Annotated in this window: 40 protein-coding genes, 1 tRNA gene and 1 pseudogene; 36 read left to right on the top strand and 6 right to left on the bottom strand. The window is 63.0% G+C overall.

Annotated elements, in window-relative coordinates:
• Positions 1-82, top strand: a pseudogene (locus FXV83_RS27000) (short-chain dehydrogenase); the annotation flags it as partial.
• A 202-nt stretch (positions 83-284) separates the two neighbouring features.
• Here FXV83_RS27000 and FXV83_RS26995 read toward each other — a convergent pair.
• The gene (locus FXV83_RS26995) at positions 285-1,265 is read right to left on the bottom strand and encodes an ABC transporter substrate-binding protein (RefSeq protein ID WP_148742617.1); all 981 of its coding nucleotides are present in this window, start codon (positions 1,263-1,265) and stop codon (positions 285-287) included.
• Between the two features lie 491 nt (positions 1,266-1,756).
• Between FXV83_RS26995 and FXV83_RS26990 the strand changes: the two genes are divergently transcribed.
• The 8 genes from FXV83_RS26990 (at position 1,757) to FXV83_RS26955 (ending at position 9,799) form a co-directional block, all read left to right on the top strand.
• Entirely contained in the window at positions 1,757-2,857 is a 1,101-nt protein-coding gene (locus FXV83_RS26990) for an ABC transporter substrate-binding protein (RefSeq protein ID WP_148742616.1), read from the top strand.
• Complete coding sequence (locus tag FXV83_RS26985) at positions 2,835-3,857, top strand: ABC transporter permease (RefSeq protein WP_148742615.1); 1,023 nt, start codon at positions 2,835-2,837, stop codon at positions 3,855-3,857. The genes FXV83_RS26990 and FXV83_RS26985 overlap by 23 nt, the downstream gene beginning before the upstream one ends.
• Complete coding sequence (locus FXV83_RS26980; protein ID WP_148742614.1) at positions 3,851-4,648, top strand: ABC transporter ATP-binding protein; 798 nt, start codon at positions 3,851-3,853, stop codon at positions 4,646-4,648. Before FXV83_RS26985 ends, FXV83_RS26980 begins: the two co-directional genes overlap by 7 nt.
• Positions 4,642-5,814, top strand: a complete 1,173-nt coding sequence (locus tag FXV83_RS26975; RefSeq protein WP_148742613.1) for an acyl-CoA dehydrogenase family protein — start codon at positions 4,642-4,644, stop codon at positions 5,812-5,814. Before FXV83_RS26980 ends, FXV83_RS26975 begins: the two co-directional genes overlap by 7 nt.
• A gap of 28 nt (positions 5,815-5,842) precedes the next feature.
• Positions 5,843-6,943, top strand: coding sequence for an LLM class flavin-dependent oxidoreductase (locus tag FXV83_RS26970; protein ID WP_148742612.1), 1,101 nt, complete (start codon positions 5,843-5,845; stop codon positions 6,941-6,943).
• Between the two features lie 343 nt (positions 6,944-7,286).
• Positions 7,287-8,132, top strand: a complete 846-nt coding sequence (locus tag FXV83_RS26965; protein ID WP_148742611.1) for a CmcJ/NvfI family oxidoreductase — start codon at positions 7,287-7,289, stop codon at positions 8,130-8,132.
• Between the two features lie 128 nt (positions 8,133-8,260).
• Positions 8,261-8,584: a septal ring lytic transglycosylase RlpA family protein gene (locus FXV83_RS26960; protein WP_148742610.1), complete on the top strand. Its 324-nt coding sequence runs from the start codon at positions 8,261-8,263 to the stop codon at positions 8,582-8,584.
• A 45-nt stretch (positions 8,585-8,629) separates the two neighbouring features.
• Positions 8,630-9,799 carry a Gfo/Idh/MocA family protein gene (locus FXV83_RS26955; protein WP_148742609.1) on the top strand — a complete coding sequence of 390 codons (1,170 nt, stop codon included), beginning with the start codon at positions 8,630-8,632 and terminating at the stop codon, positions 9,797-9,799.
• A 265-nt stretch (positions 9,800-10,064) separates the two neighbouring features.
• Here the strand turns inward: FXV83_RS26955 and FXV83_RS26950 are convergent, their stop codons facing one another.
• Entirely contained in the window at positions 10,065-11,375 is a 1,311-nt protein-coding gene (locus FXV83_RS26950) for an ABC transporter substrate-binding protein (protein ID WP_148742608.1), read from the bottom strand.
• A gap of 194 nt (positions 11,376-11,569) precedes the next feature.
• Here FXV83_RS26950 and FXV83_RS26945 point away from each other — a divergent pair, with 194 nt between their 5' ends.
• Positions 11,570-12,574, top strand: coding sequence for a ribonuclease Z (locus FXV83_RS26945; RefSeq protein WP_148742607.1), 1,005 nt, complete (start codon positions 11,570-11,572; stop codon positions 12,572-12,574).
• Between the two features lie 131 nt (positions 12,575-12,705).
• Here FXV83_RS26945 and FXV83_RS26940 read toward each other — a convergent pair whose 3' ends face one another.
• Positions 12,706-13,929: an SMP-30/gluconolactonase/LRE family protein gene (locus FXV83_RS26940; protein WP_187436183.1), complete on the bottom strand. Its 1,224-nt coding sequence runs from the start codon at positions 13,927-13,929 to the stop codon at positions 12,706-12,708.
• 272 nt (positions 13,930-14,201) lie between these two features.
• Between FXV83_RS26940 and FXV83_RS26935 the strand changes: the two genes are divergently transcribed.
• The 5 genes from FXV83_RS26935 to FXV83_RS26915 all read left to right on the top strand — a co-directional run bounded on the left by FXV83_RS26935 (position 14,202) and on the right by FXV83_RS26915 (position 18,763).
• Complete coding sequence (locus FXV83_RS26935) at positions 14,202-14,447, top strand: hypothetical protein (protein ID WP_187436182.1); 246 nt, start codon at positions 14,202-14,204, stop codon at positions 14,445-14,447.
• A gap of 409 nt (positions 14,448-14,856) precedes the next feature.
• Positions 14,857-16,419: a 2-isopropylmalate synthase gene (locus FXV83_RS26930; RefSeq protein ID WP_148742604.1), complete on the top strand. Its 1,563-nt coding sequence runs from the start codon at positions 14,857-14,859 to the stop codon at positions 16,417-16,419.
• A 298-nt stretch (positions 16,420-16,717) separates the two neighbouring features.
• Positions 16,718-17,719, top strand: a complete 1,002-nt coding sequence (locus FXV83_RS26925) for a TRAP transporter substrate-binding protein (protein ID WP_148742603.1) — start codon at positions 16,718-16,720, stop codon at positions 17,717-17,719.
• A gap of 188 nt (positions 17,720-17,907) precedes the next feature.
• On the top strand, positions 17,908-18,519 hold the full coding sequence (locus tag FXV83_RS26920; RefSeq protein WP_187436181.1) for a Spy/CpxP family protein refolding chaperone: 612 nt from the start codon (positions 17,908-17,910) through the stop codon (positions 18,517-18,519).
• Positions 18,520-18,687: 168 nt separating this feature from the next.
• Positions 18,688-18,763 (top strand) — tRNA-Lys (locus tag FXV83_RS26915).
• A 378-nt stretch (positions 18,764-19,141) separates the two neighbouring features.
• Here the strand turns inward: FXV83_RS26915 and FXV83_RS26910 are convergent.
• Together FXV83_RS26910 and FXV83_RS26905 are read right to left on the bottom strand one after the other, a co-directional pair.
• Positions 19,142-20,140, bottom strand: a complete 999-nt coding sequence (locus FXV83_RS26910) for an SIS domain-containing protein (protein WP_148742601.1) — start codon at positions 20,138-20,140, stop codon at positions 19,142-19,144.
• An 18-nt stretch (positions 20,141-20,158) separates the two neighbouring features.
• Positions 20,159-21,097 (bottom strand): N-acetylmuramic acid 6-phosphate etherase, encoded by a 939-nt coding sequence (locus FXV83_RS26905; RefSeq protein ID WP_148742600.1) that lies wholly within the window; start codon positions 21,095-21,097, stop codon positions 20,159-20,161.
• A 332-nt stretch (positions 21,098-21,429) separates the two neighbouring features.
• Here FXV83_RS26905 and nagA point away from each other — a divergent pair, with 332 nt between their 5' ends.
• The 19 genes from nagA to FXV83_RS26805 all read left to right on the top strand — a co-directional run bounded on the left by nagA (position 21,430) and on the right by FXV83_RS26805 (position 48,014).
• Positions 21,430-22,614 carry an N-acetylglucosamine-6-phosphate deacetylase gene (gene nagA, locus FXV83_RS26895; RefSeq protein ID WP_148742599.1) on the top strand — a complete coding sequence of 395 codons (1,185 nt, stop codon included), beginning with the start codon at positions 21,430-21,432 and terminating at the stop codon, positions 22,612-22,614.
• A 568-nt stretch (positions 22,615-23,182) separates the two neighbouring features.
• Positions 23,183-24,664: a hypothetical protein gene (locus tag FXV83_RS26890; protein WP_187436180.1), complete on the top strand. Its 1,482-nt coding sequence runs from the start codon at positions 23,183-23,185 to the stop codon at positions 24,662-24,664.
• A gap of 223 nt (positions 24,665-24,887) precedes the next feature.
• Positions 24,888-26,639, top strand: coding sequence for a phage tail sheath family protein (locus FXV83_RS26885; protein ID WP_148742597.1), 1,752 nt, complete (start codon positions 24,888-24,890; stop codon positions 26,637-26,639).
• Between the two features lie 17 nt (positions 26,640-26,656).
• A complete protein-coding gene (locus FXV83_RS26880; protein ID WP_148742596.1) occupies positions 26,657-27,184 on the top strand; it encodes a phage tail protein in 528 nt (175 codons plus the stop codon).
• Between the two features lie 58 nt (positions 27,185-27,242).
• Positions 27,243-27,941 (top strand): T4 family baseplate hub assembly chaperone, encoded by a 699-nt coding sequence (locus FXV83_RS26875; protein ID WP_148742595.1) that lies wholly within the window; start codon positions 27,243-27,245, stop codon positions 27,939-27,941.
• A gap of 1,018 nt (positions 27,942-28,959) precedes the next feature.
• A complete protein-coding gene (locus FXV83_RS26870; RefSeq protein WP_148742594.1) occupies positions 28,960-30,219 on the top strand; it encodes a Pvc16 family protein in 1,260 nt (419 codons plus the stop codon).
• Positions 30,216-32,201, top strand: a complete 1,986-nt coding sequence (locus FXV83_RS26865) for an ATP-binding protein (protein ID WP_148742593.1) — start codon at positions 30,216-30,218, stop codon at positions 32,199-32,201. The genes FXV83_RS26870 and FXV83_RS26865 overlap by 4 nt, the downstream gene beginning before the upstream one ends.
• Complete coding sequence (locus FXV83_RS26860; protein ID WP_148742592.1) at positions 32,198-32,458, top strand: hypothetical protein; 261 nt, start codon at positions 32,198-32,200, stop codon at positions 32,456-32,458. The genes FXV83_RS26865 and FXV83_RS26860 overlap by 4 nt, the downstream gene beginning before the upstream one ends.
• Positions 32,455-34,473, top strand: a complete 2,019-nt coding sequence (locus tag FXV83_RS26855; protein WP_210250764.1) for an eCIS core domain-containing protein — start codon at positions 32,455-32,457, stop codon at positions 34,471-34,473. The genes FXV83_RS26860 and FXV83_RS26855 overlap by 4 nt, the downstream gene beginning before the upstream one ends.
• A 439-nt stretch (positions 34,474-34,912) precedes the next feature.
• Positions 34,913-35,566, top strand: a complete 654-nt coding sequence (locus FXV83_RS26850; RefSeq protein WP_148742591.1) for a hypothetical protein — start codon at positions 34,913-34,915, stop codon at positions 35,564-35,566.
• Positions 35,563-35,913 carry a LysM peptidoglycan-binding domain-containing protein gene (locus FXV83_RS26845; protein ID WP_210250763.1) on the top strand — a complete coding sequence of 117 codons (351 nt, stop codon included), beginning with the start codon at positions 35,563-35,565 and terminating at the stop codon, positions 35,911-35,913. Before FXV83_RS26850 ends, FXV83_RS26845 begins: the two co-directional genes overlap by 4 nt.
• Positions 35,913-37,067: a hypothetical protein gene (locus tag FXV83_RS26840; protein WP_148742590.1), complete on the top strand. Its 1,155-nt coding sequence runs from the start codon at positions 35,913-35,915 to the stop codon at positions 37,065-37,067. Before FXV83_RS26845 ends, FXV83_RS26840 begins: the two co-directional genes overlap by 1 nt.
• Positions 37,064-37,603 (top strand): phage baseplate assembly protein V, encoded by a 540-nt coding sequence (locus FXV83_RS26835; RefSeq protein WP_148742589.1) that lies wholly within the window; start codon positions 37,064-37,066, stop codon positions 37,601-37,603. Before FXV83_RS26840 ends, FXV83_RS26835 begins: the two co-directional genes overlap by 4 nt.
• Before the next feature lie 19 nt (positions 37,604-37,622).
• Complete coding sequence (locus FXV83_RS26830) at positions 37,623-37,949, top strand: PAAR-like protein (protein ID WP_148742588.1); 327 nt, start codon at positions 37,623-37,625, stop codon at positions 37,947-37,949.
• A gap of 4 nt (positions 37,950-37,953) precedes the next feature.
• A complete protein-coding gene (locus tag FXV83_RS26825; RefSeq protein WP_148742587.1) occupies positions 37,954-38,310 on the top strand; it encodes a GPW/gp25 family protein in 357 nt (118 codons plus the stop codon).
• A gap of 3 nt (positions 38,311-38,313) precedes the next feature.
• Positions 38,314-41,199 carry a putative baseplate assembly protein gene (locus FXV83_RS26820; protein ID WP_148742586.1) on the top strand — a complete coding sequence of 962 codons (2,886 nt, stop codon included), beginning with the start codon at positions 38,314-38,316 and terminating at the stop codon, positions 41,197-41,199.
• A gap of 44 nt (positions 41,200-41,243) precedes the next feature.
• Positions 41,244-44,396, top strand: coding sequence for a putative baseplate assembly protein (locus FXV83_RS26815; protein WP_187436178.1), 3,153 nt, complete (start codon positions 41,244-41,246; stop codon positions 44,394-44,396).
• Positions 44,393-46,606, top strand: coding sequence for a hypothetical protein (locus FXV83_RS26810; protein WP_210250762.1), 2,214 nt, complete (start codon positions 44,393-44,395; stop codon positions 46,604-46,606). Before FXV83_RS26815 ends, FXV83_RS26810 begins: the two co-directional genes overlap by 4 nt.
• A gap of 10 nt (positions 46,607-46,616) precedes the next feature.
• Positions 46,617-48,014, top strand: coding sequence for a DUF6519 domain-containing protein (locus FXV83_RS26805; RefSeq protein ID WP_148742584.1), 1,398 nt, complete (start codon positions 46,617-46,619; stop codon positions 48,012-48,014).
• A gap of 294 nt (positions 48,015-48,308) precedes the next feature.
• On the opposite strand, the gene FXV83_RS26800 is transcribed toward FXV83_RS26805, so the two are convergent.
• Complete coding sequence (locus tag FXV83_RS26800) at positions 48,309-49,187, bottom strand: GNAT family N-acetyltransferase (RefSeq protein ID WP_148742618.1); 879 nt, start codon at positions 49,185-49,187, stop codon at positions 48,309-48,311.
• Positions 49,188-49,461: 274 nt separating this feature from the next.
• On the opposite strand from FXV83_RS26800, the gene FXV83_RS26795 reads away from it, so the two are divergent.
• On the top strand, positions 49,462-50,385 hold the full coding sequence (locus FXV83_RS26795; protein ID WP_148742583.1) for a 2-hydroxyacid dehydrogenase: 924 nt from the start codon (positions 49,462-49,464) through the stop codon (positions 50,383-50,385).
• A gap of 14 nt (positions 50,386-50,399) precedes the next feature.
• On the top strand, positions 50,400-50,688 hold a 289-nt coding region (locus FXV83_RS26790), incomplete at its 3' end, for a cupin domain-containing protein (RefSeq protein WP_148742582.1).

The following is a 50,688-nucleotide window of genomic DNA, read 5'->3' as shown; positions in this document are numbered from 1 at the left end:
GGCCGTGTTCCTGGGCTCGAAGGCCGGCGACTTCATGACCGGCCAGACGATGGTGATCGACGGCGGCGCGACGATTAGTTAACTGGCTGAGTTTACAGCATCGGGTCGAGATGTAGCTGCGACGCATGCTGCGCTCCCTCTCCCGCTCGCGGGAGAGGGCGAGGGATGTCTCCACGGGCGAGATCCCCCTGAGGAGAAAGCCCTTACCCGGCGCGCTGCGCCGACCTCTCCCGCAAGCGGGAGAGATTGAGCGAGCCCGCGGCTCGGTCCGAACGTCATCTCGTCTAGTTCGACCCGGCGGCCGCGGCCGTGAAGCTGCGGTCGACGGCTTGGCTGACGTCGAGCTTCTTCGGCAGGATGCCGTAGCGCGTCGACCGGTCGGAGGCATCCTGCACCTCCTTCACCACGTTCGCGTCGATCACGATCGGGCTGGTGCGCTGCGCCGTGTAGGCCGAGAGCAGCACGTCTTCGGGCAGCTTGGTCAGCTCGGCCGTGTTCTTCGCGTACTCGCCCAAGTGATCCAGCGACCACAGCCGCGCCTTGTTCAGCCGCTGCACGAGGTCCTGCACCGCCGCGCGTTTGGTGGCGATGGCGTTGTCGGAGGCGACGATGAAGGTGATGGTGGGCGTGAGGCCTTCGCCGTCGGCGATCACGTGGGCCTTGTCCTTGAGCGTCGCGAACGAGACGTAGGGCTCCCACACCGCCCAGGCGTCGATCGAGCCCGCGACCAGCGCGATCTTGGCATCGACCGGGCCGAGCGGGGCGAAGATCGCGTCCTCGAGCTTGATCTGTGCCTTCTCCAGCGTCGCATCGATCAGGAACTGGCCCCAGCCGCCGCGGGTGCCGGCGAGGCGCTTCCCCTTGAGGTCGGCCGCCGACTTGATCGGCGAATCCTGGCGCACCAGGATCGCTTGCGTCTTCGCCTCCGATCTCGTGCCGCCGATCGCCTTGATCGGCGCGCCGGCCGCGTAGACTGAGAGGAAGGAGAGGTCGCCGGTATAGCCGACGTCGAGCGCCCCGGCGTGGAGCGCTTCCAGGATCGGTGCCGCAGCGGGGAATTCCGACCATTCGATCTTGTACGGAAGGTCCTTCGCATAGCCTGAAATCTCGAGCAGCGAGCGGTTGCCGCCCTTCTGGTCGCCGACGCGGAGCACGACCGTGTCGGCCGCGAACGACGCGGCGGCCGTCGACAAGGTGATGGCTGCAGCGAACAGCGATGCCGCGAGCCGGCGCGTGATGGGATGGTCGTGGGAGTTGATGCTCATGTGCTTTGTCTTGCTTGATCTGTCTTGTTGCTTTGCTCACGACGCGTGAGCGAGCGATGCAGCGAGACGATCAAGTCTATGGGCACGCAAAGTGCAGTCAATGAAATGGCTGACCGTATTGCGCGCGCGATGAGCAAGGACCTTTCAACGAATCCGTGCTTTCGAGAAAGCCCGGCGCGAGCAGCCGGCAATGCGCAAGAATGATGCAGGTGCTGGAGTCGCCGCGAGGATCGCGAGCCGACGCACTCGGTGGAAATCGTTTCATCGTTTCCGTGCGTGCCGATGGAGAGAATGAATTCGCTCGGTGCAACATTCGAAATTCCATTTCATTGACGATATGAAGAGCGCGCCGCATGATTTGCGCATCGCATCAACGCGGCGCGTGATCGCCGACGGACAGATTTTCTTTCAACGCAGCTCCGCACGGAACATGCGCAACGCCGGGTGTTGCGTAGTCGGCGAAGCCGTGCCAGCGCAGGAGCAAGAAGCGGATGAACAACGAGACCAAACGCGGCGGATCGAGCCTCGACCGGCGCCATCTGCTCCAGGCGGGGTTGGCTGCGGCTTTCGCCGCGCCGCTTGGTGCGCTGGGCGCGCAGGCCTTTGCGCCGCGCGCGATCGCGCCCGGTGTCGACTTCTCGGAATTTCCGCTGTGCCGGACGGCGGCAGACAGCCCCGCGCTCACCGGTGCGCCGCGCAAGCTGAAGCTGTCGTGGAACGCCGGCGCGGTCTGCCTCGCGCCGGTGCCGGTCGCCATCGAGCACGGCTTCTTCAGGAAGCACAATCTCGACGTCGAACTGGTCAACTATTCGGGTTCGACCGACCAGCTGCTCGAGGCAATCGCCACCGGCAAGAGCGACGCCGGCCTCGGCATGGCGCTGCGCTGGTTGAAGCCGCTGGAGCAGGGCTTTGACGTCAAGATCGCCGCCGGCACCCATGGCGGTTGCATGCGCGTCTTGTCGCGCACCGACTCCGGCGTCAGCAAGCTCGCCGATCTCAAGGGCAAGACCGTCGCGGTCGGCGATCTCGCCGGCCCGGACAAGAACTTCTTCTCGATCCAGCTCGCCAAGCTCGGCATCGATCCCAACAAGGACGTCGACTGGCGCGCCTATCCCGGCAACCTCCTCAACGTCGCGGTGGAGAAGGGCGAGGTCCAAGCCTTCCTCTCGTCCGATCCGCTCGGTTATCTCTGGCTCAAGGACAGCCAGTACAAGGAAGTCGCCTCCAATCTCGACGGCGAGTATCGCGAAAAAAGCTGCTGCATCCTTGGCCTGCGCGGCAGCCTGGTGCGCGAGGAGCCGCAGGTCGCGCGCGCCATCACGCAGGCGCTGCTCGATGCTGCGATGTCCACTTCGCAAAATCCCGTCGTCGCGGCGAAGTCGTTCCAGCCCTACGCGCCGAAGGCAGCCACACTCGCCGATATCGAAGGCATGGTGCGCTACCACACCCACCACCATCATCCCGTGGGCGAGGTGCTGAAGCGCGAGCTCAAGGCCTATGCCGACGATCTGAAGAGCGTGCAGGTCTTCAAGCAGAGCACCGACACCGCCAAATTCGCGGAGCGCATCTATGTCGACGTATTCGCTGTCTGACGGCCTCGCCTCCGGCGCGCCGGGGGTCTCGCGCGCACCACTGCTTGCGATCTGGGTGCGGGAATCCGGCGTCGGCATCCTCGCCAGTGTCGCCTGGATCGGCTTTGGCCTCTCCTGCCTGTGGTGGGAGGACGTCGGCGACTGGTCGCGGACGCACTCCCTCGGGATTGCGGCCTTCATCGTCGCCGCGGTCGCCCTGTTCGGAACCGTCGGCGCCGATTATCTCGGATCGGCGGGTCGCGGCTTGCGCAAGCGCGCGCCGTGGCTGGTGGCGCTCGGTGCGTTCTTGACATTATGGGAGGTGGCGACTGCAAAATTCGCCTGGCTGCCGCTGCCGTTCTTCCCGCCGCCGCAGTCGATCATCGAGGTCTATACCGATGATTTGCCAAAGCTGCTCGACAGCGTTTTTGCCTCGGTCAAGCTCCAGCTCGGCGGCTATCTGATCGGCGCCACGATCGGCTTTCTGACCGGTGTCTCGATCGGATGGTCGCGCGCGGTCGGCTATTGGGTGCATCCGGTGCTGCGCTTCATCGGCCCGCTGCCGGCGACCGCCTGGCTGCCGATCGCCTTCTTCACGTTCCCGTCGAGCTGGAGCGCTTCGACCTTCCTGATCGCGCTGGCAACCTGTTTTCCTGTTACCGTGCTGACCTGGTCGGGGGTCGCGAGCGTCAGCAACGCCTATTACGACGTCGCGCGCACGCTGGGGGCAAAGCCGTCCTTCCTGGTGCTGAAGGTCGCAATCCCTGCGGCATTGCCGCACGTGTTCGTCGGCCTGTTCATGGGCCTGGGCTCGTCGTTTGCCGTGCTGGTCGTCGCCGAGATGATCGGGGTCAAGGCCGGGCTCGGCTGGTACCTGCAATGGGCGCAGGGCTGGGCCGCCTACGCCAACATGTATGCTGCGCTGATCGTGATGTCGCTGCTCTGCTCCGGCGCGATCACGCTGCTGTTTGCGATCCGTGATCGCCTGCTGGTGTGGCAGAAGGGGACCGTGAAATGGTAGTCGCAGCACTCGCCGAATCCATTACACACGCGGCCGCAGGCGCCGCGCTCGATATCGAGCAGGTCAGCCACGCCTTCGACATCGACGGTGCCGAGCTGCCGGTGCTCGACGACGTCAGCATCTCTGTCGAGCCCGGCGAGTTCGTCGCGCTGCTCGGCCCCTCCGGCTGCGGCAAGTCGACCTTGCTGCGTCTCGTCGCGGGCCTCGACAAACCCAGGTCCGGAACGCTGCGCGAGGACGAGAACCGCATCAAAAGTCCGCATCCCTCGCGCGTCGTCGTGTTCCAGGACCCGACGCTGTTTCCCTGGCGCTCGGTCTGGGACAATGTCGCGCTGGGGCTGGAAGCGCAGGGCATCCTTAGGAGCCAGCGCCACCACGTCGATGCCGCGCTCGATCTCGTTGGCCTCGCGTCCTTTCGCAATGCCTATCCGCATCAGCTCTCCGGCGGCATGGCGCAACGCGTTGCGCTCGCCCGCGCGCTGGTCAACGATCCCAAAATCCTGATCCTGGACGAGCCGCTCGGCAAGCTCGACTCGCTCACTCGCATCACCATGCAGGCCGAGCTGGTCTCGCTCTGGCAGCGCAAGGGCTTTACCACGCTGCTGGTGACGCATGATGCCGAAGAGGCCCTGGTGCTCGCCAACCGCGTCATCGTCTTCAGCGATCGTCCGGCGCGGGTCAAGGCCGATATCCGGGTGGACCGGCCCTATCCGCGCCACCGCGGCGATCCGTATCTGGCGGATCTGCGTCGCCAAATTCTGGGCCTGCTGGGGCTGGATGCCACATGGTGACTTCCGCAGCAAAAGGGCGCACGGCCCATAGCGAGCCCGACTACATCGCGCGGGCCGAGGCGCTGGCCGGAGCATTTGCGGCGCGTGCGGCCGAATACGACCGCACCGGCAGCTTTCCGTTCGAGAACTTTCGCGAGCTCTCCGAAGCGGGGCTGCTGTCGCTGACGGTGCCGGCGGCCCATGGCGGCGCCGGTGCCGGCGCAAGGTACACCGCGCGCGTGATCGGCATCGTCGGCAAGGCCGATCCGTCGACCGCGCTGGTGCTGTCGATGCACTACATCAACCATCTGGTGATGGCGCGGAGCCAGACTTGGCCGGCGCGGCTGTCGCGCAAGCTCGCGCGCGAGACTGTAGAGGGCCTTGCACTGGTCAACGCGCTGCGCGTCGAGCCGGAGCTCGGCTCGCCGGCGCGCGGCGGCCTGCCGGCGACTATCGCACGGCGCACCGAGACCGGATGGCGTCTCACCGGCCACAAGATCTATTCGACGGGGTCGCCGATCCTGAAATGGTATCTGGTCTGGGCGCGGACCGACGAGGTCGAGCCGCGGATCGGACAGTTCCTGGTCCCCGCGGGGCTGCCGGGGACGCGCATCGTCGAGACTTGGGACCATCACGGCCTGCGCGCGAGCGGCAGCCACGACGTCATTTTCGACGATGTCGTCATCCCGCTCGATTCCGAGGTCGATGTCCGCAAGCCTGCGGATTGGCGGGTGCCCGACGTCACGCAGGCGATCGTCCATACGGTCTTCGTCGCCGCGATCTATGACAGTGTCGCGCGCGCGGCGCGTGACTGGCTGATCGCGTTCCTGAAGCAGCGCGCCCCCGCCAGCCTCGACGCGCCGCTGGCGACCTTGCCTCGGGCCCAGGAAATCCTCGGCGCCATCGAGGCCCGGCTGGCTGTCAATGCACGGCTGATCAACTCCTTCGCGGGCGATTTCGACGACGGCGTCGAACTTTCGGCCACGGAGTCCAACGTCATCAAGCTGACCGTGACCAACAATGCCGTTGCGGTGGTCGAGGACGCGCTGTCGCTGACCGGCAATCACGGCTTGTCCCGCGCCAACCCGCTGGAGCGGCATTATCGCGACGTGCTGTGCGGACGCGTGCACACACCGCAGGACGATTCCACACGCATCGGCCTCGGCCGTGCCGCGTTGGGACTTTAGGTTTCCGCCAAACATCAGGGAGACGATCATGTCGATCGAGTTCATCGGCTTTATCAGCAACAACAATTCGTCCGAGACCGTCGTCCGCGAGGGCCCGATCCTCAATCGCACCCACATCGAGACGGTGGCGAAGGCGCATGAGAATGCCGGGTTCGATCGCGCGCTGCTGGCGTTTCACTCCACCGCGCCGGACGCCCTCCAGGTCGCCCAGCATGTTCTGGGCGTCACCGGCCGGCTCAACGTGCTGATCGCGCAGCGGCCCGGCTTCACCGCGCCGACGCTGCTGGCGCGGCAGTTCGCCGTGCTCGACCAGCTTTCGCGCGGCCGCGTCGCGCTCCACGTCATCACCGGCGGCAACGCCACGGAGCTCCGGCAGGACGGCAACACGCTCGACGACAAGGACGAGCGTTATGCCCGCACCTCCGAATTCCTCGACGTGCTCAAGCTGGAATGGACCAGCGACAAACCGTTCTCCTACAAGGGCAAGTACTACCAGGTCGAGAACGCCTTCTCGCAGGTGAAGCCGTATCGTCCCGAGGGGATCCGTATCTATTTCGGCGGCGCCTCGGATGCGGCGATCGAGGTCGCCGGCAAGCACGCCGATACGTTTGCGCTGTGGGGTGAATCCTACGCGCAGGTGCGCGACGTCACCTCCCGCGTTCACAACGCCGCGATCAGGCAGGGCCGGCCGACGCCACGCTTCAGCCTGTCGGTGCGACCGATCATTGCGCCGACCGAGAAGCAAGCCTGGGAAAAGGCGGAAGACATATTGGCGCGCGCCACCGCACTTCAGGACAAGACCGGCTATCGCAAGCCTGCCGACGGCCACGCCACGGCCGGCGCACGGCGCCTGCTCGCGCTCGCCGATCAGGGCAGCCGCATCGACAAGCGTCTCTGGACCGAGATCGCAAAGCTCACCGGCGCCAACAGCAACACCACCGCGCTGGTCGGCACGCCCGAGCAGGTCGCGGAAGCCTTCGGCGACTATTACGACCTCGGCATCTCCCACTTCCTGATCCGCGGCTTCGATCCCCTGATCGACGCCATCGAATATGGCCGCGAGCTGATCCCGCTAACGCGCGAGCTCATCACCAAGCGTCAGGCCATTCGCGGCGAGGCCGCGGAATGATGCGCTGATGGCTGGCCGGCGCGCTGCTGCTCGGGTCGATTGAGCTGGTGGCAGCGATTGCGAAAGCAGGGTTGTAAGCCGTCAAGCCTTTCTCTCGTGTCGCGGGCGTGGTGCAGCGTGCAACGCTGAAGGAGCGTTGCGCTGCGTCTGGGCACGAGGTCTCACGCGCTGCTCAAGCGTTCGTGAGATGAGAACGCCGATTTCTGCCCCGGGGCTATGCTCAAAACGTTCCTTCTGCATTTCCTGCGCTCGACAACACTCACATTGCTATTTGCGCCGCCTGCCTTGCGCCGCGCCGCACCTCGTCAAAAATCAACCAGACGACCACATCGGGAGACTGGCCATGGGCCTGCAAGAAACTAAAATCGAATCGCTTCCCTTCGTCACTGCTGAACTCAACTACCTCGCACCAACGTCAGGCAAGCCGCGCACCTACGCCTTCGATCCGCCGCCGGGCGAGCCGAAGAGCACATCGCTGCCGGAGCCGCACCAGGTTCCGATCTTCGATGCACGGCTGATCGCCAACAATTTCTCGCTCGATCGCGAGGGCTTTGCGCTGGTGCGCCATCCGAACCAGGTCAAGGACTTCTACAACGACGCCGAGGTGAGGGCAGTCTACTATCCAGCCGTGGAGGCCTTTCTGCGGGCGACGCTGAAAGCCGACCGGGTCTTGATCTTCGATCACACCGTGCGCAAGCGTGTCGACGGCGCGCCCGATATTCGCGGCGGCGGCCCGCGCCAGCCTGCGACGCGCGTCCATGTCGACCAGACCGCCGTCTCCGGCGCCAACCGTGTGCGCGAGCATCTGCCTGACGAAGCCGAAGAGCTGCTCAAGGGCCGGGTTCAGGTGATCAATCTGTGGCGGCCGATCCGCGGGCCCTTGCGCGATTCTCCGCTTGCCATGGCCGACGGCAGCACGGTCGCGCCGGATGATCTTATCGCCTCCGACCTGATCTATCCCAATCGCCGCGGCGAGACATACTCAGTGAAATACAATCCGCACCATCGTTGGTTCTATTTCCCCGAGATGACGCCCGACGAGGCGCTGCTCCTCAAGTGCTATGATTCCGCAACCGACGGCCGCACCCGCTTCGGGCCGCACACCGCTTTCGTCGACCCGACCACGCCGGCGGATGCGGCGCCGCGTGAAAGCATCGAGGTCCGCACGCTGGTCTTTCACAAACAGTAACCACGCTGGTCTTTCACAAACAGTAACAATGTGTGATGGCACTGCCGGGCAATGCCCGGCAGTGGCTGGGAACCCAGGGGAACCAACGAACGTTTGCGCCTCGGGCAGGGCCAACCCGGAGCGATGCCGTGCGAGCGCAGACGACGCTATTCTCTTGCCTTGTCTCTTGCCTTGCTACTTTTTCGTTTTCTTCTGCTTCCGTTGCACACGCCGAGAGCGGACTCGCCTCGTACTACGGCTACGGCAAAGCCGGCAAAGGCGAGTTGACCTGCGCGCACCGGACGCGCCCCTTCGGCAGCGTGCTGAGGGTGTCCTATGGCAGCCGCTCGATCCAATGCCGCGTCAATGATCGCGGCCCCTTCATTCGCGGCCGTATCGTCGATCTCTCCGTCCCCGCCGCTCGCGCGCTCGGCATGATGAGCGCCGGCGTGGTCCGCGTCTCGGTGGAATAGGCCCGCGATCACGCTATAGTGCCGCCAAGCAAGATGAGGGGCGCTATGGCAAGGATCAGGGTTGGGCTCATAGGCTGCGGCTTCGTCTCGGAGCTGCACATGTATGCGTTCCGGCGCGTCTACGGCGTGGATGTCGAGGTCGCGGCGGTCGCCGCGCGCGGCGACCATGTCGTCGCATTCGCCAGCCGCCACCAGATCCCGCGCGTCTACCGAAGCTTTGCGGAAGCGATCGCCGACCGCGAGCTTGACGTCATCGACATTTGCACGCCGCCCAATCTCCACGCCGAGATGATCGTAGCCAGCATGCAGGCCGGCAAGCACGTCATCTGCGAAAAGCCCTTTGCCGGCTATTTCGGCCGCGAAGGCGATGCTCAGCCGATCGGCAAGCATGTGCCGAAGGCGCTGATGTATGAGCGCGTGCTGGAGGAGATGGACGCAACGCGCGCGGCGATCGAACGTACCGGAAAACTCTTCATGTATGCCGAGGACTGGATCTACGCGCCCGCGGTGACCAAGACCGCGGAGATCATCAAGGTGACGAAAGACAAGATCCTGTTCATGAAGGGCGAGGAGAGCCATTCCGGCTCGCATGCGGCGCACGCCGCGCAGTGGGCCATGACCGGTGGCGGCTCGCTGATCCGCATGGGCTGTCATCCGCTCTCGGCCGTGCTCTATCTGAAGCAGGTCGAGGCCAAGGCACGCGGCGAGACCATCCGCGTCGCCAGCGTCACCGCCGATGTCGGCAACGTCACCGCTATCCTGAAGCCTGAGGAGCGCACCTACATCAAGGCCAATCCGGTCGACGTCGAGGACTGGGGCACGCTGACCGCGACGTTCTCCGACGGCACCAAGGCCACCGTGTTCTCCGGCGACATGATCATGGGCGGCGTGCGCAATCTGATCGAGACCTACACCTCCGGCGGCTCGCTGTTCGCCAACATCACGCCGAACACGCATCTGGTGAGCTACCAGACCAGCGAGGAGAAGCTCGCCAGCGTCTACATCACCGAAAAGGTCGATCGCAAAACCGGCTGGCAATATGTCTGTCTCGAGGAGGAATGGACGCGGGGCTATCTCCAGGAGATCCAGGACTTCATGGAATGCACCGCGAGCGGCCGGCAGCCGCTGTCGGACCTCGCGCTGGCGTACGAGACGATCAAGGTGAACTACGCCGGCTATTGGGCCGCGGAGGAGGGGCGGCGGGTGGTGTTGTAGAGAGCGCGCTGAACTGATCAGCTACGTGCCGGCTGCTGATCCTTCTCCCCTTGTGGGAGAAGGTGGCATAGGCGGCCTTCGGCCGCCGTTCTTAAGGACGCCGAAGCGAAGCTTCGGCTATGGCGCCGGATGAGGGGTTGCTTCAGCGAATTCGAATGCGAGAGGGGCATGCGCGGAGAGAACCCCTCACCCGTCTCGCCGCTACGCGGCGAGCCACCCTCTCCCACAAGGGGAGAGGGGGCGCACCGTCGGCGCGGCTTGAATCCTATGCCCCGTACGTCGATCCCTTCGGCAGCGGAAACACCGGATCCCGCGTGCGGATGTTGGTCGGCCATACCACCGAGATGTGCTCACCGGCATTCTGCATCACGACTGGGGTCGAGCGTTCGTTCTGTCCCGAGAGCGGCGTGCCCGGCGGGAAGAACTTGACGCCATAGCCTTGAATGGTGCCGCCGGCGGGAATATCGACGTCGAGCGCGGCTTTGCGGATCGCCTCGGGCTCGAAGCTGCCGTATTTCTCTTTCGCGACTGGCAGAACGTTGTTGAGCAGCACCCAGGTCTGGTTGAAACCCATCGAGCAATGCGGCGGCACGTCGGTGGCGCCCATCTTGGCCTGGTAGCGCGAGACCATGGTCTTGATCAGGTCGCCCATCCCCGGCGCGAGCTTGGCGGGATCAAGCAGTTGCGCCGGCACCGGGTCGATGTTGCAGAAATTGTCGATGTCGGGGCCGAAGGTCGCGCGCAGCTTGTCGAGCTGGCTGTAACCGGCGCCGGCGCCGAACAGCATCTTGAACCGCAGGCCGCTCTCACGCGCCTGGCGCAGGAACAGGGTGATGTCCGGGTTGTAGCCGGCATGCGAGATCACGTCGGCCTTGGCGCGCTTGAGCTTGGTCACCAGCACGGAAAGGTCCGGCGCGGAGGCCGAATAGCCTTCGCGCAGCACCACCTGGATGCCGGCCTGCTTGGCATAGGCCTCGTCGGCGGCGGCGACGCCGACGCCATAGGGGCCGTCCTCGTGGATCAGCGCGACCTTGACGTCCTTCGGCTCCATGCCGAGCTTGGCTTTCGCATGCTCGTTGATGAAGCTTGCAAAGGCCTGGCCGTACTGGTCGGAATGGATCTGTGCGCGAAACACGTATTGCAAGTTCTTGTCCTTGAACACGGCAGTCGACACCGCGGTCGTGATCCAGAGGATCTTCTTCTGCTGCTCCACCCTGGCGGCGAGCGGCACGGCGTGCGAGCTCGCATAGACGCCATTGAGGATATCGATCTTCTCCTGGTTGATCAGGCGTTCGGCCTCGTTGATCGCGACATCGGGCTTGCTCTGGGAGTCGGCCGCAACCGGCACGATCTTGGTCTTGCCGCCGATACCGCCCTTCTCGTTGACGAGGTCGATGGCGATCTGCGCGCCGACCGAGGAGGCGACCGAGCCGCCGGCGGCGAACGGACCGGTCAGATCGTAGATCAGCCCGATCCGCAATGTCTCGGCTTGCGCTTGTGCTCGTGTCCAATCGAGGCTGAGTGCGGCGGCAGCAGCAGCCGATGTCTTCAGCAGGGTCCTGCGTGAAGTCGCCATCCTATCCTCCCTCTGAACCGTCTTTTGTGACTGGCTTTTATTTTTGCGAAGTATTCAGAGCGAACCGTGGAAAGTCAACATCGCCCAAGGTCGATACGCGGCGGCCGCGGCTCACAACGCAATTGCGAAAGTCAACAAAAAGGCCCATCCCCCGCGTCGTGAGAAGGTCCTAAGGCGAGAAGGTCCTAAGAGATATGGCTCAACTGGTTCAATGCCGCCTGGTCAACGAGCCGCTTGCCGATCCCGGCCTGTTGGTCGACTTCAGGTTCGGACGGCGCGCCATGCTGTTCGACATCGGCGATCTCTCGCCGCTGTCGAGCCGCGAACTGCAGCGCATCAGCGACGTCTTCGTCAGCCATCGGCACATGGATCACTTCGCCGGCTTCGACCAGTTGCTGCGGGTCCGGCATCAGCAACCCGGCCGGGTGCGCATGATCGGTCCGCCCGGTCTCGTCGACGGCATCGCCGGGAAGCTCATGGGCTACAGCTGGAATCTGCTCGATGCCAATTCGCAGGACTTTGCGATTGAAGCCGCCGAGTTTCACGACGGCCGGCTTGGCGACTGGACCATCTTTCCAGCAAGGCAGCAGTTTCGCGCGGCGCGGTACGAGAAAGCGGTCTTGCCGCCGGGGCTGGTGTTCCGGGACGGCGATCTCTCTATCGAGGCGGTGACGCTTGATCACGGCATTCCCTGCCTCGGTTTTGCGTTGCAGGAGACGGTGCGGGTCAACGTCTGGACCGTCGGATTGGCGCAGCTTGGTCTCGACGTCGGCCCCTGGCTCAACGCGGCCAAGCGCGCGGTCCGCAGTGGTGCGGGGGAGGATGCGTCGATTGCCGTGGATGCCGGCCGCATTATCAAACTCGGTGAACTCACGCGGCACGCGCTCAAAGTCGCGCCCGGACAGCGCGTAGCATACGTGACCGACGTCGCCTTCACCCCCGCCAACGCGGAGAACATTATCGCGCTCGCGCGAGGTGCCGATCATCTCTTCATCGAGGCGGCCTTTGCAGGCGACGATGCGGATCTTGCACAGCAACGCCGGCACCTGACGGCCGCGCAGGCCGGCCATCTCGCCCGCACCGCCGGCGTGAAGCGGATGACGACGTTTCACTATTCGCCGCGTTACCTCGACACGCCCGACCGGCTGCGCGCCGAAGCGGATGCCGCCTTTGCCGGCCAGTCGGCGCCGTCGCCTTGACCATCGCTGTCGCCGGCCCGCGCCCTTAGGCGATGAAATCCCCGGCATGTAAGCAAATGTCGCGTGCACAAAACGATCGGGCGCCGGCAGTTCAGGCCGGCGCCCTTCACTTATGGATCGCGTGGTCGGCTTCAGCCGGGCCCTGCGCCCTGTGTCGCCGTGTAGACCGCGTAGAGTGACTGGCTCGCGGCCATGAACAGGCGGTTGCGCTTGGGACCGCCGAAGCAGATGTTGCCGCAGACTTCGGGCAGGCGGATGCGGCCGAGCAGCTTGCCGTCAGGCGACCACACCGTCACGCCGTTGTAGCCGACGGCGCGGCCGGCATTGCTGGAGGCCCAGATATTGCCGTTGACGTCGCAGCGCACGCCGTCCGGCCCGCACTTCACACCGTCGATCGTGCAATCGCTGAACCGCTTTGGATTGCTGAGCTTGTTATCGCTGCCGACGTCGAACACGAAGATCTCGCCCTTGCCGCCAGGCCCGGTGTCGCCTGGTCCCTTGCCGGTCGAGGCGACGTAGAGCTTCTTGAAGTCGGGCGAGAAGCACAGGCCGTTGGGATCAGGCACCTGCTCTTCGGTGACGACGAGATCGACACGGCCGGAGGGGTCGATGCGGTAGCAGTTGGTCGGGAGCTCGCGCTTGCCGGCCACGAAACCGGCCGGCTGTCCGATCCGCGGATTGAGCTTGCCACCGGAATTGCTTGGGCCGCCCGCGGTGTCGGGCTCGCCTTCGTAGAGCTGGCCGCCATAGGGCGGATCGGTGAACCAGTAGCTGCCGTCCGGATGCGCGACGACGTCGTTCGGGGAGTTCAGCCGCTTGCCCTGATAGGAGTCCGCAAGCACCGTGGCGGTGCCGTCATGCTCGTAACGCGTCACCCGCCGGGTCAGGTGCTCGCAGGAGAGCTGGCGGCCCTGGAAATCGAACGAGTTGCCGTTGGAGTTGTTGGACGGCGCGCGAAACACGCTGACACGTCCATCGTCCTCGCTCCATCGCATCTGCCGGTTGTTGGGAATGTCGCTCCAGAGCAGATACCGTCCTTGCGCGCTCCAGGCGGGACCTTCGGCCCACAGCAAACCGGTATAGAGCCGCTTGATCGCAGTATTGGGCTGGGCGAGGTCGTTGAAGGACGGATCGACCGCGATGATGTCGGGATCCCAAAAATAAGTGGTCGGCGCGCCGCCCGGGCCGAAATCGCGCGGCGGGGTGGTGATTGTCGTCGGCGGCGCGGCAGGGCCGGCCTGGGCCAGCGCCTGGCCCGCGCCTGCCATGGTGGCACCGGCGCAGAGGGCAAGCCCCTGGACCAGCGTTCGTCGTGAAAGCGCAGCATCCTGGTCACGCTGCTTTTGGCGTGTCATCGCGTCCTCCCGGTCATGTTCGCTGGCCGGTTGATCCGGCCGAGCAGCTGTGAAGGTTAGTCCGGTCTGCGTCCGGTTGCGAGCGCCGGTTCGCATCCTTTGCGCGCCTCCTGGCAACGCGGAACTTGACGCACACCGGGTTGCTGAAGTCGCAACGCGACAATTCGTTCCACCTTGCAGATCAACCGGAGCTGGTTTTGTCGCCTGTCAAGCCTTGACCTCGCACGCGATGTTGGCAGAACTCGCTCCTGGGGCAAATGACGGAGTTCGTTGTGCTAGCCGCTGTCGTACTGTTCTTGGCGCTCGCCATCGCGTTCGCCGCGGGTTATTTCACGCGCGATTTCCTGTCCCGCAAACGGCGTGCGGAAGCCCGCCGCTGGCGTGAGTATACGCAGCCGGATTGGCTCCCCGCCGCAGCGCCTGCCAACACCAACGAGATCGTGCCCCCGGCCACAGGCGAGCTCGGCCAGATGCTGAACCGCTGGGAAAGCAGGGCCCGCGCCCGCCGCGCAGGATAGCCGTCAGCTCACGCGCCGATCGGACCGGGAGACTCGCCACCTGCAACTAGGTCAATTCCGCTGACCATCTTTTGGCGTTGCAGTTGCGCCTATTTTTCGTTTAAGAAACGATCCATTGAGTTCCCGGCAACCTATCGTCAACGGTTTTGACCGAGGATTTGTGGGCTCAAAAAGGGTCTGGCAATGCTGATTCGCGGCCAAATCGATGGGATTTCGAGGGAGGTGGCTCTGGCCGCCGCCACGATCCCGGCCGCGCTGCCCACCCTTCTTATTGGCGGGCTTCTTCTTACTTGCCCCTGAGGGCCGGCTGGGCGCTGCGCGCCTGGGCACTCAGGGGATGTACGAGATCAGCGGACCCCGACAGCGCCCCAGGAAATGACCGGCGCGAAAGCTCAAAAGGAAATTTGAAATGGCTCCCGTGAACAAGTCCGACAAGGACCGCGTCATCATTTTCGACACCACGCTGCGCGACGGCGAGCAGTGCCCCGGCGCCACCATGACCTTCGAGGAGAAGCTCGAGGTCGCCGAGCTGCTGGACGATATGGGGGTCGACGTCATCGAAGCCGGCTTCCCCATCACCTCCGAAGGCGACTTCCAGGCGGTCAGCGAAATCGCCCGACGTTCCAAGAGCGCGGTGATCGCTGGCTTGTCGCGCGCGCACCCGGCCGACATCGACCGCTGCGCCGAAGCAGTTAAGTTCGCAAAGCGTGGCCGCGTCCATACCGTGATCGCGACCTCGCCGCTGCATATGCGGGTGAAGCTGAACAAGACCCCGGAGCAGGTGCTTGAGACATCGGTTGCCATGGTCGCGCGCGCGCGCAACCAGATCGACGACGTCGAATGGTCGGCCGAGGACGGCACGCGCAGCGAGATGGATTTCCTCTGCCGCATCGTGGAGGCGGTTATCAAGGCCGGCGCGACCACGGTGAACATCCCCGACACCGTCGGCTACACGACGCCGGACGAATATTCCCACTTCATGAAGACGCTGATCGAGCGCGTGCCGAACTCCGACAAGGCGGTGTTCTCGGTGCACTGCCATAATGATCTCGGCATGGCGGTTGCGAACTCGCTGGCCGGCATCGTCGGCGGCGCGCGCCAGGTCGAGTGCACCGTCAACGGCATCGGCGAGCGCGCCGGCAACGCCGCGCTGGAAGAGATCGTGATGGCGATCAACGTGCGCAACGACAAATTCCCCTACTGGAACAAGATCGACACCACGCAGCTCACTCGCGCCTCGAAGGTGGTGTCGGCGGCGACCTCGTTCCCGGTGCAGTACAACAAGGCGATCGTCGGCCGTAACGCGTTCGCGCATGAGAGCGGCATTCACCAGGACGGCGTGCTGAAGGACGCGTCCACCTACGAGATCATGCGGCCCGAGATGGTCGGCCTGAAGCAGTCGTCGCTGGTGCTCGGCAAGCATTCCGGCCGCCATGCCTTCGTGCACAAGCTGGAGGAGATGGGCTACAAGCTCGGCCCGAACCAGCTGGAAGATGCGTTCACGCGGATGAAGGCCTTGGCCGACCGCAAGAAGGACATCTACGACGAGGACATCGAGGCGCTGGTCGACGAGGAGATGGCCGCCTCGCACGACCGCATCAAGCTGACCTCGCTGACCGTGATCGCCGGCACCCATGGTCCGCAGCGCGCGACCATGAAGCTCGACGTCGACGGGCAGATCAAGATCGAGGAAGCCGAGGGCAACGGCCCGGTGGACGCGGTGTTCAACTGCATCAAGCGTCTGGTGCCGCACGAGGCCAAGCTCGAGCTCTACCAGGTGCACGCGGTGACCGAAGGCACCGACGCGCAGGCCGAAGTCTCGGTACGGCTGTCGCATGAGGGACGTGCGATGACGGCGCGTGCGGCGGACCCGGACACGCTGGTGGCCTCGGCAAAGGCCTATCTCGGCGCGCTCAACAAGATGGTGATGAAGCGCCAGCGCGATACGGTAACGGCGGCGGCGGCAAGCTGACGAAGCCGACCTCGCCTCTCCCGCTTGCGGGAGAGGCCGACGCGCCCGGGCGATGCGAAGCATTGTCCCAAGCGTGGCGGGTGAGGGCTCTCTCCTCTGGGGAAGTCTCTTTGCGGAAACACCGTCTCCCCAACCCTCTCCCGCAAGCGGGCGAGGGAGCGCAGCGGCATTCATGATGAATAGCTGCCCTGCTAACGGCCAATAGCGGCTCCGCCTCCCGGCCGCTATTGATGCTGCCGGCATAAGGAATCGGCCATCCGCGCGCCGGGCGGCCCAGATAACACAGCAGGGAGAGATTATGCGCACCTTCGCGATCGCGGCGTCCGTCGCGGTATTGGCCTTGAGTCTCGTCGGCCCCGCCAGCGCCGATCCCATCATCATCAAGTTCAGCCACGTCGTCGCCACCGACACGCCGAAGGGCAAGGCGTCGGAGAAGTTCAAGGAGCTTGCCGAAAAATACACCGGGGGCAAGGTCAAGATCGAGGTCTATCCGAACTCGACGCTCTACAAGGACAAGGAAGAGCTCGAGGCGCTTCAGCTGGGCAGCGTGCAGATGCTCGCGCCGTCCAACTCGAAATTCGGACCGCTCGGCATCCGCGAATTCGAGGTGTTCGATCTGCCCTACATCCTTCCCGACCTGAAGACGCTGCGGAAGGTGACGGAAGGCCCGCTCGGCGCGAGACTGCTCAAGCTGCTGGACTCCAAGGGCATCACCGGTCTTGCCTATTGGGACAACGGCTTCAAGCAGATGAGCGCCAACAAGAAGCTGGTGACGCCTGGCGACTACCAGGGCGTCAAGTTCCGTATCCAGTCCTCACGGGTGCTGCAGGCGCAGTTCAAGACGCTCGGCTCGCTCCCGCAAGTGATGGCTTTCGGGGAAGTCTACCAGGCGCTCCAGACCGGCGTGGTCGACGGCCAGGAGAACACCTGGTCGAACATCTATACCCAGAAGATGCACGAGGTGCAGAAGTACATCACCGAGACCAACCACGGCTATATCGGCTACGTCGTGATCGTGAACAAGAAGTTCTGGGATGAGCTGCCGGCCGACATCCGCGACCAGCTTGCAAAGGCGATGAAGGAGGCGACCGACTTCAATAATACGCAGTCGCAGAAGGAGAACGACGCCGCGCTCGCCGAGATCAAAAAGAGCGGCAAGAGCGAGATCATCAAGCTGACGCCGGAGCAGGACGAGGCGATGCGCAAGGCGATGGAGCCGGTCTATAAGGACGCCGCAGGCCGTGTCGGCCAGCCGCTGATCGACGAGTTCCAGAAGGAAGCGAAGAGCACGACGAACTGACATGAACGAGAGGGCTTCTGGCGGTATCAGGAGCCCTCCAGTCCATTGATGCCATTCCCTGTTGCGAATGATTTCAAACTGCGACAACGAATTACATCTTGGTAAGGGTAAGTCCCTGTCCAACTTGTAAGTTGAATGCGATGGCGCTTGCGCCCATCTTCCGGAGCATCCTTCCACAGGAGGTCCGTATGAAGAAGTTCACCATCGCCGCCATCGCCGCGCTCAGCATCGCCGGCTCGGGCGCGGTCTATGCCCAATATCATCATCGCCCGTGGATGGAGCACTTCCGCCACACGCGCATGAACCCGGAAGACCGCGCCGCCTTCGTCGACGCGCGGATCGCCGCGGTCCATGCCGGGCTGAAGCTCAATGCCGATCAGGACAAGCTGTGGCCGCCGGTCGAGACCGCCGTGCGCGAGCTCGCCAAGCTGCGCATCGACCGCGCCAACGCGCGGATGAATGCCGGCCCCGGAGACGCCGACAAAGATGCCGGCAAGCCAGAGGATCCGGTCGCCCGCCTGCGCCAGCGCGCCGAGGACATGGGCGCGACCTCCGCGGCCCTGAAGAAGATCGCCGATGCGGCCGAGCCCCTCTACAAGACGCTGGATGACGGCCAGAAGCGGCGCCTCGCCGTGCTGACCCGCCATCGCGGTCCGTTCGGCGGCGGCGACGACGGTCCGCACCACCGCTTCATGGAGCGCGGCATGGACCGCATGATGGAGCGGGGTATGGATCGCTTCCATGGCGACCATTTCGATCGGGACGGCGGTCCGGACCGGGATCGCGAGGGCCGGCTGTAAGGAAGGCGGGATCTTCCGGGGATCAACCTTGGCGAAGCCGCTGGAATCCAGCGGCTTTTCGCATTTTGGGGCTTGTGGACGAACCGTTGGAAAACCTTCGTTGCATCGCTTGCCATACCCGGTTCGCTTTGCTAAACGACCGGCCTCGCAAGGCATTGCCCGCCTTTCGGGCGCATAGCTCAGTTGGTAGAGCAGCTGACTCTTAATCAGCGGGTCCCAGGTTCGAGCCCTGGTGCGCCCACCACTAAATCCCAAACAGCATCAGTCGCTTAGGTAGGCCACGGCATCCGGAGCTTTCGCGGGCAAGCAGCGCGCAACAGTCTTGGATCTGTATGTTTGCAGAAGTGACCAATTTTGTTCTCAGCAACGGGTTTCTTGTGCGATCTTAGTGCCAATGGTCGATCTCGGGGTCAGTCGGCGCGCCTCGCGGATGCGGGAGGCAGGTCGCAATCGGACTGCAACCAAGTCGTTATGAGCGGGAGGATATCCGCCAGATTCGTTGATCCTGCTGTGCTTTCGTTTGCTTTTGATGGCGTTGTTACGCTTTGGCGACGTCGTTTCTGGTGCGAAACTGGTGCGGCGGTGCTCCACTTTTCGGCCGCCGGCAGCGAACAGTCAGCCGTCAAAACGTCTCCGTAATCTTGCTCAGTCGAGGGGGACGATCCGGGTCAAATCCACAGGCGCGCGCCGTCTGCTCGATCATCCGATAGGCCGGAACGAGCATGGTGATCGGGTCGGTGGCGGGATCATCCTCGGCCAACCAGGGCAGCGAGCCATGCGGTCCGCCGCATAGATGCAACGGGATCTCTTGCTCGCGCAATTCTTCCGCGAGGGCGTCCACCGTGGCCGCCGTTTCATCCATGAGGCGTATCATGACAACAGGCGTGCGCGATGACAACGCGGCGCGCGGTCCATGCTGCAGCTCGGCGGCGCTCAGACCGATGGAAGGCAGGCGCAGGATTTCCGAAAGTTTGAGCGCGATCTCCCGCGCCGAGCCCAGCCCCAGGCCCCGTGCCGCCACAAACACGGCCGACGCCTTGGCGAGATCATCGGCAATCTCGGACCAGTCGAGCGCCAGCGCGCGGTGCAGGCGCTTGGGCAGCCCGTCAAGGGCTGACCGCAGCGCACGATCTTCCGCCAGCTCGGCAACAAGTTCGGCGCTGGCGGCCATCGAGCCGATCACGGTCTTGGTCGCCGCTACGGAGTGCTCCCTGCCGGCTTCGATCGGAACGACGAACTCCGCTTCGTCAGCCACCGGCGACGAAGTCGCATTGACGATGGCGATGGTGCGGGCGCCCGCGTCGCGCGCCGACCTTGTCGCTGCGACAAGATCCGGGCTTCGCCCGGATTGCGAGATCACGATGAACAACGCATGGCGCAGCATCAGGCGCGTGCGAAATGCCGTGATCACAGAAGGCGCGCTGGCTGAAACGGGAAGGCGAAGCCGCGTCTCGACAAGATATCTCAAGAAAACCCCGGCATGCCCGGAGCTTCCCCGGCCGCACACGACGCACAGTGGGGCGGAGCCAATCCCGATTCGCTGTGCGATCTCGCGCGTGGCGGGGCGGCTACGAACGAGTTTGGCGACAACATCCGCGCTTTCCCCGATTTCGCTCGCCATCGCGGATGTCGTCACGGCTTAACCCGCTCCGCCTTGCTTGCGCGGCGCCACTTCCTTGGGATGCCGGTCGGGATCCTTGGCGAGCTCGGCAAACACGCGCCGAAGGTTGCCGTTGCAGTTTTTCAGAATGGTCTCGGCATCAACCCTGTCGACACCCAACGCCAGAAGGCCGGCCGTCTTGATGTCTCCCTCGGCCTGCTCGAGCCAGAGCGCCGCGTGCGACCGATCACAGCGCGCGATTTGCGCCACCATGGCCTCGGCGCGCCGCTTCAGCTTGGCGTTGGTCGGCTGCATGTTCACCATCATGCCGCGATAGACCCGGCCAAGGCGCAGCATGATCCCTGAGGAGATCAGGTTGAGCACAACCTTCTGCGCGGTGCCCGCCTTCATCCGGGTGGAGCCGGCGATCAGCTCGCGGCCCGTCTCGATCAATATCGGAAACCTTGCCGATGCAAGCAGTGCGGTGCCGGGATTATTGGCGACACCGATCGTCACCGCACCGGAAGAGCCTGCCTGCTGCTGCGCCGCGACGGTGAATGGCGTTGTGCCGCTGGCGGCAACGGCGATCACCACGTCGTGCGGCGTGAGTGACGCGGCATTCATCTGCCTGACCGCGTCGTCGACATCATCCTCCGCGCCCTCGATGCTGGTGACGAAGGCGCTATCTCCGCCGGCGACGATGAAGCGGACGCGCTCGCTGGGCCAGGCGAAGGTCGGCGTCAGCTCGGCGCCGTCCTGGACCGCCACGCGGCCCGAGGTGCCGGCGCCGACGTACACAATGCGTCCGTGATCGCCCAGCGCGGCCTTGGCTGCATCGGTTGCCGCAGTGATCGCGGGAAGGGCATGGCCGATCGCCGCAACTGCCGCAAGCTGGCCTTCCCACATCGCTTCCATCGCCGACGTCAGCGACCATGCATCAAGATCGACAAAGCGGGGATCGACTTCTTCGGTGGCCATATAGTTGATCCATGCGCCATCAAACGCGGAATTTCGAAGCCTGATCATGGTCAGCTTCTCTCTTGGGCAGGTCAAGCCGCCGTCGTGCCACCGGTAACGCGCCGGCCGCCGCGTCGGCATCAGGACAGTAGCCTGCCGTTTTCGTCCTCGATCCGGGCGCGGCAGCGGGTTCCGCCGCCATCAATGCCGAGATACGTGCTACCTGTTGTTCCCATGGAAAGTTAACGCGAAGGTTTCGCTTCGGGTCCTCCAAAGCTCCTTGGTGCACATATGAAGTCTTGCACGGGGACTCGCCTCACGAGTCCGTGACTACCATTCTCGGATCAATACTAATGGGCCACGCTGGATCTTCCTCTCTCACGATTGCCGCGCAGCACATCTTTGATGGTGCCGACATGCGCGGACCGGGGTCAGTCAGGATCTCGCAAGGCCGGATTGAAAGCATCACCTTCGGCGAGGCGGAGCCGCGCGCCCCAATCTATCTTCCCGCAGACGCGACCCTTGCACCCGGATTCATCGACATCCAGGTGAACGGAGGCGGGGGCGTCCTGCTCAACGATCAGCCAACGGAGGCTGGCGTTCGACGCATCGTCGAGGCGCACCGCAAGGAGGGGACCACCGGCTGCTTGCCGACCCTCATCACCGATCGCAGCGAGGTCATCGAGCGATTGGCTGCGGTCGCCCAGGCTTGTCTGAAGATTCCCGGCGTTCTCGGCTTTCATCTGGAAGGACCGGCCCTCAACAGGTCTCGCAAGGGCATTCATCCGGAAGCGGAGATACGCGTGCCCGATCAGCGCGATCTCGCTGCGATCAAGAGTTTTGGCAGCCGCGGCCGCTCCATTGTGACCTTGGCCCCGGAATGCGTGCCCGCGTCCATGATCGATGAATTGATCGGCGCCGGATTGCGTATTGCGGCTGGCCACAGCGACGCCACCGCAGCCGAAATCCGGCAGGCGGTCGATCGCGGTGTCTCGGGGGTGACCCATCTCTTCAATGCCATGTCGCAGTTGAACGCCCGGGAGCCGGGCCTGGTGGGCGCCACGCTCGCGGATGACCGGCTGTTTGCAGGTATCATCTGCGACGGCATCCACGTTGACCGCGCCGGTTTGCGTGTTGCCTTCCGCTGCAAGGGACGTGATCGATTGATGCTGGTCACCGATGCCATGCCACTGGCGGGCACGAAAGACTGGCAATTCATGCTGCAAGGAAGGCAGATCACGTTGCACGAAAATCGCCTGACTGGCCCCGACGGCACGCTCGCGGGCGCTCACCTCACCACGATCGAGGCGGTGCGCAACGCTGTTGCGCTGCTCGGAATCTCCCTGGTCGATGCCCTCATCATGGCCTCTCGGACGCCCGCGGCATTTCTGGGCCTTGAGTCCGAGCTTGGACGGATCGCGCCTGGATACCGCGCAGACCTGGTCGCCTTCAGTCCGAACTTTGAAGTCGTCGGCACATGGATAGGCGGTGTCGGGACGATGGTCGAGGCGAGCGAGGCTTCTCACCGCAAGCTGTGAAGTTACTTAGTCACGAAGTAGAAGCCTTCTTTCCTCGGCAGTGAGCAGTCAATACCGTCCGCCACTCAACCTTCGGCGCGATAATGAATTTATGCCGTTCTTCTCCAACAAGTTCAGGTGCATCTGATTTCGTGCGAGAAACTCTCTCAGTCGCAGGGTCCGTCGTCCCGGCGGGCGTTCTTTTGCTACAAAGTGAATGATCTCACATTTGATCTCCGCCACGGTGGTGTATGTTGCCAACAACAACCGGCAGAGATGCTCATGCACCGGGACCTCGCTTCGTTTCGCCGCGCAATAGGTTCGTTCAGGCTGGCCGGCTTTGGAGCCGCTACAATACGCCAAAAATCAGACGTATTTTCGTCATCGATAATTTGCGATTTTGGATTGTGCTTACAGCTAGTGTCCGCGGGATTAGCGGAGGCGGCCATCATGTCAGGCTAAGCACGATTGCGTCGACACTCGCCCATTTGGTCGAGATGTAAGCTTGCCTTGTAGTTTTGTGATTGCGGCCAGGCTTGACAGCGTGAGTAGCAACGCTGCCGGCTGGACGACTCCAAGATTTTCTCGAGTGTCTCTTGAGCCGGCATCAATGACGATAGCTTGTCCCAATCCCAATTGCCGCCGCAATAATCCTGCTGGAAAGGGATTCTGCCAGTATTGCGGAAGCCGTCTCGCACCTCCGTCGCAAGAACCAGATCCCCCCAACGATGAAGTGCATCGGCTACTCGAGGCGCTGCGCGAAAGCCGACAGGCCATCAACTCGCTGCAACAGGACCTGGACACCGCGACGCGCGAACTGGAGGAAGCAAGGGGTGAGCTGAAGGTCCTCAGGGAAAGGGCAATCACCGACGCGGTGGATGATACTGAAGCGCGCATGGCGGAGCAGAGTCGCCTGCGCGAAAGCCTTGCGGAGAGTGAAAAGAACGTCACGGCCCTGAAGTCTGAGCTTGAGGCCGCGAAATCGCAGTTCAGCACCACTCAGGACCAGCTCAAGGAAGAGGTTGCAGTCGGTCACGCGAAGATCGCGGCGCTCACGGTCGATCTTGAGAGGCCTAGGGAAAAGGTCGCGGCCGAGTTCCATGGCAAGGTCACGGCGAGCGAGAAGCTCGTCGACGCCATGAAGCAACAGCATGCCAGTGAGATCAAGAAAGCCGCGGACGATCACCATGAGAAGGTCACAGCGCTCACGCGCGATCTTGCGACGGTCAAGGAAAGGGCCGTGGCCGAATTCCAGGGCAGGCTGACAGCAAGCGAGAAACTGATCGAAACGCTGAAACAGCGCCATGCCACCGAGATCGAAAGGGTTGCGGACGGTCACCAGGACAAGGTCGCGCAAAAGGACTCGCTGATCGACGAATTGCAGGTGAAGCTGAAGGATCTTGTCGACAGCGGCAAGGTACCGGTCACGACCAGGCGGTCCTTCGGCACGATGGCGATGGCGGCGATGGCTGCGGTTTCGGGCGGCGCCGGTGGTGTTGGCGGATACTTCTTCCGCCCTGAGGAAGGATCGGCTTCGGAAGCTACGCAGGCCAAGCTGGATGAAGCCAAGACGCTCAATGAAAAATTGCAGGGTGCGTTGCAGTCCCAGCACGAGGCCTATGAGAGGACCGTCAGTGAACTGAAACGAGTCGAGGCTCGGCTCAGGGATCAACCGCCGCCGAATCCCACCGGTGCAAACGAGGAACTCGAGCGGCAGTTGAACGAGGCGCGCGCGACGAGCCAGCAGCAACTGGCGGAGGCGCGCGCCAAAAATCAACAGCAGGAGGGCAGGCTGGCGGCGCTTCAGGCCGAGCTCGACCGGAGCAAGCAGGACATTGCGGCGCGCGATCAGACCATCGCCGCGCGGAATCAAACCATCGAGCAGTTGAACGACCGGCTGCAGGACGCCAAGTCCTCGGATGCTCGAGCGCAGGATACCAAGCAGGAAGCGAAGCCTCACGAAAAGGAAGTGCGGCCAACGCCGCGCAAGACGATCGATCTCGAAACCACGATCAGAAACCTCGAACGGGAATACGGCCGGGATTTCGGCATTCCCAGAATTGGCAGGTGAGTCGCTCCGCCGTGAGAGACATCCCGTCCTCCAGGCCTGGCCCCGTCTCATCTGCCGGACGTCGATTCCGGCCACACCACCAGCAAAAGAGCGCGACGATCCCTTCGGAACGTCGTGACAATGAATAATCACGTCGCTGTGCCCGCTAACAGGGCGCGGCAAGGAAATCTATTGCTCATTCGGTTCGATGCAGATGTCCATCGCTTAAGGGGAGAAAACCTCGATGCCCGTCGCTCTTTCCTATCCCGGCGTCTACGTAGAAGAAGTTCCAAGCGGTGTCCGGGCGATCACCGGAGTCGCGACGTCGATCACGGCGTTCGTCGGCCGCGCGATCTCGGGGCCCGTCGACAAGCCGATCACGATTTTCGGATTCGGTGATTTCCAGCGCCAGTTCGGCGGCCTCGGGGTCGACTATCCCATGAGCTACGCCGTCGCCGATTTCTTCCGCAATGGCGGCGGCCAGGCGATCATCGTCCGCATCTTCAAGCCGAAAGCCGGCTCCGGCAAGGGGACCGTCACCGTCGGAGGTTTGGCGCTCGAGGCGGCAAATCCGGGCGCATGGTCGAGCGGATTGGAGGTCACGCTCGACGACAACATCTCCGAGGACGCGCCCAAGCGGCTCGGCTTGCAGAGGGCCGAGCTCTTCAACCTGACGGCCATGCTGACCGTGAACGGACAGATCATCGCGCGAGAACAGTTCCTCAATCTCACGGTAAAGGACGCCACAAATCTGGCCGGCCGCGCGCAACGGATCGATCGCGTTCTGCAGCAGTCGTCGCAATTGCTTCGCGTACCCGATCCTTCGAAACTGGCCACAACGACCATCAGCTTTCCTGCCGATCAGGGCGGCGGCGCGGCGCCGGGAGGAGCAGGCGGCGGTGGTGCGGCGGGCGGCGGCCAAGGGGGAGCCGGTGCGTCCGGAGGTGCGGCCGCCGACGGCGGAGGTGGAGCAAGCGGCGGCAATGCGGCGGGTTCGGGGGGCGCGGCGAGCGGTGGCACACCTAAGCCGAAGTCCGTTTCCGCAAAAGTTGAGGTACCCGCCAGCGACGTCGAAGAGCCGGTCGATACAAAAGTCTACACCGGTGACAGGAATGGCAAGAAAGGACTGTACGCGCTAGAAAATGCTGACCTCTTCAACCTGCTTTGCATCCCGCCGGACAAGCCCGGTGGCGACACCGATCCGGCAGTCTACCAGGCGGCGATGAAGTACTGCACCGATCGGCGCGCCATGCTGATCGTGGATCCGCCATCGACCTGGGGCGACGACTTCGCGGTCGAGGATCCCATCGCCAAACTTAACGAGCTCGCCTTCAGCACTAACGATACGCGCAACGCGGCGCTGTTCTTTCCACGGGTCAAGGCTCCCGATCCGCTCAGCAAGGGGCAGCAGGCGACGTTCGTTCCATGCGGTCTTGTCGCCGGCGCCATGGCCGCAACCGACGCGCGGCGCGGAGTGTGGAAAGCGCCGGCCGGTCTCGACGCGGGATTGAGCGGCATCGATGAACTCGCGACAAAACTTACCAACGACGAGAACGGCAAGTTGAACCAACTTGGGGTCAACTGCCTGCGCAACTTCCCGATCTACGGCAACGTGATCTGGGGTGCCCGTACGTTGCGCGGCGCCGACCAGATGGCGGACGAATACAAATACATCCCGGTGCGCCGATTAGCGCTGTTCATCGAAGAGAGCCTGTTCCGGGGTACCCAGTGGGTTGTATTCGAGCCAAACGACGAGCCGCTCTGGGCGCAGATCAGGCTGAACCTCGGCGCTTTCATGCACAACCTGTTTGTGCAGGGCGCCTTCCAGGGATCAACGCCGGCCGCCGCCTATTTTGTCAAATGCGACAAGGAAACCACCACGCAGAACGACATCAATCTCGGAATCGTCAACATCCATGTCGGATTTGCGCCGCTGAAGCCCGCGGAATTCGTCGTGCTTCGGATCCAGCAGATCGCCGGCAACATCCAGACGTGAAATAGGGGGAGTCCATCATGGCTCAGTTCAGTGTGAATACGACCCGGTTCGACCCCTACAAGAACTTCAAGTTCAGGGTGAAATGGGACGGCAAATATGTCGCCGGCATCAGCAAGGTCGGCGGCCTGAAGCGTACCACGGAGGTTGTCAAGCATCGCGAAGGGGGCGATCCGAGCAGCAGCCGGAAGTCGCCTGGCCGCAGCGAGTACGATGCCATCACGCTCGAGCGCGGCGTCACCCACGATACCGAGTTCGAGAAATGGGCGAACAAGGTCTGGAGCTTCGGCGCAGGGCTCGGAAGCGAGGTCTCGCTGAAGGATTTCCGCAAGGACCTGCTTTTGGAGGTCTATAACGAGGCCGGGCAGGTCGCGATCACCTACAAGATCTATCGCTGCTGGGTGTCGGAATACCAGGCCTTGCCCGACCTCGACGCCAACGCCAACGCGGTGGCGATCCAGCATATCAAGCTGGAAAACGAGGGTTGGGAACGCGACGAGAGCGTCGTCGAGCCGGCCGAACCGATCTTCACCGTGCCCGCGCAGTGATGCGATGGCGGTCCCGTCGACACAGCATCTGCTAGCGGCCTGGGAACGCGGGCGAGGAGTGTCGCGACAGGATGAACGCGCGCTCGCGCTGTTGACGGCGGCGCACGCGCATCTGTCGCGCGCCGCCGCCGCCGAACTACCGATCGGCGAACGGGATCGCCGGCTTCTGACGCTGTACCAGGACCTGTTCGGTCCGAGGCTCACAGCGCTGGCGACCTGTCCCGAATGCAGCGAATCGCTCGAACTCGAATTCGATGCAGAAGTGTTTGGCGCCGCATTGGAGCACGAGTCTGGCGCCGAACCGGCGGAGGCGCAACTATCGTTCAGCCATGACGGCTATAACATTCTGTTTCGTTTGCCGAACAGCCGCGACGTACTGGCCCTGGGTCACGGCCGGCCGGACGACGAGAACAGGCTGCGTCTGCTCGAACGCGTGGTGCTTCGCGCGTCATGCGGCGAACAGGAGGTGCCGGCGGCAGACCTGCCCGCGACATTGATCCGCGCACTGGAAGAGCGGCTGTCACTAGTGGACCCGCACGCCGACATTCGCCTGGACCTGGACTGCTCCGCATGCCGGGCGCAATGGCAGGCGCCGTTCGACGTCGTGTCCTTTCTCTGGAGCGAGGTCGATGCGTGGGCGCTACGCTTGTTGCGTGACGTGCACCGGTTGGCGCGCGCCTATGGCTGGCGTGAGGCCGATATTCTTGCGCTGAGCTCACCTCGGCGCCAATGCTACCTGGAGCTGCTGGACGAATGAGCGGGTATTTAGCCAACCTCGTAAGACGTGCAACGGCTCTGGAGCCTGCCATCAGGCCGCGCCTGCCCTCGATCTTCGGTCCGGCGCCCGCTTCGGCATGGGATGGTCCGGCCACCGTGAGCGAGGATGACTCCCACGCTGAGAGCGTCGCGCCGCGTCGTGAAGATCCAGCATCCGCAGCATCGGATTGGCCGACTGGGGCTACCGCCAAAGGCGAACTTCAAGCGGAGCAGGCCAGCGCGCCGCAACGACCCGAGGCGTCGCCCCTGCGCGCGGACGGGATCGTCGCGCCTTCGGTGAGGTCTGTCACGGCAACGGCCGTGACAGATCATCCTTCCACGCGGCCGCGCAATGCGACAACGGAAGCAGTCAGTGTCCCGCTGGAAGCGCCGGCACGTGCAGCGGCGGATGACGTGGGCGGCAGCAGCGCTTCGACGGTGCAAACGGTCAGTGCCGGACTACTGTCATCGGTTCGTACAGGGGCAGATGACGTGGTGCGCAGCAACGATGCGGCGATCGAAGCGCCGCGACCTGCGCCGACGCGCGCAACTTCGAACGCGGCGCGCGATGACCGTGATGAGCCCCTACGGCTCATGATGGTTCAAAACGCGCAAGTCCAAAATGCGCCCGATCGCGTCGAGCCAACAAGTCTATGGGTTGCACATGCTGATTTGAAAGCGGATGTCAGCGAACCACCGCGGCAATCCTCCCTGGATCGGAGCGACCAAACGTCCGGCGAAACAGCAGAGTTTGAGGTGACGCCACGCGCTCGCAACGGATCCGATAAGGGCCGAAGGTGGCCGCAGGTCTCTGCGCGTGCGCGCCAGGACTGGGCCGTGCGAAGCGAGGTTTCGCACGACGAGCACTCGTTGACCGCGCAGCCGGTGGTCCACGTGTCGATCGGGAGGGTCGAGGTGCGGGCCTCGATGTCGGCCGAGCCGCGGCAAAGGGCGCGGTCGTCGACTGGTGCAACCAGTCTGGACGACTATCTGCGTCAGCGTTCCGGGCGGAGCGGCTCATGAGCAACCCAGCAGCGATCGCCGCCGTTACCGCGACAATTCGCAACCTGCTTACGACGGGTGTGACGGCCGATCCCGATCTGGTCGATACCACGGTCACCATGCAGGCACCGCATCTGGCGCGCACCAATGGTAACAGCGCCAACCAGATCAACATCTTCCTCTATAATGTGAGACCAAGCGGAAGCTGGCTCAACATGCCCTCTCCGGTGACAGTGCGGCCCGGGGAGTTCGGCGTTCCGGTTCTCGGACTCAATCTCTATTACCTGATCACGGTATTTGGCCGTGACAACGACGCGCAACGCCCGTTCAGCCACCAACTTCTCGGCCGCGCCATGAGCACGCTTCACGATCATCCGCTGCTCGGCGCCGACGAGATCAAGGCTGCGCTCGCGGACAATGATCTATGGAATCAGGCGGAGCGCGTACGCTTCACGCTGCAACCGCTCTCGGTAGACGAGATCGGAAAGATGTGGCCCGGATTCCAGACCCATTACCAGCTGTCGGTGGCCTACGAGGCCGCCGTCGTTCTGATCGACAGTGCGCGGCCGATCGTAACGCCGCTTCCGGTTCTCACGCGCGGTCGGTCCGACAGCGGCATCTCTGCCCTTGCGAACGTGCTTTCGCAGTTTCCGACCATCGACAGCGTGGAGCCGCCGGACAAGCAACCCATGGCCTTGCCGGGAAATGCCATCAAGCTTGGCGGACGCAATCTATCCGGCGACCGGGTGACCGTGAAGTTCGCCAGCCCGCGGCTGCCCGCGCCGATCGAGGTGCCGGCCGATGGTGCATCGAGCGATTCCGAAGTCATCGTCAAGATACCCGACGACTCCGCAAATTTTCCGGCCGGGCTGTACACGATTGCCGCGGTCGTGCGGAAACGGAGCGAACCAGACCAATCCGGCAACGAAATGCCGCCGTCCGTCCACACCAGCAACGAAACACCGCTATCCGTCGCCCCGCGGATCACGTCTAACCTGCCCGTCGAGGCGCAGATCGCGCAGGGCACCGCGACGATTTCGTTGAACTGCGCGCCGGAGGTCCGTCCCGAGCAGCGCGTTTCGCTGCTGCTCGGCAGCACCGAGATCTCGGCAGCGCCGCGAACGGCCCAGACCGGCCAGCTCGCGTTCGCGGTCACCGACGCGGTTGCCGGGGAGTTCTGGATCCGCTTGCGCGTTGACGGTGTCGACAGCCAGTTGGTCGATTATTCAAAGTCGCCGCCGACCTTCATGGACAAGCAGAAAGCGAAGATCACATGAGCGAGGAGGCAAAATGGGAAGCGCTTAATTCGCGCCATCTCGCAGCCGCCCTGAAGCGGTTGAAGCAGCGTCTTGAGCGGCTTGCGAGCGGGGAAAAGTTGAAAGCGCAAGACGCAGGCCCGGAGACGCCGGCCGCCAAATCGCGCGAGGACGGCCTGCCGGCATTCCTGCTGCTCGAACGGGCGCTCGGCCTTTCGCCTTTCGAGCGCGATCTGCTGCTGCTTTGCGCCACTGCGGAGTTCGACAGCGCGTTTCCCTCCCTGTTTGCAAAGGCACAGGGCGATCCCGGCCGCACCTCGCCGACATTCGCGCTTGCCCTGTCGCTGCTCGACGATCCGACTTGGGATGCGCTGTCCCCGGAGCGGCCGCTGCGCTACTTCAGGCTGATCGAGATCAATCAGCCCGGTGCCCAGGCGCTGACGGTCAGCGCGCTGCGGGCCGACGAGCGCATCGTCAACTATCTCAAGGGCCTCAATTATCTCGACGATCGGCTGGCGCCCTTTGTCGCCGCGGTCGGGTCCGATCAGCCGGCGGCCGAAATGCCGCCTTCGCAGGGCGAACTCGGCCGGCAAGTCACTGCACCTTGGCGGCTCGCCTCCGCCGCAGCGCCGCCGCCGATCGTTCAGCTGCTAGGAGCCGATTCCGGAGCTAAGCAACTCATTGCCCTTGATGCCGCCGTTCGACTGAAACGGCAGCTCTATCGCATGCCGGCCGACGCGCTGCCGGCGCAGCCGGCGGAATTGGAGATGTTGGGCAGGCTGTGGCAGCGCGAGAGCCTGCTGTTGCCCGTTGCGCTCTGGATCGATGCGCAGGAAATCGACGCTTCCGATGCGCATGCCGCGACCATCCGCCGATTCCTGGCCCGCTGCGCCGGGTTTGTGATGTTGTCCGTGCGCGAGCCATGGCCGCGGCTGCCGCGCGAATCCAGCATGGTCGACATTATCAAGCCGACGATGGACGAGCAGCGGGCGGCGTGGCAGTGCATCTGTGGCGACGGTGATACGCAGGGGCCGACGGCACTGGCCAGCCAGTTCAATCTCAACATCGCCGATATCGCTAGGATTGGAGCGATCACCAAGGCTGAGCAGGGTTCTGGAAAAGCGCCATTGCGCGACCGGCTGTGGGACGCTTGCCGCGCGCGGGTGCGGCCGATGCTGGACGCGCTGGCTCACCGCATCGAGCCGAAGGCGACCTTCGACGACATCGTCCTGCCCGCAGAACAGACCGGTCTGCTTCACCAGATCGCGGCGCAGGTCAACCAGCGCGGCAAGGTGTATGGCGAATGGGGCTTTGGCGCGAGGGCGAACCGCGGGCTCGGCATCAGTGCGCTGTTTGCCGGCGACAGCGGGACCGGAAAGACGATGGCGGCCGAGGTCATCGCCAACGAATTGCGGTTGAACCTCTATCGCATCGATCTCTCCGCCGTGGTCAGCAAGTATATCGGCGAGACCGAGAAGAATTTGCGCCGGCTGTTCGATGCCGCCGAGGATGGCGGTGCGATCCTGTTCTTCGACGAGGCCGACGCCCTGTTCGGCAAGCGCAGCGAAGTCAAGGACAGTCACGACCGCTATGCCAATATCGAGATCAACTATCTGCTGCAGCGCATGGAAGCCTACCGGGGGCTCGCGATTCTCGCCACCAACTTGCGCAGCTCGCTGGACAACGCCTTTACGCGTCGCTTGCGTTTCATCGTCAACTTCCCGTTCCCCGGCGTCGTGGAACGGCGGGGGATGTGGCAGAAGGCGTTCCCGCCGCAAACCCCGGTGCGCACGCTCGACCACGACCGCCTGGCGCGCCTCAACCTGACCGGCGGCAGCATTCACAACGCCGCGCTGAACGCTGCTTTCCTCGGCGCCCAGGCCAACTCGCCGGTGACGATGCCGCTCGCGCTGGCCGCCGCGCGTGCGGAATTCGTCAAGCTCGATCGTCCGGTCAACGAAGCCGACTTTCGCTGGCTCGAAACCAAGGAGGCCACGGCATGAACATCCGGTTGCATATCGAACGCCTGGTGCTCGATGGCTTGCGGGTGAACGCTTCTGACGGCGCGCTCCTCAAGGCGTCGCTCGAAGCCGAGCTCGGCCGTCTGCTCTCGGAAAGCGGCATCAACAGCGAGATCGCCGCAGGCGGGGCACTGCCGCGCCTCGAAGCCGCGCCGATGCAGGTGAGGCGCGGCGCGACGCCCGCCCAGATCGGCAGCGGGATCGCGCACTCGGTGTTCTCGGGGGTAGGAAAGCAATGAGCGGGCGTACTCTTGCCACCGCACAGAAGCAGAGCGCGGCGCCGGTGGTGGGCCGCATCCTTCAGCGCAAGTGCGATTGCGGAAATCATACGATGGCCGGGCAATGCGACACATGCAAAGGGAAAGGCAATTTTGAAGGGAAACTTACGGTCGGAGCTGCCAACGATGCGCTGGAGCATGAGGCCGACCGGGCTGCCGATCACGTCCTGCGCGAGCCTGCATCCGCCGCGCCAGTACATCCCATTCAACGTTTCGCAACGACGGCCGGTAGCGCTGACGTCGCCCCGTCTAGTGTCGAGCGGGCCCTGGCCGGACCGGGAACGCCGCTTCACCCGCGCCTGCAGCAGGATATGGAGCTAAGCTTCGGTTACGATTTCAGCAAAGTGCGCCTGCATACCGACGATACCGCAGCTCAATCGGCCCGGGACATATCGGCCAACGCCTACACCTCGGGAAATGATGTCGTGTTCGGCGCCGGCAAGTTTTCGCCGGAATCACCTGGTGGCCGACGACTGCTCGCACATGAGCTCGCACATGTGGTGCAGCAGAACGGTTCCGCTCATGGCCGGTCTTCTATGTCCGGCGATGCGCTCGTTCAGCGCGACACCACAAGTTTCCCCTCGATCTCTCCCGATGTCGCGGCGAGCTGGGGAATGCCTCCTCCGCCCGCGAAGGACAGCGAGAACGCTCATGGGGCTCCCCTGGAACATTTGCGTCCGAAGCAGCAACCTCGAACAGAAAAGGAAATCCTCGAAGCGGCAAACGCCGATCCTCATAAGGCGGCCAAGCCCGACAAGGAAACGCCTCCACCGGGTGAGGAGGAGATCATGAAGATGTCGGCATTCCAGAAGCTGTCTCGCGCGGTCTATCACGCGAGGGAATCGGATTCGCTAAGAGAGGACGTAAAGGCTGAGATCGATGCGCTCTTTACGCCCCAGGCCATCGCCGCTATGGCGTTCTTCGGAGCTGTTTATATCGCCGCCCAGTTGACCCCCGCTGGTTGGGTTGCTGACGCCCTCGCCCTCACGGCGCTTACAATCTCCTTCATTTTCATGGGCGCCGTGCTCCTCGACATCATGAAGAATCTTTCGATCTTCGTCTCTGCCGTCAGTGCAAGGACGGATAGCAGGCTACAAGAGTGCGGGCATGCGCTTACGAGGGCGATCGCGAAGGCCGGTGTTGCCCTCGTCGTGGCGTTGATCACGCGAACTGCAAGGGGCTCGGGCACACCTTACACTGGGGCCCCGTCAAGCGGATTTGCCGATGCGGTTACACCCGATGGCTTGGTAGTGCGCGCACCTGTCGAGGCCATTCTCGAACCAAAGGCGTTGGCATCCAAGGGACCTCCGGGAAGCATTCCACCGAGCAAGCCCGTCGGCGACGCAAAGTCAGATTCGCAGTCAGGCGAAACACCTGATCGGAAGAAGCTGGTTGCGCAACTCGATACACGGATCGCGGATGTGGAAGCCGAGCTAAATCCCGCACGGCAAAAGGCGCTCGACTACAAGGACGCGCGCAAGGCTGAAGGAAAGAGCCTCAAGGGCGGCGACATGAAGAGTGTATGGAACGTCAAAGAGCGCATCTGGTTGCTCAAACGCCAAAAGGCAAATCCCGATCGTACGATCCTTGAGCAAGCCGACGTCGTCGGCGTGAAAGCGCATGGCTCGTTGAGGCCGGCGGCCGATATTGCAGGGGAGGGGCGGACGCTCGATTTTGTGGAACAGCGCGGCAACAAAACCGTGGGCGGCGACCTCAAGTCCGCCAGTGAGCTTCAGAAGAGCGTTGCCGGAGGCGTCAAGAGACCAGGACCGATCGAAGGAGACTTCAGGCCAAGGAGCAAGATAGGCGGTCAGCATGAAGTCGAGGCAAAAATTCTTGCGGAGGCCCGAAAGCAAAACGGGAAAATCGTAGTCAGGGGAAAGAACATCCTCACAGGACAGGTTGAGACAATCGAAGTGGATCCTGCGAACTATAGTTCAGAAGTCATCAACTACGAGGAGGTCCTGCCAAACTAGGCAAGCGTCCGGAGTGGGACGGTATCGAACCAACGGAAGTATTCTTATGCATTTTCGACGAGCATCGGTCAGCGAAAGTCAGAATTGGGCAGGTGATACGCCGACAGGCGTCTATGCCGCAGCGACGCTCGTAAGTCGCGCCGCGACGCACACCCACATTGGTCGCCGGCTCTCTCGGTGTTCTTGAGGAAAGGCAAATAATGAGCGGACCTACCGTTGCCACCGCACAGGAGCAGAGCGCGGCGACAATGTCAGGTCGAGCCGAAGAACTGGCGCCTGGGCGCATGCAGCCTACAGATCTTGGCAGGAGGCGCTCTCTCGCTTGGACAGTGAAGGACGTGATGAGCGATACGGCCCACAACACATGGATTGTACCTTCAGCCACGATGGAGACTTCTGTGCCAGAACGACGTGACGCTTCAGTATTGAGACCAAAGCCATGACCTCCTTCCCCGGCTCACCGAAACTCCTCAAGGGCGGCATCGTGCTGCTCCATCCGGATTCCGGCGTGCCGCTGCAGGTCGTGGTGCTGCAGTACAATCCCGACACGCTGAGCCGCACCCTGCAGCCCCAGGGCATCGGGTCGGAGCCGGGCGATCGCCTCGAGGCGCTGCGGCTGAAATCGCCGCCGCTCGAGACCATCAAGCTCGAGGCCGAAATCGACGCGACCGATCAGCTCGAAATGGCGGCGCCGATCGTCGGCCGGCTCGGCATCTTTCCGCAGCTCGCCGCGCTCGAGGTGATGATCTACCCGACTAGTGCGCAGCTCAACGACAACAACAGCCAGTCGCGGCGCGGCGTACTTGAGATTGCACCAATGGAGGCGCCGCTGGCGCTGTTCGTCTGGAGCCAGACTCGCGTGCTGCCGGTGCGGCTGACCGAGTTCAGCATCACCGAGGAAGCCTTCGATCCCAATCTCAATCCAATCCGCGCCAAGGTCAGCCTCGGCATGCGTGTGCTCACCGTCAGCGATCTCGGCTTCGCCCACAAGGGAGGCAACCTGTTCATGGCCTATCTGCAGCAGAAGGAACAACTGGCCCGCATGGGCGCACAGGGCGCGCTCAGCGCGCTTGGCTTGAAGGGGATTCCATGAACGCCGTGTTGAACCAGATTGCGCCGATGAGCGCGCAAGGAACACTGTTTGGGCCGACAAGCCGCTACTTCGGCCTGGCGACGACGTCGCTGCAGACCCGGGACGGCCAGACCGTCATCTACCTGACCCGCCGCTTTCTGCCGCAAGGCGATCAGTTCGCGCTGCTGCAGGTACACAGGGTGATCCAGGGCGATCGCCTTGACAACATCGCCGCGCAATTTCTCGGCGATCCGGAAGCATTCTGGCGGCTGTGCGATGCCAACAATGCCATGCGTCCGAACGAACTGACCGAAACCATTGGCCGCGAGCTCCGCATCACGCTGCCACAGGGAATACCGCAAAGCTAATGCTGAAAGGTTTCTATCTCACGCTTCTGATGGGTCCGACGGTGCCGGTGCCGGCGCCGCAGCCGGTCATGGACGCATTGACGAGCGCCCAGGTGACGGTCAGCGCCGGACAGGCCAGCGGCTTCCAGCTTACATTCGCGATCAGCAAGAAATCGCCGCTCAATACCCAGCTGCTACCGGTCGGCGCGTTCGATCCCGGCATCCGTGTGATTCTCGTCGCGACGGTGAACGGCCTGCCGACCGTGCTGATGGACGGCATCATCACGCAGCACACGGTCACGCCGAGCAACGAGCCCGGACAGTCCACGCTCGCGGTGACCGGGCAGGACATCAGCCTGATGATGGATCTTGGCAATGGCGGCATCATCGGTGGCCTGTTGGAGATCGCAGTGCCGTTTCCCAGCCTGCCGACGGTGGGGATCGTCGAACTGGTGCTGCTCAAATATGGCACCTACGGCATCATTCCGCTCGTCATACCGCCGCTGCAGGTCGACGTTCCCCTGGTTACCGATGGCTGGCCCACCAAGACATCGTTCGACAGCGATCTCAGTTTCCTCAAGAGCCAGGCGGAGGACGTCGGCTACGTCTTTTATATCGATCCGGGGCCGGTCCCCGGGGCCAATATCGGCTATTTCGGGCCGGAGATCAGGATCGGCGTCCCACAGCCCGCCCTGAACATCGACATGGACGCTGAGACGAATGTCGAGTCCCTGCATTTCACCTATGACGGCATGGCGCGAGAGCAGCCGGTGATCACCATCCTGGACCCGATCACCGGAAAGATTCCGATTTCCATTCCGATTCCCGATGTCAGCATCTTGCGGCCACCGCTGGCATTGCGGCCGGCGCCGGCGATGCGTATGGCTCCGCTGGAAGATGTCGCAAACCTCGATCCGATACCCGCGGCGCTCCTCGGCATCGCCGCGTCGGCAAAGCCCGATGCGATCACGGGCTCGGGCTCGCTCGACGTGCTGCGCTACGGCCGTCCGCTCAAGGCGCGGCAACTGGTCGGAGTGAGGGGAGCGGGTTCCGCCTATGACGGCCTGTACTACGTCAGCAGCGTCACCCACAGCATCAAACGAGGCGAATACAAGCAGAACTTCAGCCTGGCGCGGGAAGGGCTGATTTCACTCACACCGCGGGTGATCCCATGATGCGCGCCAGGACCAAGAAACGATTCTTCGGGAAGTATCGCGGCGTCGTCGAGATGAATGCCGATCCCGAGCTGAAGGGCCGCATCCAGGTGATGGTGCCAGACGTGCTGGGGGCGGTGCCGACCAGCTGGGCGTTGCCGTGCCTGCCGAACGCAGGCGTGAAGAGCGGGGTTCATGTGATCCCGGCGGTCGGCACCAATGTGTGGGTCGAGTTCGAGCACGGCGATCCGAACAAGCCGATCTGGACAGGCTGCTTCTGGGGTTCGACCACGGAAGCGCCGGTAACCCCGCCGCCGCAGAGCAACCCGATCCTGCCTCCAGACGTCGTGGTGCAGACGGTCGCGCAGAACACCATCCTGGTGAGCGGAAATCCCGCAACCGGAATCACCTTTTCCTGCGGTCCGCCGCTGCTGCCGACCTCGCCGCGCATCACCATCTCGCCGGCTGGCATCATGATCACCGACGGCAAGGGCGGATCGATCAGCATCATCGCCGGCGTCGTTGCCATTAACGAACTGGCTCTCGTCGTGAAGTAGTCGCATCGGAGTAGGAACAGTGCCTGGGTTTCTGGTCAATCTCTCGACAACCGTCACCTGCACGCATCAGGGGCCTGCGAAGCCGACCGTGACCGCCCCGAACATCCTGGTGATGGGCGCGCCGGTGGCCCTGCAGACGTCGCCCTATGTCGTCACGCTCTGCACGCTGCCGCCGCCTCCGGCCGCAAACGGTCCCTGTGCGACAGCACCGACCTGGTTCAATGCAGCTAAGAGGGTGTTCGCGAACGGGGTGCCTGTGCTGCTTCAGGACAGCCAGGCGATGTGCGTGCCGAGCGGCACGCCGCTGATCATTTCTGCCAACCAGACCCGCGTATTCGGGACGTGAAGCCATGAACATCGCTTTTCCGTTCCACTTCGACAGCCATGGCCGCACCGCCGCAGCGGATGACGATACCCATGTCCGCGACATGATCGAGCAATTGCTGTTCACTAATCCCGGCGAGCGCATCAACCGTCCCGATTTCGGCAGCGGGCTGCTGCAGCTGGTATTTTCTCCCAACAGCCCCGAGATGGCGGCGGCACTGCAGTTTTCCATGCGCGGCGCGTTGCAGCGCTGGCTCGGCGACGTGATCGAGCTCCAGGACCTGCATGTCACGAGCAACGATTCAACGCTGACGATCGCAGTTCAGTACGCCAGAAGACAGACCGGCATGACCGGGGTCGTGCAGATCACGAGGGCGGTGTAGGTCATGGCATCGAGTCCTCCGGAATGCTGCCGCGAGCCGCAACGCCGTCAGAAGATCCGCAAGAGCAGTTTCAGCGGCATCGACTACATCGAAGTCAGCGATGACCGGCTGACCTTGACGGTGTTCTTTCTGACCCGGATCGGAAGGCCGATCGTTCCGGCCAATGTCAGGATTACCGGCGGCGCGCGGGTGCGCGACATCAAGGTGACCGGCGTTCGACTGCGTGGTTCCGAGGATGCCGACGGTGACAACAGCTTGGAGATCGCGATCGACCGTCCGGGCGATGGCTCGACCTATACATTGAGCCTGGTCGACCTCGATGCCGATGGTGAGCCAACGGACGAGATCCTTGCTGGGATCGATCCCCGCTATGCGCGCGCCAACTTCAGCTTCCGGCTGGACGAGGTCGCGCATCTTGACTGCAAGCAGCCGCCGGCCGCTCCGCAAGCCGTTCTGCCGATGCCCGAGATCAACTATCTCGCCAGAGACTACGGCTCCTTCCGCCAGTTGATGCTGGACCGCCTTGCAGTGACGGTCCCCGCTTGGCAGGAGCAGCACGTGCCCGACATCGGCATCGCGCTGGTCGAAGCCCTGGCCTATGTGGCCGATCACCTCAGCTACTATCAGGATGCGGTGGCGACTGAAGCCTATCTTGGCACCGCACGGCAGCGCATTTCGGTACGGCGTCACGCCCGGCTCGTTGATTTTTCGATGCATGAAGGCTGCAACGCACGCGCTTTTGTCTTCGTCGATACCGGCTCGCAGGATGTCACCATCGAAGATCCTGCCTCGATCCTTTTCGTAGCCGGCTACAATGGACCTCGACCGCCCGAGGGAGGGCCGCTGCTGCTTGATCAGCTATCGTTTGGGCCAACTGATCAGCCTGTGATCTTCGAACCGATGGCCGAGGGGCGGATCGAACTCTACGCCGCTCACAATAGGATCTCGTTTTACACCTGGGGGGATCGCGACTGCTGCCTGCCGGCGGGCGCCACGTCGGCGACACTGTTTGACGGGAAGGCAACGGTTGGGGCTGAACCTGGCGGAGCCAATTACACCGAGGCGAATTACAGTGAGGCCAAGTATGCCGAGCCCAATGCGCAGGCGCAACAGAAGCCCAGTTCGCGTAAGCGATCGGCCAAATCGTCCGCCGCATATGCTGTGCGGAGCACACCGCCAAAGGAGCCGCCAGCTGCATATGCCCCCGAGCGCGTGCTCAATCTGCGACCGGGTGACATTCTGCTGCTCGAGGAGGTCAGGGGACCGCAGACGGGGGCTGCCGTCGACGCCAATCCTGCCCATCGCCATTTCGTGAAGCTGACTGAAGTCAGGCAGAACCTCGACCCGCTGTTCGGCCAGCCGGTTCTGGAGATTGCCTGGGCGCGCGAGGACGCGCTTCCGTTTGCGCTTCGCCTGTCGAATGCACTGGAGCCTTCGGCCGGCGATGATTTCAGCGTTGCCCGCGGCAACATCATTCTTGCCGATCACAGCAATTGGACCAGGCAAGGCAGCCGTATCGTTTACGAGGATTTGTCTAAGTCGTTGCCAGGCAAGAAGTTTCGGCCATCGCTGCAGGCGGGACCGCTCACGTTCCGCGATCCGAAGCTCGATCCGGGCGCCACCATGAAGCAACTGTTGCAGGACCCGAGATCGGCGATCCCGCAGCTCATCGTGTACAGCATTGCTCCGCGGCTCGACGGGACAGCGCCGCTTTTTGCCTTCGCGGATCTGCGGGATCCGGCGCACCTTGCTGCACAGCTGAACCAGGCGCAGCCGGATCCAGCGCGCTCAAACAAGAACCTATCGGACAAAGAAAAAGAAGAAGAACTGGCTTGGCGCAATTTTCGCGATCGGCTGTCGTTCGCTCCCGAGGGATCGGAGCGAACGCCGAATGATCCGGCGGACGCGGGGAAGTCGGCCGGAGCGCTCACAGACAAGCTCAAATCGCTGCTGCGGATCTGGACACCGCAGCGCGACCTGCTTTCGAGCCGCGGCAACGACCTTCATTTCGTGGTCGAGATTGATAATGAGGGTGTAGCGCACTTGCGCTTTGGCGACGGAAAGAACGGCAAGGCGCCGGAGGCCGGGGAGAAGTTTGCGGCAACATATCGGGTGGGCATCGGCGCCAGCGGAAATGTGGGAGCCGACACGATCACGCAAATCGTAACGAGTTCGGCGACCCTGCGCGAGGCTGCGATCAGCGCGCGCAATCCACTGCCGTCGATGGGCGGGACCGATCCCGAGCCGATCGAGAAAGTGAAGCTGCTAGCTCCCAAGGCCTTTCAGGGCGAACTCGTCCGCGCCATCAGCGCGGACGATTACGCTCGCCTCGCCGAACGTAACCCCAGGGTACAGCGCGCCGCGGCCGAGTTGCAGTGGATCGGAACGCGGTACGAGGCGCATGTCGCGATCGACCCGCGCGGCACGGAGCAGGTGGAACCGGAACTGCTTCGGCAAATCCGGGCTTATCTGTTCCGTTACCGGCGCATCGGACACGACGTCATCGTGGTCCCGCCAACCTATGTTCCGATCGACATCGCCATGACGGCGCAGATACGAAGCGGCTTCGCCGCGGGGCAGGTCGAGACGGTGCTGCGCGGTATCTTCTCCAGTCGTACGTTGCCCGACGGCCGGCTCGGGTTCTTCCATCCCGACAATCTCAGCTTCGGCGACAGTATTTATGCCAGCAAGCTGCTTGCGGCAGCGCAAGTCGTTGAAGGTGTGGAGAGCGTCGTCGTCACCAGGCTGCAGCGCCGCTTCCAGGCTCCCGATGAACAGGTTTACGACGGTGTCCTGCCGATCGGCCCGCTCGAGATCGCACGTCTTGGCGGCAACAGCGCGTCGCCGGAAAATGGCAGGTTCGTTCTCACGGTGCGAGGTGAGCAATGAGCGAGTCATGCGACTGCTGCACGACGTCGGCAGCGAGGGTGCCGATGTCGACGGCCAACCGCCCCGGACTCAGCGCGTTAGGTTACCGGATCGGAACCTATGCGAGCTTCGTTGAGGCGATGAGGGCCGAACTCTCTCAATTCGATCTGCCCGGCTTGAAGACCCGCGAGCCTGGAGATCCTGCCATCGCCTTGCTCGACGCCTGGGCGATGGTCGCAGATGTCCTGACTTTCTACCAGGAGCGCATCGCCAACGAAGGCTTTCTGCGCACCGCGGTCGAGCGCCGTTCGGTGCTCGAGCTTGCGATCCTCGCGGGCGCAACGCTGCGCCCGGGCGTTTCGGCATCCGTGAACGTCGCATATACGCTGGATCAGAACAGCGCCGCGACAATTCCCCCGGGCAGCCGGGTTCAGAGCCTGCCTGCGCAGAATCAACTGCCCCAGATGTTCGAGGTCTCCGATAGCCTCGATGCGCGGGCGGCATGGAACAATTTGGCTCCACGCCTGACGAGGCCGCAGATTCTGGATGCGAAAGTCCAGACGATGATCTATGCGGCGGGGCTTTCGACAAATCTCAAGCCCAACGATCCACTGCTTGTGATTACCAGCGATCCGATCGTCAGAACCGTCGCGGCCGTCGAGCCCGAACCGCCGCAGGCGCGCACCAAGATCACTCTGTTCAGCCATGATGCGCAGAAGCAACCCAACATGGGCAATGCTGTGCCGCCGGCGTCGCGGATTACCAACTTCGTCGCATTGCTGGAGCCCCTCGCCAAGCCGCCAGCGGCCTTACCCGCAGTTCCGCTCGATATCGATCGCCGCCTGCCGCTCGCCTTTGCGCCGGATTCAGGCACCGTGCCGTTGATGGTGCGACTGCTGAAACCGGCAGCGCGAACGCAGTTCTTCGATGCCTTGCGGCACGCGACGGTGGCGCCGCCGCCGGGCGGCTCGGTTCATGCATTTCGGGTCAAGGCGGCTCCATTCGGACACAACGCACCATTGAAGCCTGTCACCGATGAAACCGGAATCGTCATCGGTAGCGAGGAGTGGCCGCTGTCGGATGCGGTGGCGATCCGCGTGGTGATCTCGCCCAAGACGCGGCGCGGGCGGGATACGGGTGCTGGCGCTGACATGGAGGAGGTATTCGGCCGCCCACACAAGTCCGTCCTGGTGCAGATCGCGTGCGGATCGGAGAAGGCGAGCTTGTCATTTGACCTGCCGAACGCAACCTCGACGTTCCAGGTCGGCCGATGGGAGGTCGTCGCCACGTTCGATGATCGTACCTTCACCCTAAAGTTCGACGAATTCGCCTGGTCTTGCGAAATCCGCCTCCCTGGAGAGAGCACGATCCTGACCGTGGATACGAACGGGCAGCGCGCGTTCGAAATACCGATCGGGCATGCGGCCGAAAATGCGACGGGCGGCGAACGGCTGCGGGTCTCGACGATGCATGGCCTGGCGATCGATCGCGAAGCTCCGATCGCGGTCAAGCGCGAAGCGCCGATCGTTCCCCATCCCTGGAAGGTGATCGATCTCGATGCGGCCTATGACCAGATTGTTCCCAACAGCTGGGTAGTGATCGATTTTGGGAAGCCGCGCGATTTTCCGGAGCCGCGCCGGCCTGTGATCACGCAGGTCGTTGACGTGCACAAGGTCTCGGTTGCGAAGTACGGCATTACGGGGCGGGTGACCCGCCTGCATCTGGAGGACGACTGGCTCGACGAGAACGACCTGATGCTATCAGCCGTGCGAGGGGTGTCCGTGCTTGCGCAGAGCGAACGGCTCGAGCTTGCGGAAGCGCCGATCGAGGCGGAGGTCTCCGGCGATACCATCGAGCTTGCCGATTTCTATGGGGATCTTCCGATCGGCCGGCGACTGATCGTTGAGGGCGAACGCACCGACATTAACGCGACCAGCGGCATCAAAGGTGCGGAGCTCGTGACCGTCATGGGAGCCGAGGTGCTTCCCAAGGACGGCGATCCCGCCTCCTATCCGGGCGAGCGTGTTCATTCCCGACTCAAGCTCGCAAGTCCGCTCGGCTATCGCTACAAGCGCGGCACGGTCGTAATCCACGGCAACGTCGCCGCTGTCACGCACGGGGAAACCAAGCGCGAGGTGTTGGGCAGCGGCGACGCATCGCGGGCGACGCAGCGGTTCACTTTGCGGCAGGGTCCGGTCACGCACCTCGCATCGTCGACGCCCAACGGAACGAAATCGACGCTTGAGGTTCAGGTCAACGGCGTCCTTTGGACGAAGGTCAATTCCTTCACCGATGCCGGTCCATTCGATCGCTGTTACATCACGCAAACCGACGAGACCGACAAGACGACCATCATCTTCGGTGATGGCGTTAATGGCATGCGACTGCCGACCGGCCAGGAAAACGTCACAGCATCCTATCGAGTCGGGCTTGGTTCCGAGGGTAACGTTTCAACGGGAGCCATCAGCCAGCTCGCGACGCGACCGTTCGGAGTGAAGGCGGTCGCAAGCCCGTTGTCCGCGAGCGGCGGCGTCGATCGGGACATCATCGACCAGGGCAAGTCGAACATCCCGCGCGCCACGATAGCGATGGACCGATTGATCTCTGTCGAAGATTACGCTGCGTTCGCCAGCTTGTTCGGCGGCGTAGGCAAGGCGGCTGCGATCGCCGTGCCGGGTCACCGGCCTTTCGTCTACCTGACGGTTGCAGGCCCGACCTGGCAGGACAACAAGGTGTCACAACACGACAACCTGCGACAGGCGCTCGCGCAGGCCGGAGATCCCAGCATCCTCTTCAGGATCGACACGTGCGAGCTCATGCTTCTGATCGTCGCGGCGCGGATCACCGTGGCGTCCGGCCGGACCTGGTCCAATGTCGAGCCGGACATCCGCGCCGCCTTGATCGAACGCTTCGGATATGAACGGCGCGAGCTTGGCCAGTCAATTGCCCTGAGTGAGTTGATCGCCGCCATCCAAGGCGTCCCCGGGGTCGCCGCTGTCAATGTGAACATGTTTGACTCGCTGTGCGGATCGGATGTCGATCTCGATAGTAGCCTCCGGCAAAAGTTGGCCAGCCTTGAAGCCGCACCGGTAGCGTCCTCCATCGAGGTCCAGCCGGTGCGGATCGATCCTGCCACGCTGCGACCGTTGCCAGCCCAACTCGCTTTTCTCAGTGCAGAGCTTTCCGACACGTTGATCCTCTCGGAGGTCGTCCCGTGACCACGACAATCGATCGCCCCAATAAGCCGCTGAACGAGCGCCTCTACAAGCTACTGCCGGTGATCTACCGGCAGCGGGATCTGGAGGTAGGTGCGCCGTTGCAGCAGCTGCTCGGGTTGATCGATGAGCAGGTTGATCTGATCGAGAACGACATCGCGCAACTCTACGAGAACTGGTTTATCGAAACCTGTGACGACTGGGTGGTGCCCTATATCGGCGACCTGATCGGATATCGGCCTGCGGCAGGGGCGGGAGTGGCGGATGGCGCGGGCGCACAGCTGAACAGCAGGATACGCTCGGCACGGAGTGAAGTTGCCAATGCCGTCCGTCTGCGCCGTCGCAAGGGATCGCTGTGGTTGCTCGAACAACTGACCGAAGCGGTAACGGGTTGGCCGGCGCGCGCGGTCGAGCTGGGGCGCCGGCTCGCGCACACCCAGTCCATCGACCATCTGCGGCTGCGCCGCGGTGGAACGATTGACCTCCGTTTGACGGAGCGGCTTGAACTGCTCGGTACTCCCTTCGATTCCGCGAGCCACGCCGCCGAAGTGCGGACCATCGATTCCGATCGATCACAGGGCGCCTACAATGCGGCCAACGTCGCGGTCTATGTCTGGCGCCTGCCGGTCTATCCGGTGACGCGAACGATTGCTTACTGCCTCGAAGAGGCCGGCGATCATTGCTATACGTTCAGCATTCTCGGCAACGATGCTCCGCTCTATACGCTGCCGGTTGCCGACCCCGAGCCCGAAGATATTGCCGGCGAGAGGAATTTGCCGGTGCCGTTGCGCCGTCGCGCGCTCGAGCGGCGCGTGGCGGTCGATGGTGTCGAGCGGGTCGAAGCGTCAGAACATTACTACGGCGACGGCAGGAGCTTTGCCGTCTGGGCGCCCGGCTGGGCGGGAAATTCCGACGCCACCCCCGTGCCGGCGTCGCAAATCATCCCGGCTGATCTGAGGGACTGGCGGTTTCGTCCGCCGCACGGCTACGTCGCCGTCGATCCCGAACTCGGCCGCTTGGCGTTTCCGCCAACGCAGTCGCCCACTCAGGACGTCATCGTGTCCTACTATTATGCGTTCGGCTGCGACATCGGCGGCGGTGAATACCAGCGCACGCCCGATGTCCCGGCCGGCACGCGAATCTACCGCGTCGGCAGGGGCACCGAGCATGAGACCATCCCACAGGCGCTTCGCACCTGGAAGGAGGAAGGGTGGGAGCGTGCTGTGATCGAAGTAGTGGACAATGGCGTCTATGGGGAGGAGATCAACATCGAGATCGAGACGAAGCGCAGCCTCGAAATTCGAAGCGCCAATCAGAGGCGTCCGGTGATCAATCTGCTCGATCGGCGCGCGGGACGCCCGGACGCCTTCATGGTCAAAGGTGAGGAGGGAAGCCGCTTCGTTCTAGACGGCCTGCTCGTGAGCGGACGCGGTATGGAGTTTAGCGGTAAGTTCGATGAAATCACGATCCGGGACTGTACCTTGGTGCCGGGTTGGTCGATTCAGGGCGACGCGAGGCTTCGCCGCCGCAACGAGCCGAGCCTAGCGCTGACAAATGTCTCGGCATGCCTCAGGATCGAGCGCAGCATCGTCGGAGCCATACACGCAGTGCAGGAGGAAGTTGCGGTCGATCCGGTGGCGCTCCATGTCAGCGACAGTATCGTCGATGCAACCAGCGCTGACCTGCCGGCGATTGGTGCTATTGAAGGTGCGGTTGCGCCGGTCACGCTGACTGCAAAGCGCGCGACTTTCCTGGGACACGTCCACGTCCACGCGGTCGCGCTCGCCGAGAACTCCATCTTCAGCGACCACGTCAGGGTCGCGCGCCGTCAATGGGGTTGCATCCGCTACTGCTACGTGGCGCCAAACTCACGTACGCCGGCGCGGTTCTATTGCCAGCCGGACCTCGCTGAAAAAGCGCTCGAGGAGAGCGAGCGGGGGGCGGAGCACTTCTCGCCGACAGTACGGCACACGTTGCGCCATGCGGAGCAGCTGCGCGTCGCGCCGCGATTTGCGACGATCCATTTTGGCGAGCCGGACTATGGCCGCCTGGCGACGGACTGCGCAGAGGAAATCAGGCGCGGTGCCGAGGATCGGTCGGAGCTCGGCGTATTCCACAATCTATTCGAACCGCAACGTGCAGCAAACCTGCGTGCTCGACTTGCCGATCATGTTCCGGCCGGAACCGAGGTCGGGATCATATTTGCCAGCTGATGAGGGTATCATGACGGGAGATTTCACTCGTGACAGTTTCGAGCCGCAAAAGGGCTTCACACGAGTTCTCATGCAGCAAGGGCGCCCGCAGCTTGATTCCGATCTGAATGAACAGGTCGCCATCTTCTGGCACTACTGGCGAACCATGCTGACTGATCTGGTCGGACCTTATGCCGGCCCGTATGATCAATGCGGCTTTGGCGTTATCACGCGCGAGGTGACGGCCGATGCGCTGACGGCCCCGGAGCGGGACGAGTTGCGAGCGCTTTTCAAAGACCCCGGCGAATTCCTGCTCAGTCCCGGGCGCTACTATGTCGGCGGGATCCTGTGCGAAAACAAGCACTACCTAGCCTATTCCGCTCATCTGGAACATGGCGAGAGCCTGCTCGCTCCCAAGCGGAACGTACCTTATCTTATTTATCTCGATGTCTGGGAAAGGCCGGTCACTTCGATCGAGGATGAAACGATCGGCGAGCCGGCGCTGAACGGAATCGATACCAGTCTCCGCGCCAGGGTCACCTGGCGGGTTCGGATCGCAGAGCTGGACAAGAGCATCTACGGTAGCGGTGATTGCAACAAGGTCAAGGAGCACTGGTCAAGAATCACCCATGCCTGGCAGCCGGAGCACCGGGGTTGCCTCAAGGTGCGCCTTCCCGATACGGCTGAGGGCGCCGAGCGCGATCACCGGCATCAGGAGACAGGCTATCGCGGACTGCACAATCAGCTCTATCGCGTGGAGATCCATCATGGCGGCGTGGCTGCCGGCGGCACCTCTGGGGCGACGTTCAAGGTTTCGCGTGAAAATGCTTCGGTGAATTTTCGGATTGCCGCGATCGAGGAGAGTGTCGTCACGCTTGATACGATGGGCCGGGATACGCGCTTCGGCCTACGCGCCGGCGACTGGGTCGAGATCGGCGATGCGGCCGGGCACGGTACGACACCGGGCCCGCTGTGGCAGATCCAAAAGGTCGATGCATCTCGCCGCCAGATCTCGTTGGACGGTTCGCCACGACATGGCAATCTTTCGCACCGGCCGCATCTGCTGCGGCGCTGGGATCACAAGGCGGGCGACTCCAAGCGAGGTGGACTCGATCTGCGCGATGGGGCCGTGGTCCTGAAAGAGGGCGAAGGCAATAACAACTGGCTCTCATTGGAAAACGGACTGCGGATTCAGTTTCACAAATCGAATCCTGCGAACGTCTACCGGTCCGGCGATTACTGGTTGATTCCAGCGCGCGTCGCCGCCGGCGTGATGTGGCCGCACGAGCACGGGCGCCCTAAGACCGTTCCGCCACATGGCATCGAGCATCACTATGCGCCGCTCGCTATCGTATCATTCGGGTCGGCCGGCGTACTCGAGACACAAGGCGATTGCCGTCTCAAATTCAACGTGCCTGTGGCCTTCTAACGTACGTATTCATCCAGTCCGGAGCAAATAGCGCCGGGATCAAGGAAAGCGAAGGGGTCATGGGATGGAAGGTCGTGTCCATCAGCGAGGCGGACATCGATATTTGGCCCAGACCGAAAATGGATCGAAGGGTCCATGTCCTCATTATGGTCAAATCGGCGAGAGCACATTGGTGACCTCAACCATTTCTGTAAATCGGTGCCAAGCCATGCGCCATTCGCTGTCATCTGAATCAACGAATTAGGGCGCCCACGGCGTCGGGAGGCCGCGCGGATCAACGATTCGCTTCGCAGCTCAGCTCAACGCGTGAGCGGCCAATCCGTAGACCCACGGCTCGTTTTCCTTTCGGTTCAGGAATCGCCGTCCTTTGGACATGGTTGTGACCGTCTCGCTTATGGCGAGGCGGCTCTGCTGAAGATAATCAGCAAATAGGCCCGTCTGCTCCCGGGTATCGACTCGGGCGAAACGGCCGGTGAGATCCTTAAGGTGCACGGCCGTGAGATGGATCGCGTCATAATCATTGCTGGCGACAATGGGACCGATCACGTGACCACGCCCGAATTCGCGCTTCATGGAGTAGCCGACGGTCTTGCCGTCGCGGCGCAGCACACAAATTGACGCACCTTCCGAAAGCAGAGCAAGCAGCTCCCGGCGGCTCGTGCCGAACGCGCGCTCATCCAGCGCTGCAATCTCATTGAGAGTGTCGGCTGACACCGACCTCAATTCGCCATCCAGAACTGGTATCGGTGGAAGGGGTGATACGACCTCTCCCTGCCACTGATACACGACCGCTTCCTTGGTGAAGCCCAGAGACAGGTAAAGATGATAGGCAGCATCGGTCGAGTTCAGGGTCAAATTTCGATCCCCACACCGTTCGAAAACCTGTTCCATGAGCCATCGGCCGGTACCTTGTGCTTGGGTGCGCGGCGATGTGATTACCAGGCCGACAGTGGCGAGTTCGCGCCCGTACGGAAACCACATCGCGCTCCCGAAAACGCGCCCGATGCCGTCGACAGCGACGATGCCCTGACCGGCGCGGCGCAGGAAATCCCAGTCCTTGGGCCGATGTGGCCAGCCAACCGCAATCGAGAGAGCGTGGAGCAGCTTCACGTCAACTTCGCGAATGTCCCGCGCGACCAATTCGAAGGACTTCAGGCGTACCGATCGTCCCATTTTCATCTCATCCGTTTCTTTGCGGAATGCCAACGTCTGTGGCTTGTCCTGCTTTATTCCTGCTGCCGAACTACGACAGCGGACGTGTTTGCCGCAGCATGACACGGAAGCCCAGCAGATTTCACCTGTTTTGGCACAAGTGTTCGAAATCTTCGGCCCATAGCGCACCGAAATTCGGCAGAGAAAGCTCCTGCTTGCCGTTAGGCTGTAGACATCCGGTGAGCTAGATGCGCGCCAACAAGTCATCTCGCGGCGTGACGCGAAGGGTCCCTCGATGGCGTTCCTTTTCAATTCCGATGCCGCAAGAGGAGCTGTTTTCCGCCAGATCTTTGCGCGCGAGCTCCCCGATCTGGAATTCTACCAGGGTAGCGAAAGCATCGACCCGGAGAAGGTGCAGTATCTGATGACCTGGAACGTGCCCGACGATGTCTCGCGTTATCGCAATTTGGAGGTGCTCTTTTCCATCGGTGCCGGAGTCGATCAGTTCAAGCCGGAGATCATACCCAACCATGTGAAGCTGGTACGCATGATCGAGGATGGCATCATACGCATGATGCAGGAATACGTCGTCCTTTGCGTGCTGGCGCTCCATCGCGAGATGCTCGCATATCGGGAGCAGCAGAGAAGGAGGCGTTGGCAAGCTCTTGCAACGTCCCAGGCCGCCGATCGGCGGGTGGGCTTCCTGGGCCTCGGCATGCTGGCGCAAGCTGCAATCGATCGCTTGAAGCCGTTTCAATTTCCCCTTGCCGCGTGGAGACGCAGCCATAAGGTGGTTGAGGGCGTCACCTGCTTTCATGGCGACGATCAGCTTGGCAGTTTCCTGAGAGGAACGGATATTCTCGTCTGTCTTCTGCCCCTGACCGAGCAAACCCGCGGTCTCCTGAACGCAAAACTCTTCTCGTTTTTGCCGATGGGAGCGCGACTGCTGCATGTCGGCCGCGGCCCGCAGCTCGACCAGACCGCACTCATCGAGGCGCTCGACAGCGGCCGCCTTGCAGCGGCCATGCTCGACGTTACCGATCCCGAACCGCTGCCGGAAAGCCACGCACTCTGGTCCCATCCGAAGGTGATGATAACTCCGCATATCGCGTCCGTGACGCAACCGCATACGGCGGCACAATCGGTCGTAGAAAACATCCGGCGCCACCGCGCTGGAAAAAACCCGATCGGCCTTGTCGATCGAACGCTCGGCTATTAACCAGGGATAATGCCATGTCACTTCTGATTACTATCGATACCAATCCGGATTTCGTACCAAAGAACGCCTTGCCTGCTCCGGAGCGACTCATTTCGGGCAATCCCTCCTTCAAGACCTGGGCGCAGGACGCGTCGAAAGGCGAGAAGGTGCTGACCGGCGTCTGGGAAGCAACGCCCGGCGAGACCCATTCCATCAAGGGCACCACCTTCGAGTTTTGCCACATCATCTCGGGTCTTATCGAAATTGAGAAAAAGGATGGCGAGACCAAGACTTACCGTGCCGGCTGCGGATTCCGGGGATTGC

The organism is Bradyrhizobium hipponense, assembly GCF_008123965.1.
In the GTDB taxonomy this organism is placed as follows: Bacteria; Pseudomonadota; Alphaproteobacteria; order Rhizobiales; family Xanthobacteraceae; genus Bradyrhizobium; species Bradyrhizobium hipponense.
The sequence above is the reverse complement of the archived record's forward strand: the minus strand, read 5'-3'. Positions and strand labels throughout refer to the sequence as shown.

Bases quoted from the DNA above. Each gene is read 5' to 3' on its own strand.
- FXV83_RS26850 (WP_148742591.1), top strand. From the start codon at position 34,913: ATGACCTCCTTCCCCGGCTCACCGAAACTCCTCAAGGGCGGCATCGTG.
- FXV83_RS26800 (WP_148742618.1), bottom strand. From the start codon at position 49,187: ATGGGACGATCGGTACGCCTGAAGTCCTTCGAATTGGTCGCGCGGGAC.
- FXV83_RS26795 (WP_148742583.1), top strand. From the start codon at position 49,462: ATGGCGTTCCTTTTCAATTCCGATGCCGCAAGAGGAGCTGTTTTCCGC.
- FXV83_RS26995 (WP_148742617.1), bottom strand. From the start codon at position 1,265: ATGAGCATCAACTCCCACGACCATCCCATCACGCGCCGGCTCGCGGCA.
- FXV83_RS26905 (WP_148742600.1), bottom strand. From the start codon at position 21,097: ATGGCCACCGAAGAAGTCGATCCCCGCTTTGTCGATCTTGATGCATGG.
- FXV83_RS26865 (WP_148742593.1), top strand. From the start codon at position 30,216: ATGAGCGAGGAGGCAAAATGGGAAGCGCTTAATTCGCGCCATCTCGCA.
- FXV83_RS26940 (WP_187436183.1), bottom strand. From the start codon at position 13,929: ATGACACGCCAAAAGCAGCGTGACCAGGATGCTGCGCTTTCACGACGA.
- FXV83_RS26805 (WP_148742584.1), top strand. From the start codon at position 46,617: ATGACGGGAGATTTCACTCGTGACAGTTTCGAGCCGCAAAAGGGCTTC.
- FXV83_RS26855 (WP_210250764.1), top strand. From the start codon at position 32,455: ATGAGCGGGCGTACTCTTGCCACCGCACAGAAGCAGAGCGCGGCGCCG.
- FXV83_RS26950 (WP_148742608.1), bottom strand. From the start codon at position 11,375: ATGGCGACTTCACGCAGGACCCTGCTGAAGACATCGGCTGCTGCTGCC.
- FXV83_RS26990 (WP_148742616.1), top strand. From the start codon at position 1,757: ATGAACAACGAGACCAAACGCGGCGGATCGAGCCTCGACCGGCGCCAT.
- FXV83_RS26985 (WP_148742615.1), top strand. From the start codon at position 2,835: ATGTCGACGTATTCGCTGTCTGACGGCCTCGCCTCCGGCGCGCCGGGG.
- FXV83_RS26975 (WP_148742613.1), top strand. From the start codon at position 4,642: ATGGTGACTTCCGCAGCAAAAGGGCGCACGGCCCATAGCGAGCCCGAC.
- FXV83_RS26825 (WP_148742587.1), top strand. From the start codon at position 37,954: ATGAACATCGCTTTTCCGTTCCACTTCGACAGCCATGGCCGCACCGCC.
- FXV83_RS26820 (WP_148742586.1), top strand. From the start codon at position 38,314: ATGGCATCGAGTCCTCCGGAATGCTGCCGCGAGCCGCAACGCCGTCAG.
- FXV83_RS26845 (WP_210250763.1), top strand. From the start codon at position 35,563: ATGAACGCCGTGTTGAACCAGATTGCGCCGATGAGCGCGCAAGGAACA.
- FXV83_RS26980 (WP_148742614.1), top strand. From the start codon at position 3,851: ATGGTAGTCGCAGCACTCGCCGAATCCATTACACACGCGGCCGCAGGC.
- FXV83_RS26955 (WP_148742609.1), top strand. From the start codon at position 8,630: ATGGCAAGGATCAGGGTTGGGCTCATAGGCTGCGGCTTCGTCTCGGAG.
- FXV83_RS26970 (WP_148742612.1), top strand. From the start codon at position 5,843: ATGTCGATCGAGTTCATCGGCTTTATCAGCAACAACAATTCGTCCGAG.
- FXV83_RS26925 (WP_148742603.1), top strand. From the start codon at position 16,718: ATGCGCACCTTCGCGATCGCGGCGTCCGTCGCGGTATTGGCCTTGAGT.
- FXV83_RS26920 (WP_187436181.1), top strand. From the start codon at position 17,908: ATGAAGAAGTTCACCATCGCCGCCATCGCCGCGCTCAGCATCGCCGGC.
- FXV83_RS26840 (WP_148742590.1), top strand. From the start codon at position 35,913: ATGCTGAAAGGTTTCTATCTCACGCTTCTGATGGGTCCGACGGTGCCG.
- FXV83_RS26835 (WP_148742589.1), top strand. From the start codon at position 37,064: ATGATGCGCGCCAGGACCAAGAAACGATTCTTCGGGAAGTATCGCGGC.
- FXV83_RS26945 (WP_148742607.1), top strand. From the start codon at position 11,570: ATGGCTCAACTGGTTCAATGCCGCCTGGTCAACGAGCCGCTTGCCGAT.
- FXV83_RS26910 (WP_148742601.1), bottom strand. From the start codon at position 20,140: ATGGCGAGCGAAATCGGGGAAAGCGCGGATGTTGTCGCCAAACTCGTT.
- FXV83_RS26965 (WP_148742611.1), top strand. From the start codon at position 7,287: ATGGGCCTGCAAGAAACTAAAATCGAATCGCTTCCCTTCGTCACTGCT.
- FXV83_RS26885 (WP_148742597.1), top strand. From the start codon at position 24,888: ATGCCCGTCGCTCTTTCCTATCCCGGCGTCTACGTAGAAGAAGTTCCA.
- FXV83_RS26860 (WP_148742592.1), top strand. From the start codon at position 32,198: ATGAACATCCGGTTGCATATCGAACGCCTGGTGCTCGATGGCTTGCGG.
- FXV83_RS26930 (WP_148742604.1), top strand. From the start codon at position 14,857: ATGGCTCCCGTGAACAAGTCCGACAAGGACCGCGTCATCATTTTCGAC.
- nagA (WP_148742599.1), top strand. From the start codon at position 21,430: ATGGGCCACGCTGGATCTTCCTCTCTCACGATTGCCGCGCAGCACATC.
- FXV83_RS26815 (WP_187436178.1), top strand. From the start codon at position 41,244: ATGTCGACGGCCAACCGCCCCGGACTCAGCGCGTTAGGTTACCGGATC.
- FXV83_RS26880 (WP_148742596.1), top strand. From the start codon at position 26,657: ATGGCTCAGTTCAGTGTGAATACGACCCGGTTCGACCCCTACAAGAAC.
- FXV83_RS26870 (WP_148742594.1), top strand. From the start codon at position 28,960: ATGAGCAACCCAGCAGCGATCGCCGCCGTTACCGCGACAATTCGCAAC.